We start from the raw sequence: 41,384 nt of genomic DNA on the forward strand, positions 1-41,384 counted from the left end.
GAGGTACGGCCCCTGCTCGGGACCGCCGACGGGGTCGGTCTCGTAGATCGGCGAGACCGCGACGAAGTCGAGCCCGGGCGCGTCGAACAGCGCGTCCACGGCCCCCTGGAGGGTGTCGAAGCGGTCGCCCAGGTTGCTGCCCAGGGACAGGACGACCCGGCGCCGCTCGGGCCTCATGCGCGGCCCCGGACGATCGTGACCGACACGTCGGCGAAGGGGTGCGGCACGGGGGCCGCCGGCTTGTGCACGGTCACCTCGACCTCCTCCACGAGCGGCTCGGCCAGGCAGGCGTCGGCCAGGCGCTGGGCGAGCGTCTCGATCAGGTCCACGGGCTCGCCCTCGACGACCGCGACGAGCCGCGACGCCAGCTCCCCGTAGTGGACCGTCTTGTTCAGGTCGTCGCCCGCCGCCGCGGGCCGGGTGTCCAGCCCCAGCGTGACGTCGACGACGAACTCCTGCCCGAGCTGCCGCTCGGCGGCGAGCACGCCGTGCCGGCCCCGGGCGCGCAGGCCCGTGACCCTGACCCTGTCGAGCGTCACTGCTCGTCCACCTCCTCCTCGACTTGGTCCAGTACGGGAGAGCCGTGGTGCAGCCACAGCTTCCAGCCCTCGCCCGTGCGGACGAAGGCGTTGGTCGAGACGACGTTGCCGCCGGGCGCGAAGCTCGGCTCCTCGGTCTCGCTGGCCGTCAGGATGTTCTCGGAGCAGGTCAGCACGGCGATGTCCCCCGACACGGCCACCTGCACGTCGGTCAGCACGAACTGGATGTACTTCGTGTTGGCCATGATGAGCGCCAGCGACCGCAGGACCTCGCCCCGGCCGCGCAGCAGCGGCCACCCGGGGTGCACACAGGAGATCTCCCGGCCGTCGGCGTCGTGCGCCCACAGCGCGTTCATGCGGTCGAGGTCGGCGTTCTCGAAGGCCCCGTAGAACTCCTGGTTCGCCGCCTCCACCGCGTGGATGTCCGCCGCGGACCCCACGCTCATCGAACTCCACCCAATGTCCCACCGGCCTCTCCGGGCGCGCCTCCCGCGTCGCCCAACTCGCGTGCGCCCCCGGCACGGACTTCTTCCGTGGTGTTCGCCCGCCGTGCCCCGCCCCACGCTGCGGCGACGCGGACGGCGTCGGCGTTGGCCCGTACGTCGTGGACGCGCACGCACCACGCCCCCGCCTGCGCGGCGAGCGCGGTGACGGCCACCGTCGCGTCGTCGCACCGGCTGAAGGGACGGGGAGTGCCGTCCTGATCGGCAAGGAGTCTGCCCAGGAATCGTTTGCGTGAAGCGCCGATCAGGAGGGGATGCCCAAGATCGGAGAGAACGTCGAGATATGCGAGCAATGCCCAGTTGTGTGCTGAGTGCTTCGCGAATCCCAATCCCGGGTCGAGCACGATCATCTCCGGCTCCACGCCCTCGGAGATCACCGAGTCCACGCGCCGGGCCAGCTCGTCCCGCACCTCGCGCACCGGGTCGGCGTAGACCGCCCGGGTGAGCATGTCGTGGCTGTGCCCCCGCCAGTGCATCACGACGTACGGCACGCGCGCGCGGGCCACCACGCGCGGCATGTCCGGGTCGGCGAGGCCGCCGCTCACGTCGTTGACGAGAACGGCCCCGGCCTCGACCGCGGCCTCGGCCACCTCGGCCCGCATGGTGTCCACGCTCACCGGGACGCCCTCCTGGGCCAGCGCCTTGATCACCGGCTCGACCCGGCGCAGCTCCTCCTCGTAGGAGACCCGCTGCGCCCCCGGGCGCGTGGACTCCCCGCCCACGTCCACGATGTCGGCCCCCTCGTCCACGAGCTCCAGCCCATGGCGTACGGCGGCGTCGGGGTCGAACCAGCGCCCGCCGTCGGAGAACGAGTCCGGGGTCACGTTGACCACGCCCATCACCAGGCAACGCCCCAGATCGGGGAGCCCGGGCACGGCATGCGCAGTCAAGGTCATGCCGTTCAGCCTATGCGTAGATCGCGGGCGATTCCGCCCCAGGGGTTGCCCTGGCCTCCCGCCGCCCCGGGTGCTCACCCTCCCGGCGTACGCCCCGGGAGAGACATCCACGCCCGCGCGGCGGGAGGACCCGGGCGGCCGGTGCCGGAGTATGAGAAAACGCCCCGGGCCGGGGCCCGGGGCGCTCTCTTGGTACGGCTAACGGCGGCCGAGGATGAGGCTCATGGCCTCGGCGCGGGTCTTCTCGCATTCGCGGAAGTCGCCGCGGACGGCCGACGTGATGGTCTTCGCGCCGGGCTTGCGGACACCCCGCATGGTCATGCACAGGTGCTCGGCCTCGACGACCACGATCGCGCCGCGCGGCTCCAGGACCCGCATGATCGCGTCGGCGATCTGCGAGGTCATGCGCTCCTGGACCTGCGGGCGGCGGGCGTAGACGTCCACCAGGCGGGCGAGCTTGGACAGTCCGGTGATCTGGCCCTTCTCGTTGGGCGTGTAGCCGACGTGGGCGACACCGACGAACGGCACGAGGTGGTGCTCGCAGGTGGACACCATCTCGATGTCCTTGACGAGCACCATCTCGTCGTGGTCGGCGTCGAACACGGTGTTCAGCACGTCCTCGGGCTCCTGCCCCAGGCCGGCGAACTGCTCGGCGTACGCGCGGGCGACGCGGGCCGGCGTCTCCCGGAGGCCGTCCCGGTTCGGATCCTCACCGATCGCGAGAAGGATCTCGCGCACGGCCTTCTCGATCCGGTCCGAGTCGACGTCGAGGTGCGGGTGCTGAGCCAAGATCAGCTCTCCGACTCGCGTGGGGCGCCCTCGCGGCGCTCACCGGTCCACGGCTCGGTGCCGGCCGGGAGGGCCGGGCCCGCGCCGTTGCCCGCCAGCTCCTTCGGCGTCAGCACCGGAGGACGGTCGGACGGCAGGCGCTTGCCGTAGCCGGAGTAGGAGGGCCGGTGCTCGCGCCGCTGGACGGGCGCGAAGACCTGGAGGACCTGCTCCCGGGAGAGGGTCTCCTTCTCCATGAGCTCCAGCACCAGGTTGTCCAGGACCTCGCGGTACTCCACGAGGATCTCCCAGGCCTGGTCGTGCGCGGCCTCGATCAGGCGGCGCACCTCCTCGTCGATCGTCGAGGCGATCTTCTCGGAGTAGTCGCGCTCGTGGCCCACGTCGCGGCCGAGGAAGACCTCGCCGTTGCCGGTGCCGAACTTACGGGCGCCGAGCTGCTCGCTCATGCCGTACTCGGTCACCATGCGGCGGGCGATCGAGGTGGCCTTCTCGATGTCGTTGGCGGCGCCGGTGGTCGGCTCGTGGAAGATCAGCTCCTCCGCGGTGCGGCCGCCCAGCAGCATCGCGAGCTGGTCGAGCATCTCCGAGCGCGTCGCGAGGAACTTGTCCTCCATGGGCAGCGTCATGGTGTAACCCAGGGCGCGGCCGCGGGACAGGATCGTCACCTTGTGCACGGGGTCGGAGTTCGGCAGCGCGTGCGCCACCAGCGCGTGACCGCCCTCGTGGTACGCGATGATCTTCTTTTCCTTGTCCGACATGACCCGGGTCTTGCGCTCCGGGCCCGCCATGACGCGGTCGATCGACTCCTCCAGCGTGGCCATGTCGATCAGCTTGCGGTCCATGCGCGCGGTGAGCAGCGCCGCCTCGTTGATCACGTTGGCCAGGTCCGCGCCGGTGAAACCGGGGGTGCGGCGGGCGATCGTGTCCAGGTCGACGTCGTTCTCGAACGGCTTGCCGCGGGCGTGGACGCGCAGGATGCCCTTGCGGCCCTCCAGGTCCGGGCGGTCGATGACGACCTGCCGGTCGAAGCGGCCCGGACGCAGCAGCGCCGGGTCGAGGATGTCGGGGCGGTTCGTCGCGGCGATGAGGATCACGCCGCCCTTGACGTCGAAGCCGTCCATCTCGACGAGGAGCTGGTTCAGGGTCTGCTCGCGCTCGTCGTGACCGCCGCCCAGGCCGGCGCCGCGGTGGCGGCCGACGGCGTCGATCTCGTCGATGAAGATGATCGCCGGGGCGTTGGCCTTGGCCTGCTCGAAGAGGTCGCGGACCCGGGAGGCGCCCACACCCACGAACATCTCGACGAAGTCCGAACCGGAGATCGAGTAGAACGGGACCCCCGCCTCACCCGCGACCGCCCGCGCGAGCAGGGTCTTGCCGGTGCCGGGCGGGCCGTACAGCAGGACGCCCTTGGGGATCTTGGCGCCGATGGCCTGGAACTTGGCCGGGGCCTGCAGGAACTCCTTGATCTCCTGGAGCTCCTCGATGGCCTCGTCCGCGCCCGCGACGTCGGCGAAGGTGGTCTTGGGGGTGTCCTTGGTGATGAGCTTCGCGCGGGACTTGCCGAAGTTCATGACCCGGGAGCCGCCGCCCTGCATCTGGTTCATGATGAACAGGAAGATGAGGACGACCACGACGATGGGGAGGAAGCTGAAGAGCAGGCTGAGGAAGAAGTTCTCCTTCGGCACCGTCACGGTGTAGCCGTCGGTGAGCGTCTTCGCGGTCTTCTGCTTCTCCAGCTCGTTGATGAGCTGAAGGCCCTGGCCCGAGACCCAGGAGGACTGGATCTTGGTGGTCTCCGACTTGTCCGGCAGCTTGATCTTGCTCTTGAGGGTGAGCTCGATGCGCTGGTCCTTGTCGATGACCTTGGCGGACTTGACATTGCCCTGCTGGATCTGCTGGGTCACAGTAGAGGTGTCGGCGTTGCTGTAACCGCCGCCGTCATTGACCATCGTCATGACGAGCAGCAGCAGCATGCCGATGCCCAGGATCCACAGCAGTGGCCCACGAGTAAAGCGCTTGAGATCCATCCGATGCGGAACCCCGGCGGGCCCGTCCCTTCCTGACCAGCAATTCGGAACCCCGGGAGACCCGGGGCCGCGGCGTCCTTAGCCGCACCTACGGAATACCCGGAGCCGCCGAAAGGTAGCCCCTGCGTACCCCGAAGGTACACCGATCACCAAACAGGCACGTCCTCCTGCGATAACCGGCGTCTTCCTTACCAACGTACGTCAGTTCCTTGCGTGTTCCCTGCCACGGTGCCGAATATCCCCTTCACGTCCACTTTGTCCCCGTAGCGTCAGGAGTAGACGTGGGGCGCAAGGGTTCCGATGAAGGGGAGGTTGCGGTATTTCTCCGCGTAGTCGAGACCGTAGCCGATCACGAACTCGTTGGGGATGTCGAACCCGACGTACTTGACGTCCACCGGTGTCCGGATCGCCTCCGGCTTGCGCAGCAGCGCGCACACCTCGACCGAGGCCGGCCCGCGCGACTCCAGGTTCTGGAGCAGCCAGGACAGCGTCAGGCCGGAGTCGATGATGTCCTCCACCACGAGCACGTGCCGCCCGGTGATGTCGGTGTCGAGGTCCTTCAGGACCCGCACCACGCCGGAGGACTTGGTGCCCGAGCCGTACGACGAGACGGCCATCCAGTCCATCTCCAGGGGCGTGTGCAGCGCCCTGGCCAGGTCCGCCATCACCATGACCGCGCCCCGCAGCACGCCCACGAGCAGGAGTTCACGGCCCGCGTAGTCGTCGTCGATCCGCTGTGCGAGCTCCTTGATCTTGGTCTGGAGCTCTTCTTCCGGGATGAGGACCTTCTCCAGGTCCCGGCCCATGTCGCCTGCGTCCACCGCGCGCTGTCCCTTGTGTGTGCTGCTGTCGGTCTGCCCGCCGGAAACGCTCGCACCTCGGGTAACGGAAGTGCCTAACCGTTTCCGGCGAACACGAGCCTGCCATATCGCCGGTACAGGGTGACTCCCCCGGGCAGGTTCACGCCGCGCTGACCGCGCCACTCCGTCACGAGCCTGTCGGCCTCACGCACGTGCGCCGCCCCCAGCGAACCCGCGGGTACGCCCGCAGCGAACGCGGCCAGCCGGAGCACGCGCCCCCGCACCGCGGGCGGAAGATCGGCGAGTACGGCCACCGCCAGCGCCTCCCCGCCCGCCGCCCCGGCGCCCCCCTCACGCCCCGATCCGCCCTCGGCCCGGGCGTACGGCTCGCGCCCCGATCCGCCCTCGGCCCCGGCGTACGGCTCGCGCCCCGATCCGCCGGGGTCCGCGGCCGCCGCGCGCGCCTCGGCGTGCGCCCGGGAGGCCCACGCGTCCAGGGCGTCGGCGTCGTCCCGGCAGAGCGCGGCGGTCCTGGCCAGCGCCCCGGCGATCCCGGGGCCGAGTTCGCGCTCCAGGACGGGCAGCACGCGGTGCCGCACCCGGACCCGGGAGAACGCCGGGTCGTCGTTGTGCGGGTCGTCCCAGGGCGTCAGGCCCAGCGCCGCGCACGCCGCCCGCGTCGTCGCCCGGCCGATCTCCAGCAGCGGCCGCCGGTAGACCCCGGCGACCGCGCTCATCGCCGCCAGCGACCGGGGCCCGCTCCCCCGCGCCAGCCCCAGGACCACGGTCTCCGCCTGGTCGTCGAGGGTGTGCCCGAGCAGGACGGCCGCCGCCCCGTGCCGCCGGGCGGCCTCCCCGAGCGCGGCGTACCGGGCGTCCCGCGCCGCCGCCTCCGGCCCGCCGGCCGTGCCCACCCGCACCGTCAGGACCTCGGCCGGCTCCAGCTTGAGCTCGGGCGCCAGCCGTACGACGTCGAGGGCGCGGGCGGCGGAACCGGCCTGGAGCCCGTGGTCCACCGTGAGCAGCCCCGCGCGCAGCCCGGCGCGGGGGGCGGTGAAGCCCGCGGCCGCCGCCAGGGCGAGCGAGTCCGCGCCGCCGCTGCACGCGACCAGCACGAGGTCGCCGGCCGCGAGGTCGGCCAGGGCTCGCCGTACGGCATGGCGGACGGTCGCGACGGCCGGATGGGGACCCATGACCGTGACGGTACCGGGACGCGCGCCGGGTCAGGCCGCGGCGGCCACCCGGCCGATCCAGCGCCGCGGGTCCGCGATCTCGTCCTTGGTCGGCAGCGTCTCGGGCGAGGTCCAGATCTTGTTGAAGCCGTCGATGCCCACCTCGTCCACGACCGAGCGCACGAACGCGGCGCCCTCGGCGTACTGCCGCATCTTGATGTCGAGGCCGAGCAGCCTGCGGATCGTCTTGTCCAGCCGGGTCCCGCCCTCGCGGCGGCGCTGGAACCGCTCGCGGATCGTCTCGACCGACGGCACCACCGACGGGCCGACGGCGTCCATGACGTAGTCGCCGTGCCCCTCCAGCAGCGTCATGACCGCGGTGATCCGGTCGAGGATCTCCTTCTGGTCCGGCGACTGGATCGCGTCGATCAGGTTGCCCTCGCCGCCTCGCACCGCGTCGGCGACCGCGTCGGCCGCGCCGCGCAGCCGTTCGAGCAGCGTGGACAGGTCCAGGTCGGAGGCGAGCAGGAAGTCGGTCATCTGCGTGCGGACGTATTCGCGCAGCCAGGGCACGCTGGTGAACTGCACGCGGTGGGTCTCCTCGTGCAGGCACACCCACAGCCGGAAGTCGCGCGGGTTCACGTCGAGCTCTCGCTCGGCGTTGACGATGTTCGGCGCGACCAGCGTGAGCCGCCCCGTGGGGGCCACGCCGTCCGGGTCCGGGGGCAGGAAGAGTTCGTACTGCCCGAGCACCCGCGCCGCCAGGAACGCCAGCACCGCGCCGACCTCGACGCCCGTGAGCCGCGAGCCCACCGCGGCGACGATCGCCGGGGTCTGGTCGCGCTTGGCGGACATCTTGTCCACGAGGGGTTCGAGCACGACCCGGAAGCCCTCGACGTTGGCCCGGATCCAGCCGGGCCGGTCGACGATGGTGGCCGGCTGCGGAGCCGCCCCGCCGTCGAGCCGGGCGAACTCCCGGACGTGCCCCTCGGCCTCCTGGGAGAGCGCGCGCAGCTCGGCGACGGTCTGCCGGGCCTCCTCGCGAGTCACCTGGGGCCCGGGCCGCACCAGGCGCACCCCGGTCGCCACGGCCATGTCCCAATCGATCACCTGATAGCCGGTCACGGTCCCACCGTACGTCGTGATGACGGGTGCGCGTCAGGAGGCGCGGGCCACGATCGAGGCCAGCCGGTCCAGCGCGGGGGGCGCGTAGGCGTCCGCGGGGAGGCGATCGGCCATCAGCGCGAACGCCAGCATGCCCCCGCCGGAGGTGTAGGCGACGCCCGAGAGCGTGCTCACCCCGCTCAGCGTGCCCGTCTTGGCGCGCACGACGCCGGCCCCGGAGCGGCTGCCGTCGTCGGTGTACCGGCCCGCGAGGGTCCCGGTGAAGCCGCCGATCGGCAGCCCGGTGACGGCGGCGCGCAGCGCGGGGTGGTCCGGGTTCGCCGCCAGCGCGACCAGCCCGGCCAGCGCGTTCGGGGTGATCTTGTTGCGCGGGGACAGGCCGCTGCCGTCGTGCACCTCGACGCCCTTCTCGACCCCGAGGCGGCGCAGCGCCGCGTGCACGGCCCGCGCCCCGCCGTCGAAGGACGCGGGCTGCCCGCCCTTGAGCGCGACCTGCCGGGCCAGCGCCTCGGCCATCTCGTTGTCGCTGTCGGTCAGCATCTGCTCGACCAGGGCGCTGACCGGCGGCGACTCGACGCGCGCGATCTCGGTCGGGGCCTCCTCGGCCGCCCTCCCCCGGGCCGGCCGGCCGACCTTCACGCCGCGCTCGGACAGCAGGTCCGCGAACCGCTCCGCGGTGTACGCCGAGGGGTCGTTCACCCGGGTGGACGTGCCGGGGTGCCGCCGCCCGCCGTTCATCATGAGCGCGGTGATCGGGGCGACGCTGCCCTCGGGCACGTAGTTGGGCTTCCAGCCGGGGCCGAGCCGCGGGCCGCTGTAGAGCGAGTCGTCGTAGGTCAGCTTGACCTCGCGCACCCCGGCGGCCTTGAGCGCGGCGGCGGTCTTGGCCGCGAGGTCGGGCAGCGAGGCGTACGACGGGTAGCCGCCGGGCCGGGGCTTGGACCCGGCGAGCGAGGGGTCTCCGCCGCCGACGAGGATGATCTCCTTCTTCGCCTTCGGGCCGCCCGGCTCCGAGCCGGAGCCCCAGACGACGCGGGTCGCCAGGCGGTGGTCCGTGCCGAGCGAGCCGAGCGCCGCCACCGCCGTCACGATCTTGGTGGTCGAGGCGGGGGTCGCGGGACTGTCGGCGCGGCGGGCGTACAGCACCCGGCGGGTCACCGGATCGATCACGACCGCGGCGACGCCTCCGCCCAGCGCGGGCGTGGCCATGGCCCGGTCGAGCTCGCGGGCGATGTCCACGCGGCCGGCCGCGGCCCCGCCCGGTGCTGGGACGAGCACCGGACCCGCTGTGACCAGCGGCATCTGACGCGCCCTGAGCTGCTTGGGCGCCGCCGTCACCACCTCGTCCCCGATCAGGTACGGCGTGCCGGCGACCGCGGCGGCGACCGTGAAGACCTGGAGCAGGGCGAGAGTGACCAACGTCACCCATCGCTCAAGCCGGACCACGTCGTCGACCTCTTTCCCACATACGACATCCTGGGTATACGCGCCTACGAGACATTAGTGGCCCGGCCGGCCACTCCGCCGGGGAACCTCGGCCGACGTCCGGCCATCTACGGCGCGCGGGCCGAATTGAACCGGAGGAACTGCAGTGGACTTCGACGTTGTCATTGAGATTCCCAAGGGACAACGCAACAAGTACGAGATGGACCACGAGACCGGCCGGATCAGGCTCGACCGGATGCTCTTCACGTCCACGCAGTACCCCGCCGACTACGGGTTCATCGAAGGGACCCTGGGCGAGGACGGCGACCCGCTCGACGCGCTGGTGCTGCTCCAGGAGCCGACCTTCCCCGGCTGCCTGATCCGCTGCCGCACCATCGGCATGTTCCGCATGCGCGACGAGAAGGGCGGCGACGACAAGGTCCTGTGCGTCCCCGCCACCGACCCGCGCCAGGAGCACCTCCGCGACATCCACCACGTCGGCGAGTTCGAGCGCCTCGAGATCCAGCACTTCTTCGAGGTCTACAAGGACCTGGAGCCGGGCAAGTCGGTCGAGGGCGCGACCTGGGTCGGCCGGGCCGACGCCGAGGCCGAGATCGAGCGTTCGATCAAGCGCGCGGTCGAGCAGCTCGACCACTGACCCTGATCAGGCAGGTGATCACGGCCCGCTCCGCGCGTCCCGCGCGGGGCGGGCCGCTGACGCCGAGCTCCCTGGGCGCGTCCGGACGCGCCTGAACGCGCCTGAACGCGCCTGAACGCGCCAGTCCCGCGATCCCCCGCCCGCGCACGTCATCTCTGGCACCGGATGGCACGCCGGGACCGCGGGATCCGCGCGGGGCTCGCCGGCACGTGACCTGTGCGCGTGACCTGTGGCTCCGGTACGGCTCGCGCGGGCCGCGGGTCGCGGGCCGCCTGCCGTACCGGAGCCGGGTCGGTCAGGGGCGGCCGTTCCCGCTGGGACGGGTCGCGCCGACCAGATCCCTGCGCCAGATCGGCGCGATCTTCACCACGTCGCCCGTGCGCGGCGCGTGGACCATCATCCCCCGGCCGATGTAGATCCCCACATGGCGGATCGTGCCCGGGTTCTTCGTGATACGGCCGAAGAACACCAGGTCGCCGCGGCGCATGTTCTTGATCCGCACGTGCGGCCCGGACTTCCACTGCGTCCCGGTCCAGTGGTCGAGACGCACCCCCGCCCGCTGCCAGGCGCGCATGGTCAGCCCCGAGCAGTCGTAGCTGTCGGGCCCGTCCGCCGCCCAGACGTAGGGCTTGCCGAGCTGGGTGAGCGCCCAGTTGGCCGCGATGTCGCCGTGGCGCGCCGCGGCTCCCTTGGCGCGGCTCGTCCACCTGCCGATGTTGACCGGGCGCGGAGCGCTGAGGCCCGCCGTACGGCTCGCGCGGGCGACGCGGGCGGCGTGCCCGGCCGGCAGCCGGGCCGCGAGCGCGCTCTTGCGGGAGCTCAGCTCCCCGATCGTCCTGCGCTGGGCGGCCACCGCGCGCGCCGCGGCCTGCTTGGCGCGCTCGGCCTCGCGGGTCCGCTCCAGTTGCTCGTCGTACAGGCCGCGCGCGTGGCGCCGCATCACGTCGGCGACGCGGCGGGCCGTCTCCACGCGCTCCAGGCGGGCCTCGTGGCCGGCCCCGAGATGGCGGACCACGCCGGCGCGGTCGAGGAACGACTGCGGACCGCCTCCGGCCAGCGCGGCGCTCATCGGGCTGACGGCCCTGGCGTATCCGTCGTAGGCGTGCATGGAAACGAAACGGGCCGCCTCGGCGCGTGCCTCGGCGACCCTCTTCTCCGCCTCGGCCACCCTGCGAACGGCGTCCTCATGGACCCGGCGAGTGGCGGCGAGACGGACAATATGTCCGTTATATTCCTCCACGAGAGTTTCGGCGTGTTCCGCCAGATGTTCGAGTTCGGCGTCCGCCTCGGCCAGTCTGACCTGGATGCGGCCCACCGTGTCGGTATCGTCAGCCTCTCCGCCGGGTTCGGCGGACGAGGGCGTGATCATTAGAGTTGACAGGCCGAACGCGAGGCCCACGCACAGCACAGCCTTGCCGGGCGCGCGCAGCCGACTCGAACCGGCGCCGTCCGCAGTAGTTTTCCCCCCGAGCGACGGTCGCACGATTCCCCCCTTCTGCGGTACACAGTCGCAGTCGAACCGGACTGGTTTACAGAGAGCGTTTCTCTAATCTCCCTGTGTGACCACTCGTCACACAAACCCCACTGTTCCCGCCAACCACGAAATACACACATCCGGATTAGAAACCAGTTTCCGGACGCCTCCGAGACCCGCCCCGGCGACTCCCCCGGAAACCGCATGGCACTGACGTCACGGCGGTTCAATGCCGTTCATATCCGGATATGTCGGGCGCAATTCCGGCATTCCCTCACCGAAAGCCGCAGGATAGGGCCGCGCCGATCTCCCGGAACGTACGGCCTGGGCCCGCCGGCCGGCGACGTCCACGGGCCCGGGAGGCGGACCGGAGGGCGGGTCAGGAACGGGCCTGGGCCTGGGTGGGGGTGGGGGCGCCGGTGGCGGGCGGCGTGGTGGGCGCGGTCGTGGTGCCGCCGGTGGGCTCGCCGGCCGGGGGCGTGGAGGGGTCGGGGGTGGGGTTCTGGGTGGGCGGGGGCGTCGTGGGCTGGGCAGTGGGGCGGTCGGGCGGGGAGGACGGGCGGGAGGTGGGGTGGTTGTGGTGGGACCGGGTGGGGGCCGGGGCCGGGGTGGTGCCGGGGGTCCAGGCGGGCACCGGCGGGGCGTCATCGCCCGGGGTCGCGGGGGTCACCGGGTCGCCGGAGGGCGTCAGGGGCGGGGCCGGGGGCCAGAGGGGGGTGCCGGGGCTGGGGCTGGGCAGGAGCGGCAGGTCCTCCGGGTCGTTCGTGAGGTCGTTCGCGCCGTGGGCGGGCAGGGCGCCGCGAGGCCGGCCCTCGCCGGGCGGCCCCGCCGTGCCGAAGGCGTACGTGCCGGACGGGACGGCGGTGAGCTGCCCGAACAGCAGCGCGACGAGGGCCGCGGCGCAGACGGAGGTGAGGGCCGTGCCGACGGCGACGGGCCAGCCGGGGAACCCGCCGCGGTCCGCCCGGGGGAAGCCGCCGTGCCCGGGGTGGCCGGCCCGCCGTACGACGTGACGGCGGTAGGGCAGCATCTCGGGGTCGGAGAACCACCGCAGCAGGCGCTCGCGCAGGTCGGCCGGAGCGTGGGCGACGGGCATCAGATCGAACACGCGCGACACCGAGATCTGGCGGTCGGCGTGGTCGAAGGGGCCCTTCCTGACCAGGATCTCGGCGGCCACGGCGGTGCGCAGGCGGTCGCGGGCCTGGGCGAGCGCGGCCTGGGCCTCGGCGGGGCGCAGCCCGAGCAGGACCGCCGCGTCCACCCCGGGATGGCAGGTGTTCAGCGCGAGGATCTCCTGGTCGGCGCACGACAGGCTGTGCAGGGCGTTCCAGGCGAGGACCCGCAGATCGGCGTCGGGACCGCCGGACGCCGGGTCGAGGCCCGGCTCGTCCGGCGCGGGCCCCTCGCCCTCGCGGGTGCGCAGGCATTCGCGCCTGGCCCAGGCGTACATCCACGTGGCCAGCGTTTCGGGGCGGGACAGCGCGGAAATGCGCGCCTCCGCGACGAGGAACGTGTCGCACAACGCGCGCCGGGCCGTTTCGGCGCTGTCGCACAGCACGAGGCAATAACGGTAGAGCCGGTCGGCGTAGGCGTCGTAGAGCGCGGCGATCGCGCCCCGGGCGTGCTCACGAAGGGCCTGGACCAGGCGCAGGTCGTCCATGAACCAGAAGGTAAACAGCCGATTGTGCGCGCACTATGCTTTCGGCCGAATTCGCGCCCGTGACTTTGAACTGTAGAGGCGAGGTCAATGATAATTAAAGATACTTATGACCAAGACACCCGACTTGTCCGAGTTAAGCCGAATATCAGATGATCAAAGCGGGAAAATGCGGACAGAATTGCCCGATATACCCCGGGAATCAGGTGACGGAATACCCCGCCTCGACGGCTCCGGCCGTCAGCCGGTCGAGCCCGAAGGCGTCGGCCGGGCCGAGCGCCCCGCGCCCGTCCACGCCCTCCCCGGCCGCCGTGATCGCGCCCCAGGCCAGCAGCCGGGCCGTCACGTCGTACGGGTCGCCGCCGACGAGCTCGGCCGTCGCCAGCCGTTCGCCGCCCTGGCCGTACGCCTCGGCCACCACCTGGGAGGTCACCTCCGACGGCCCCGACGGCCCGCGTGAGGACGTCCGCTCCACCCGGTCGGCCACGAGCCGCAGCGCCCTGCGCGCCCCGGGCAGCGCCGCCACGAACGGCGCGGCCTTGGCGGCGGGGCCGGCCATCCGCATCAGCGGCCCGCTCACCCAGCCCATGTACACGTTCACCTCGCGCAGCCCGGGATGGCGGCGGGGCAGCACGAAGTGCTCCGACGCGCCCACCGCGAGGGCGTGCCGCCGCGTGCCGCCGACCTCGAACGAGCGCGTGCGCCCGCGTTCGGGCATGACGCGGCCCTCGCGGAAGCCGTACATCGGCTCGAAGACCATGCCGAGCATCGAGGCGCGGGTCCCGGCGCTGGCGCTGCCCGCGGAGCTGCCGTGCAGGAAGTAGCCGACGTCCACCCGGGACGCGGCGGGCCCGGCCTTGCGCAGCGCCAGCGACGCCGCGAGGTTCCCCGGGACGTAGTCGAAGCCGAAGGCGGTCAGCAGCGCCGCCCCCGAGGCCTCGGCCTGCGGGCCGTACCGCTGGAAGACCCGCCGGATGAAGGTCGGCTCGCCCGTGGAGTCGAGGTAGACGGCGCGGGCGTTGACGGCGGCCTCGACGGCTGGGGCGCCCCAGCGGGCGAACGGGCCGACCGTGGTGATCAGCACGTCCCCCTCGGCGACCAGCCGCCGGACGGAGTCGGGGCGTTCGACGTCGGCCACGGCGGTCTCGGCCGGGCCGGGCAGGGCGGAGGCGAGGTCGTCGAGCCTGCCCTGATCACGCCCGGCGAGGATCGGCCGGGCGCCGCGTTCGACGAGGGCCTCCGCGGTGCGGCGGCCGGTGTACCCGGTCGCGCCGAAGAGGATGATGCGCGGACTCGATGTGGGGGCCACAAATCCACCGTAACGTCACTCGGAACCGGGGTTACCCGCGGCCCCGATCAAGGAGAGGCTTGCTCGTCGGCTTCGTCGTGTGCACGGGCCGCAGCCCGTTGAGCGTGAGGTTCTCCCACGTCGCGCGCGTCCCGCCCCACGTGCCCGCCACGACCTCGGTCTTCGTCACCTTCGCCGCCGGGTCGGACGGCCGCGCGGACACGTAGAACGCCCGGTCCTCCCCGGGTTTGATGGGCTTGACGTATCCGGACCCGCCGCCGACCAGCCGCCCGCTCGCGTCCCGCAGCAGCGCGGTCACCACGAGCCCGGCCTGCCGGGAGTACGGGTTCGCCACGCGCCCGACGACGCGGTAGGTGCCCTGCTTGGCGTCCTTCTCGGTGAGGACGTCCGAGACGGTGAACGGCGCGAACGCCGAGGGCACCCGCGTCGCGCGCTGCCAGGTCGCGTCCTTCTGGCGCACCACGACCCGCTGCGGCTGCCTCGGCAGCTCCGCCTGCCCGGCGAACGCCAGGCGCCCGTTCGGCGGTATCACGTCGAGCTGCTGCTCCACGCGCGTCAGCACGTTCCCGGCCGCGTCGTACGCCGTCACCAGCGCCACCGGGTGCTCCCCGTAGTGCCACCGGTTGGGGTTGGCCAGCACCCCGGCCCACTGCACGACGTACCCGCCCTCGGCCTCGGTGTCCTGGGCCACCGCCGCCGCCTGCTCGGACACCGCCAGCGGCTTCATCTCCGGGCCCTTCGGCCTCGACTGCTGCCTCGCGCACGAGACGGCGACCCCCGCCACGACCCCGGCGACGGCCAGCCCCCCTGCGATCAACTTCCGCCTCACGTGCCCGTCATAACCCCGCCGGGCCCCGGGGATGCGTGGCGGGCGGCGGACCTTGCCAACTCTTGACCTTCGCCCCCGTGAGCTGGACTTGCCGTACGGCTTCCGCCGTGTTTCCGGGAGGTACGGCGGGCAGGCCCGGGCGCGGGTGTCGGCGCGCCGGGGCGGGCCGGCCGGCATGCCGGGGCACGGGTTCCGGCCCGCCGGGCGGGCCGGGGCGGCGGCGGAAGCGCGGTCTGGGGGCGCTTACCGGGGGCGGGCGACGCGGCGTTCGTCCCAGACCGGGTGCGGGGACTCGTAGACGCGGCCGTCGGAGCCGAAGACGAGGTAGCGGTCGAAGTCGGCGGCGAACCAGCGGTCGTGGGTGACCGAGACGACCGTCCCGTCGTAGGCGTCCAGGCCCTCCTGGAGCGCCTCGGCGCTGGCGAGGTCGAGGTTGTCGGTGGGCTCGTCCAGCAGGAGGAGCGTCGCGCCGGACAGCTCCAGCAGCAGGATCTGCAGGCGCGCCTGCTGCCCGCCCGACAGGGTCTCGAAGCGCTGCTCGGCCGGCCCGGTCAGCTCGTACCGCGCGAGCGCCTTCATCGCCTCGTTCTTGAGCCTGGCGTGCTCGGTCATCACGATCTCGACGGGCGTGCGGCCGTGCAGGTCGGGCCGGGTGTGCGTCTGCGCGAACAGCCCGGGCACGACGCGCGCCCCGAGCCGCGCGACGCCCTCGTGAGCGACCGGCTCGCCCGCGAGCAGCCGGAGGAAGTGGGACTTGCCGGACCCGTTGGACCCGAGCACGGCCACGCGCTCGCCGTACCAGACCTCCAGGTCGAACGGCTTCATGAGCCCGCTGAGCTCCAGCCCCTCGCAGATGACGGCGCGTTTGCCGGTGCGGCCGCCGCGCAGCCGCATCTTGATGTTCTGGTCCTTGGGGGCGACCTCCGGCGGGCCCGCCTCCTCGAACCGCCGCAGCCGCGTCTGCGCCGCGTGGTAGGCCGGGGCCATGCCGTCGTTGTACGTCGCCTTCTGCTTGAGCATGTTCACGAGCCGCTTGAGCTTGGCGTGCTCCTCGTCCCACCGCCGCCGCAGCTCGTCCAGCCGTTCGTTGCGCTCCCGGCGGGCCTCGGCGTAAGTGGCGAACCCTCCGCCGTGGATCCAGACGTTCCCCGATTCGACGGTCACGATCCGGTCGGCGGCGTTGGCCAGCAACTGCCGGTCGTGCGACACCAGCAGCACGGTCTTCGGCGTGGCGCGGAGCTGCTCCTCAAGCCACTCCTTGCCGGGGACGTCCAGATAGTTGTCCGGCTCGTCCAGCAGCAGCGTCTCGTCGGGCCCGCGCAGCAGCGCCTCCAGCACGAGCCGCTTCTGCTCGCCGCCCGAGAGCGTGTTCACCTCGCGGTACTTGACCCCGTCGTACGGCACGCCCAGCGCGGCCACGGTGCAGGCGTCCCAGAGCACCTCGATGTCGTAGCCGCCGGCGTCGGTGTAGTCGGTGATCGCCTGGGCGTACCGGAGCTGGGTCCGCTCGTCCTCGGCCTCCATCATCGCCAGCTCGGCCCGCTCCAGCGCGGCCGCCGCCTCCCGCACCCGGTCGGGGGCCACCGAGAGCAGCAGGTCGTGGACGGTCCGCCCGTCCCGCAGGTTCCCCACGAACTGCCGCATCACCCCCACCCCGCCGGAGCTGACGACACTGCCCGCCAGCGGCTTCAGATCCCCCGCGACCAGCCGGAGCAAGGTGGTCTTCCCGGCCCCGTTGGGCCCGACGAGCGCCGCCTTGACGCCGTCCCCGACCCGGAAGGACACGTCATCCAGCAGCGGCCGCCCGTCAGGCAGCACGTAACCCAGATGAGAAACCTCGACATGTCCCACGGCCGACTCCCCTTCAGCGAGACCCCGCGCGCGAGGCTACCCACCCGCCCCCGCCCAGGTCACCCGGTTTTCCCCCGATCCGCCACTGCCCGGGATCGCCGGCGATCTCTTCCATGCCGCGAGCGGCGCACCGGGATCCAGGCCCCACCCTCGGTGTCACCGGAGCGGGGTGCGGGGTTCTCAGACGGGGGCGAGGCCGGCTTTCGTCTCCGCTTCGGTGAGCCAGTGGCGGTACCACCCGGCGAAGGTCAGGGGGTTTCCCGCGTCGTCGCGGAGGGGGCGGAAGCCGTCGCCGTCGGCCGTGTCGTCGGCCCACATCCGGCCCCTGTCCGGGCCGGTGACGACCAGGGCCTCGCGGTAGGCGCAGCCGAGGTGGCACAGGTACAGGAGGCCGGCGTAGTGGCGGGGGTCGAAGACGATCGCGTCGTGCCGCTCCCAGTACGCCTCCTCGGCCGCCTCGAAGTCCTCGGGCGAGTCGAAATCGGCCTCGTCGGGGGGCTCGGGGAGGCCGTCGGCCGGATTGAACGCCTCGGTGTGGGGGAACGGCCGGCCGAGGGAGTCGAGGTCGGTCAGGTCGGCGCCGTCGCCGATCCAGCGCCACCGGCCGTCCACCCGGCGGATGGGGAAGAGCCCGTAGGCGGGGCCCGCCCCGCCCCGGCTCACCTCCAGGAGGAAGGAGCGGTACTCCCCGGGCAGCTCCACGCCGAGGCGGGCCTCCACCTCGGCCAGTTCGCCGGGTTCCAGCGGGGGTTCGAGCTCCCAGCCGTGATCCGCGGACCCGAACACCGCGTCGTCGCCCGCCGCTTCCGCCAGCCGCGCGACGCGCCGCCGCACGTCCGACCAGTCCGTGTTCGTCACGGCGAGAAACCTACAAGCCCGGACCGCCGCGTACCCGGCGAATCCCGATCAATCCGGCCCATCGCGGCGGGTTCAGGGCCGGGCGGCGGGCGCGGGGGCGGGGCGGGCCCGGGACGCGATCACGTGGGTGGCGGCGGCGATGACGAGGGTGACCGCGGCGATCGTGACGAAGGCGGCAGGAGGGCCGCTCCGGTCGAGGGCCAGGCCGGCCAGGGGGCTGCCCGCGACGTTGCCGACGAGGAGGGCGCTGGAGTAGGCGCCCATGGCCACGCCCCTCGCGCCGTCCGGCGCCAGGGTGCTGATCGCGGTCGCGGTCGAGGACAGGGCGGGGGCGACGAAGAGGTTGACGGGGACGGCCAGCAGGCAGAGCCACGGCCAGGAGCCGGCCAGGGCCAGCGGGAGGCAGAGGACGCCCAGGCAGGCGGTGAGCACGTACGCCGCGGGAGGGCGCTTCAGCGCGCCGTAGACCAGGCCGCCCGCGACCGACGCGAGCCCGGCGGCGACGAGGAGGAGCCAGCTCCAGGTGAGGTCGCCCCAGCGCTGGAGGGCGCCGATCGCCGTCACCTCGAAGCCGACGATCACGAGCGCGTTGCCGACGGTGGCGCCGAGGGCGGCGAGCACGCCCAGGGTGAGCCAGTCGCGCGGGCGGGGCGCGCGGCCGGGCTGGCGGGCCGCGCGGAGGGGCGGGTCGAGCGCGACGTACCCCAGGCCGGAGAGCACCATCAGCCCGCCCATGACCAGGAACGCCGCCGTCGGCGAGACCTGCGCGGCGAGCAGGATCCCGACGGACGGGCCGACCATGTAGGCGATGTCCGTCGTCATGGAGTCCATGACGTACGCGGTGTGCCGGTTCTCGGCGGCGACCATGGTCGCCAGCGCCAGCCGCACCACCGTGAAGGCGGGGATCGCGGTGAGGCCGCCGAGGAACGCCGCGGGGAGCAGCGCCGGGAACGGCAGGAGGTGGGCGAGCCCCCAGAACAGCGCCTGCGCCACCAGCAGCACCGCGAAGACGGGCCGCAGGCCGTACCGGTCGAGGGCGCGGCCCTGGAACGGCGCGCCGACCCCGGCCCCCGCCGTCCACGCCGCCGCCGCCAGCCCGGCCGCGCCGTACCCCCGGTCCAGCCCGGAGACCACGTGCAGGACGATCACCGCGGAGATCCCGAGCCCCGGTGTCTTCGCCAGGAGTCCCATGACCAGGAGAGGCCGCAGGCCGGGTTCGGCCAGCACCCCCCGATAAGTGGACAACACCAGATGAATCCCCTCAAACAGGCGCGTTCCGCCGCCGTAGGGTAGCCACCCGTCCGTCCCCCTCGCCTCTCGTTTTCCCGGCGGTCCGTCCGGGCTCCGCCGTCACGGCCGGTCGGGGGTGAGGGCGTGGGTCCGGAGGTGGGCGAGAGTCAGGTCCAGGGACGCCTCGAGGTGGGCGGTGGTTCCGGTGGCGGCGAGCATCACCACGCCGCCCTGGATCGCCGTGAGGACGGCCGAGGCGGCGGCCGCGGGGTCCAGGTCCCCGCTCAAAATCCCCGCCGACCGCATGCGCTCCAGGCCGGTGCGGATGTGGGTGTGCCACTGGGAGAGGAGTTCGGCGACCACCGCGCGGGCGCCAGGGGTGGCGGGGCCCAGGTGGTTGACGAGGATGCGGAGCGGGCAGTCGGCGCCGGAGCGGTCGTACTCGCCGATGAGCTGGTCCTTCCATCGGGACCAGGCCTCCCAGGTGGTGAGGGGGCTCATCCGCGCCTGGACGCCGTTGAGGACGCGATCGGCCTCGTGGCGGGCCACCTCGGTGAGCAGTTCGTCCTTCCCCCCGGGGAAGTGGTGGAAGATCTGGCCCTTGCTGGTTCCGGTCCGCTCTCGTACGTCGTCGAGGGTCGTGTCCATGACGCCGAGGGCGAGGACGGCCTCGGCGGCGCCGGCGATGATCCGCGCCCTGGTGGCCTCACCCTTCGGCGTTCTCCCTCGCGGCATGGGATCAGGCTACGCCGTAAACCGGACTTGGCGGTCCAATCTGGACGTACGAGCCTGGCGGGGCACAGGCAAGGGAGGCACCCACATGGACCGCCAGATTCAGGAACTTCTCGACAAGACGGAGATCCGCGAGCTCGTCAACGCGTACGCGAGCGCGGCCGACCGGCACGACCAGGAGAGGATGCGCGCGCTCTACCACGAGGACGCCATCGACGAGCACGGGCCGTTCTCGCAGGGGTCGGCGATGGAGTTCGTCGACCGGCTGCCGGAGATCCAGGCGCCCATGGAGATCCTCCAGCACCACATCACGACCGTGAACCTCAAGCTGTCCGGCGACCGGGCCGAGGGCGAGGTCTACGTCCTCGCCCTCCACAAGGTCACCGGCAGCGGCGACATGCTCGTGGGCGGCCGCTACCTCGACAAGTACGCCAAGCGTGACGGCGTCTGGAAGTTCCTCCACCGGGCGCTCGTCGCCGACTGGTTCTACGCGGTCGAGCCCTCGGAGGTGAACCTCGGCCATCCCTTCGTCACCGGCGCCCACCTGGGCCGGCCCGGCGCGGACGACCCGTCGTACGGCTTCTTCACCCTCTTCCGGCGCGGCGAGCGCTGAACCTTCCGGCACGGCGAGCGCTGAACCTTCCGGCGCGGCGAGCGCTGAACGCTCCGGCACGGCGAGCGCTGAACCTTCCGGCGCGGCGAGCGCCGAAGCGCGGCGATCCACCGAACGCCCGGGGCCCAGGCCCGTCCGCCGCCGGGGCGGGGTCAGGCGGACTGGGCCCGGAGGAGGCGGGTGTACAGGCCGTGGGGGTTGGTCAGGAGGGCGGGGTGGGGACCGGACTCGGCGACGCGGCCCCGGTTCAGCACGATCACGGTGTCGAAGGCGGCCGGGGCCCGGAGACGGTGGGTGATCATGATGGTGGTCAGGCCCGCCCGGAAGGCCAGGACGGCCTCGATGACCTGGTTCTCCGTCACGGGGTCCAGCGCGGAGGTGGCCTCGTCGAGGACCAGGACGGGCGCCCCGCTGAGGAGCGCCCTGGCCAGGGCGACCCGCTGGCGTTCCCCTCCGGACAGGAGCGCGCCGCGCTCGCCCACCACCGACTCGTAGCCGTCCGGCAGGGCCTCGATCCGCTCGTGGATCCCGGTCGTACGGCAGGCCGCGGCCAGCTCGCCGAGGGTCGCGCCGGGGGCGGCGTACCGGAGGTTCTCGGCGATCGTGCCCTGGAACAGCACCGGCTCCTGCGGGGCCAGGCAGACCGGGCCGCCGACGCGCACCGTCCCCCCGCCGGGCGGGTGCAGGCCGGCGAGCAGATGCCCGAGCGTGGTCTTGCCCGACCCGCTCGGCCCCACGACCAGCGCCGCCGTGCCCGGGGCCAGGTCCAGCGCGATGTCCCGCAGCGCCGGCTCCGCGCCGCCGTACGCGAAGGACAGCCCCGCGACCGCCACCTCCCCCGGCCGGGCCGCGGGCTCGGGCCGTACGGCGGGCGCCGGGGCGAGGTCGAGGTAGGCGAAGACCCGGTCGAGCGCGGCCTCGGCCGTGCGGTACTCGGCGGCCGTCTGGAGGAGCTGCCACAGCGGCTGGTGCAGCCGGGCCTGGAGGACGACGAAGGCGATCAGCGTGCCCGGCGTGACCCCGTCCAGGAGGCCGGCCGCGGCGAAGACGGCGTACGGCGCGAGGACGAAGAAGACGTGCCCGGCGCTGAGCACGGCCTGCGTGGCGACGGCGGCGCGGACCCCCAGCGCGGCCAGCCGCCCGCTCTCGGCGGTGAAGGCGGCGGCCTCGTCCCCCTCGCGGGCGTGGACGCGGGCCAGGGTGACCCCGCCGAGGGAGAGGCGTTCGGCGGCGATGGAGGCGATCGCGGCGCGGCTCTCCTGACCGGCGGCGGACAGGTCCCTGAGGGCGCGGGTGGTGCGCGCCGAGACGTACAGGACCACCGGGGCCAGGCCCACGGTGACCACCGCGAGCTGCCAGGACAGCGTGAACATCGCGCCGAGGGCGAACACGAAGCCGAGGAGGCCGCCGAGGAACGCCGGGATCGACTCCTTGACCGACTCCTCGATCTGCGTGGTGTCGTTCGCCAGCCGCGACTGGACCTCCCCGCCCTGGGCGGTGGCGAAGAACCCGAGCGGCAGCCGCTGGAGATGGCCGAACAGCCGCACGCGCAGGGAGTGCACGATCCGGTGGGCGGTGCGCCCGGAGATCCACGCCTGGAGCAGGCCCACCCCCGCCGCCGCGAGCGCCGCCAGCGCGGCCAGCCCGGCGAACGCCGCCAGCAGGCCGGGCCGGGGACCTCCGGGGCCGAACAGGGCGCGGTCGATCACGGCCTGGGTGAGCAGCGGGATCGCGGCGGTGAGCGCGGAGAAGACCGCCGCGAGCAGCACCACGGCCAGCAGCGCCCACCGATGCGGCCGGAGCAGCCGGAGAATCCTGCGCGTCGTCACGCCCTCGCCTTCCAGGCGCCGGTTCCGGCCGGATGCGCCCGGCCGGACGGACAGCGGAGATCGGGTTGACCCCCGATCGGATCGGATGAACAGGTCAGATCGCACGTCCCCGCGATCGGGGACGAGCGACCGCGATCGGGGGACATGGGAACGGCGTGCGGCGGGCGAAGGCCCGCCGCACGCCGCCTCGGGGCTACAGATCGTCGGTGCAGCCCGCGTGCCGGATGCAGTGGCTCCACAGCGCGGCCTCGCGGCCGCTGGGCTCACGCTCTTCCAGGTTCTGCAGGTCCAGAACGTCGAACGACATGGTCTCCCTCCTCTCCTGTGTCTCGTACGGCTCCGCCGCCCGCGACCGGGACGCGCCCGGGGGACGGCGAGACGGGTTCGCCGCGGAACGGCGAGATCGTGGGGGCGGGCGCGAGGACGTCGTCGAGGGTCCACGCGCGCGGCCCGCCGCCGCGCAGGCGCAGCAGGAAGGACAGCACGCCGGCCGTGCCGCCGAGGTAGGTGTGCGGGGCCTCGCCCAGCCGGTCGGGGACGCGCAGCCGCCCGTCCCGCCGCACGGCCCGCGCGGCCAGGCACTCCGCGAGGTCGCCGGCCTGCCGCCGGTAGCGCTCCTCGCCGGTGAACGCGGCCATGTCCAGCAGGAAGTCGCCCTCCCCCGGCAGCCCGTGGCACAGCGCCCCGCTCGTCTGCCAGCGGGTGCGGTGCACCGCCCGAGCCGCGCGCCGCGCGAGGTCCAGGGAGCCGGCGTCGCCCGTGGCGTACCAGTGGCGGACCAGGAACGAGCCGATCCCGGACGACCCGCTGCACCAGTGCGGGCTGCGCGGCCGTACGGACTCCGGCTCGCCGCGGCGCGAGGGCCACCAGACCGTGTCGCCGTCGAGTTCGGCGTGGTCGCGGAAGGTGGCGGCGATCTCGTGCGCGGTGTCCAGCCAGTCCGCGCGGCCGAGGGCGGCGGCGCCGTACAGCAGCGCGGTCCCGATCCCGGCCAGGCCGTGCGCGAACCCGTAGTGGTCGAGGCCGGCGAGGGTCGAGTCGTGGGTGGGCGGGGTCGGCCAGTGCGGGTGCCCGCCGAGGTCGGACCTGGCGGCGTCCAGGGCGGCGAGCATGCGCCCGGCGCGGTCGCGGAGGGGGTCGTCGTCGGCGTGCACGGCGACGCGCAGCGTGGACATGGCGCATCCGGCGAGCCCGTGCGTGACGTCGGGGCTCGGGAAGTCCGTGGGCAGCCGGTGCGCGGCGGCGCGGGCGAACTCGCGGGTCTCGTCGTCCGGCGCGTTCTCGTACAGCGACCACAACGCGCCCGACCGGCCGGAGTACAGCCCCGGCGGCCACACGTCCTCCTCGGCCAGCCGCCGCCGCAGCCAGCGCGCGACCGGCCCGGCGAGCTCCGCCGGGAGCACCGGCAGGACCCCGGCCGCGCCGGACCCGACGGAACAGGGGTCGGTCTCGAACCCCTGCACGTCGTTGGGCCAGGGCGAGGCGGCGTCCTCCCGCGGGTCCAGGATCTCCCCCAGCCACGCGAGCCCGTCCGCGACCAGCTCGTCCACACCGGCCCGGGGCGCGGGCGGATGGCCGTTCGCCCGCGTGATCCGGTACGGCGTGGCGCGCGAGGCGGCCTCGGGGCCCGCGGGCCGGTCCGGGGTGAGCGGGGACGCGGGTCCGGGGAGAGGGGACGCGGGTCCGAGGTGAGGGGACGCGGGTCCGAGGTGAGGGGTGAGCGGGGACGCGGGCAGGCCGTCGAGGAAGGCCGCGCAGGCGGCGAGGGACCAGCGGTCCCCCGGCTCGGCGAGGAGGCCGGTGACCATCGGGCTCAGCAGCGCGAGCGTGGGGTCGGCCTCGGCGACCCGGGCCACGTGGGCGGCGGCGCGGGCGCCCCACGCGGGCCCCGCGTCCTCGTCGTCCCACAGGCCGGGAGGCGAGCCGGTGGCGAGGAAGTACGTCAGGGCTCCCAGGCCGTACAGGTCGGCGCTCTCGCCCGGCGCCTCGCGGAACTCGCCGCTGTGCCGGGCCAGTTCGGGGGCCAGGTACCCGGGCGTCCCGCCGATCATGACCGTGGTCCCGGGCCGGGCGGCGTACTCCAGGTCGATCAGGCGCACCTCGCCGCCGGGCTGGATCATCACGTTGCCGGGCGAGAGGTCCCGGAACACGTACCCGAGGCCGTGCACCTCGCGCAGCAGCCGCACCAGGGCCGCGACGACCGGCGTCACGCGCTCCGCCGGGCAGCCGAACCCGTCGGTCCCGAGCGGGCCCGCGCACTCGTCCGCCCAGCGCTGCGCGGTCAGCCCCCGGATCGACTCCTGCGCCAGGAACGCGTGCCCGCCCTGCTCGAAGAAGTCCAGGACCCCCGGCACCCCGCCGGTGGGGGCCAGCGCCAGCAGGGCGTCCCGCTCGGCCGCCAGCCGGTCGCGCGCGTCCCGCCCGGACAGGTCGGAGCACGCGTGCGGCCGCCCCTCCTTGACGATCACCTCGTCGCCGGTCTTCACGTCCTCGGCGACGTAGACCCCGCCCCGGTTCGCGTGCCTGATCGCCTCCCGCACCACGAACCGCCCGTTCAGCACGACCCCCCGCGGCTTTCCGCCGGAGCCCGCCGCACGGCGGGCCGGCCCGGACGGCCTGGAGGACCCGGAGGACCCGGAGCCGGCGAGCCCGGCGGCGGACGGGAAGGGGGAGATCGCGAAGGGCGGGGGGCTGAAGGAGGGCAGGCGCTCGTCGCGGATCAGGACGCCGTCCGGCGTGCGCAGGCGCACCTCGTAGATGCCGTCGTTGCCGAGGACGCGGTGGCCGGTGAACGCGCCGTACCGGTAGTGGACCAGGCTCCCCGGCCGGTAGGGCCGGTCGGACAGGATCGCGGGCCCCGGGAGGCCGCGCGTCGCCTCGTCGAGCAGGGCGGCCAGCCGTACGGCCTCGGCGTCGTCGCGCGGGTAGACGGTGATGAACTTGCCGGCCTGGGCGCGGGCGCTGTGCGGCGCGAGCAGTTCCCAGTAGCGGTCGAGGGTGACGGGGAACTTGAACGCGCATCCGGCGCCGAGCAGCACGCGCGCCGCCCTCGCGAGCACCACGGGCGCGGCCAGGATCGTGGCCGAGACGTGCAGCTTCCAGCCCTGGTCCGGCATGGGGTACCCGTCGGGCGCGACCTTGCACCAGAAGCCGCGCTCCTCGGCGGACCATCCGTCCCCGCCCGACCGCGCCAGCTCGGCGGTCACGATGTCCCGCAGGATGCTCGTGTCGCCTCGCACAGGTTCTCCTCCGGTCGCCCGGCGCCGTCCCTCGGCACCCGCCAACGACCGTCCGTCAGCCCACTTGCGGCCCACCAGTGGCCGGATTGCGCCCGAGCTCACCCCGCTGATCACGACGCCTTCCCGCCCGTACGGCGTCCGCGGGCGGGCCCCGGGAACGCATGCGCCGGAGCCCGCTCACCGGTCGCGCCCGCGCGCCGTACGGCCGCCCGCCCCCCGCGACGCGGCCGGCGGGCGCGAGCCGTACGGGACGGGAGGGGCAGGAGGGATCTTGGGGTTATACGCTCGGGGCATGACGGGGGATTCGTTGGCGGTGGGGCAGCGGTCGCTGGGGGATCCGGAGGTCCGGTATCCCCTGTGGCCGCCGGCGCTGGGGGGCGATCCGGCCACCAGCACCGAGGACGTGGCCTATCCGGTCGAGGTGGACTACGACTACGGGCGGGTCCCGGCGGACCTGTTCGGGCGGGACGCGCCGGGGCGGGTGGACCGGTGGGCGGCGCTGCTGCCGCCGCTCACGACGCCCGGGCTCGGGGAGGGCGGGACGCCCCTGGTCGAGGTGGAGGACGCGGTCTTCGTCAAGGACGAGTCCCGCAATCCCACCTGGAGCCACAAGGACCGCCTCAACCGCTGTACCGTGAGCGCGGCCGTGGGCGTGGGCGCGCGCGGCGTGGTCGTGGCGTCCTCGGGCAACCACGGCGCGTCGGCGGCGGCGTACTCCGCCCGCGCCGGGCTGCCGTGCGTCGTGCTGACGTCGGCCGCCGTGCCGCCGGCCGTGGCGTCGTTCCTCGCGGCGTACGGCGCGGTGGTGCTCCCGGTGCCCGTCGAGGCGCGCTGGGGCCTGACGCGGCGGATCGTCGAGGAGTACGGCTTCCACCCCGTCAGCAACCTCGGCGTCACCCACACCGGCCACCCCTTCGGCCCTGAGGGGTACAAGACGGTGGCCTACGAGATCCACGCCGACCTGGGGGTTCCGGAGGCGGTCTTCGTCCCCACCGGTTACGGCGAGCTCCTCTTCGGCGTCTGGAAGGGCTTCGCCGAGCTCCGCCGCCTGGGCGTCACGACCGAGGTGCCCCGCCTCTTCTCCTGCGAACCGGCCGCCGGCGGCCCCCTCCACCGCGCCGTGTCGCGGGGCCTGCCCGCGACGTGGATCGAGCCCGGGGACACCGACGCCTACTCCATCGGCTGCCCCGTGAACGGCTACCGCGGCGTCCACGCCCTGCGCGAGAGCCGCGGCGAACCCCTCCTGGTGACCGACGAGGAGATGCGGCGCGCGCAGACGGCCCTCGCCGGGCGGGGCCTGTGGGCCGAGCTCTCCAGCGCCGCCGCCTACGCGGGATATCGCCAGGTGCGCGACTCCGGCCGCTCCTTCGACGGCCCCGTCGTCTGCGTCTCCACCTCCAGCGGCTTCAAGGACATCGCGGTGGCGGCCCACCGCCCCCAGCCCGTGGACCCCGCCTGGCCCGAGGTCCAGGCCCACCTGGCGAAGGCCGGGATCACCCCCTGACCTGGGCAGGAGGTACCCTTCCTGGGCCCCGTCCCCTTCCCCGGAAGCCCTCCATGCCCTTCGCCGCCCCCATCGTGCCCACCACCTCGGAACTGGCCGCCGGCTCCCTGATCACCCTCATCCTGGCCGCCGCGGCCCTGTTCCTCGTCGTCTACGCCGCCACCCGCCTCGCCCTCAGACACCACGACCGCCGGCGCTGAAGACCGCGAACGACGGCCTTCCTCCGCGGGCCCGGCTCGCCCTCCGCTCCGGCGCGAACGCCCCGCCTACCGGTCGGTCCGGGGGCGGTTCAGGAGGCGGGTGAGGGTGCGGGCGTTGGCTATGGCGGCTCCCCCGGGGTCGTTGTTGAAGTAGACGTAGGCGTCGCCGGGGGCCGCGGCGACGCGGTCGGCCCAGGTCCGCAGGGCCGCGCGGCCGTACGCCGGGGCGGGGGCGGCCCGGCCCTCGTGGAGGCGGGTGTAGGTCCAGCCGGCCGTGCGCCAGAGGGGGGCCTGGAGGCGGTTGCGGCGGTCTGACCAGCAGAGGGCGGCCCCGCGCTCGGTGAGCAGGTGGCGCAGTTCCTCGGTCCACCAGGACTCGTGCCTGGGCTCGACCGCGACCCGGACCGTGCGGGGGAAGCGGGACAGGCAGTCGTCCAAGCGGTCCAGGTCGATCCGGAAGGTGGGCGGGAGCTGGAGGAGGACCGGGCCGAGGCGGTCGCCGAGTCCCTCGGCGGCCGAGAGCAGGCGCTCCACCGGCTCGGCGGGGTCCTTCAGGCGCTTGACGTGGGTCAGGAAGCGGCTGGCCTTCACCGCCATCACGAACCCCTCGGGAGTCCGGTCCCGCCAGCCCTCGAAGGTCTCGCGCGACGGGAGCCGGTAGAAGGCGTTGTTGTTCTCCACCGTGGGGAACTCCGCGGCGTAGTGCTCCAGCCAGCGCTTCTGCGGCACGTCGCGCGGATAGACCGTTCCGCGCCAGTCGGCGTACTGCCATCCCGACGTTCCCACCAGCACCGGCATGCCGGTCCGGTACCCACGCCGCCGCCGGGGAAAAGTCCCGCCCCGCCGTACGGCGCGCATGGCCGTACGGCGGGGGCGGACGGGGCGTGGCCCGGTCAGCGGGAGACCGGGACGCGGGGCTCGGGCCGCGCGGCGGGGCGGGCGGGCCGCCGCCGGAGGAGCGGGACGGTGACGGCGGAGGCCGCGACGAGGATGACGGCCCCGGTGAGGGCGGCGCCGTGCATGCCGGTCGTGAACGCCTCGCGGGCGGCGGCGAGGACGGCGCGCGCGGCGTCGGCGGGAAGGTGCGCGGCGGTCGCGACGGCCCCGCCGAGGGTCTCGCGGGCCGGCTCGGGCAGAGTGTCCGGGACCTGGGAGCGGTAGATCGCGGCGCCGACGCTGCCGAGGACCGCCATGCCCAGGGCGCCGCCGAACTCGGTGCCGGACTCCATGACGGCGGAGGCGGTCCCGGCCCGCTCGGGCGGGGCGGCGGCCATGACCTGCTCGGTGCTGATGGACATGACGGTGACGACGCCCCCGGCGTACACCGTGGCCGCGACCAGGATCATCCAGAGCGCGGAGTCCGTCCCGACGAAGACCATGGAGGCCAGGCCCACGGCCCCGACGAGGAACCCGGCGCTCATGACGCGCGGCGCGCCGGCCCGGCGGGCGAGCGCCCCCGCGACGGGGGCGACCCCGGCGATCGCGACCGAGGGCAGCACGCTCCACAGCGCCGCGACCAGGGGGCGCAGGCCCAGCACGGACTGGAGGTACTGCGTCGTGTAGATCGTCATGCCCGCCATCGCGAACATCGTCAGCACGTTCAGCGCGATCGACCCGGCGAACACCCGGTCGCGGAAGAGCGCCAGGTCGAGCATGGGATACGGCCTGCGGCCCTGCCGCCGCGCGAAGACGACGCCCACCAGGAGCCCGGCCACGATCGAGGCCGCGGGGACGACGCCGAACCCGTGCGCGGCGATCTCCTTGAGCCCGTAGACGGCGGGCAGCACGGCGGCCAGCGACAGGAACGCGCTCATCAGGTCGAAGCGGCCGCCCGCGGGCGGGCGGAACTCCGGCACCAGCATCGGGGCCAGGACCAGCAAGAGCACCATCGCCGGGACGTTGACCAGGAAGACGGAGCCCCACCAGAAGTGCTCCAGCAGGAAGCCGCTCAGCACCGGGCCGAGCGCGACGCCGCCGGCCATGGCGCCCGTCCAGATCCCGATCGCGGTGCCGCGCTGCCGGTCGTCCAGGAACAGGTTGCGGATCAGCGCGAGCGTCGAGGGCATCAGCGTCGCGCCGGCCACGCCGAGCATCGCGCGCGCCGCGATCAGCATCTCGGCGCTGGTCGAGTACGCCGCGGCGAGCGAGGCCAGGCCGAACGCGGCGGCGCCGATCAGCAGCAGCCTCCGGCGGCCGATCCGGTCGCCGACCGCGCCCATGGTGATGAGCAGGCCCGACAGGACGAATCCGTACACATCGAAGATCCACAGTTGCTGGGTCGCGGTGGGTTCCAGCTCCCGGCTGAGGAACGGGACCGCGAAGTACAGCACGGACACGTCCATCGAGACCAGCAGGCAGGCCAGCAGGAGGACCGCGAGGCCGGTCCACTCCTTGCGGCCGGCCCGGATTCCATCGGCCATGGGCATCCTTCCCCGGCGTCCTCTGCGTACGCCGTTTCCTCAATCAACGCGTACACAGTAAGCAGTGCACTAGTGATGCCGCAACTTCCTGCGAATACGCAAGTCCAGAGGGCTTGGAAGCACCTAGTGCACTAGGGCACGTAACACCCGAGCAAGCCAGGGTGACACGCCGCGTAACCCCCGGCAGCGTTACCCTGAGAACCCAGGTGCACTAGTACGGCGCGGGCGGAGGCGGCGATGGACGGCGGAGGCCGGGGCGAGGCGGAGGCGCCGTACGCGCGGATCGCGGGCGACATCCGCCGCCGCATCGAGGCGGGCGAGCTGCGCCCCGGCGACAGGGTCCCCTCGACCCGGCAGATCATCCAGCGGTACGGCGTGGCCATGGCGACCGCGACGAAGGCGCTGGCCGCGCTCCGGCAGGACGGCCTGGTGCGCCCGGTGCCCGGCGTCGGCACCGTGGTGAACCCCCAACGCGAGGAGAGCGCGCAGCCGCGGGTCCGGCCGGCCCCGGCCCCCGACCTGGACCGGCCGCGCATCGTGGGCACGGCGATCGCGACCGCGGACGCCGAGGGCATGGCCGCCGTGTCGATGCGCCGGATCGCCGCCGACCTGGGCGTGGCCACGATGTCGCTCTACCGGCACGTCCGCAACAAGGCCGAGCTGCTCGCGCTCATGATCGACGAGGTGTTCCAGCGGCACCCGCTGCCCGCCGACGCCCCGGCGGGCTGGCGCGAGCGGCTGGAGGTGAGCGTCCGCCTCCAGTGGGCGATCTACCGCCGCCATCCCTGGCTGGCGCAGGCGATGTCGTTCACGCGCCCGCTGCTCACGCCGCACGCGATGCTGCACACCGAATGGCAGCTCGCCGCGCTCGACGGCCTGGGCCTGCCGACCTCCGAGATGGTCCACGCGGCGATCGGCCTGAGCAACCACGCGCGCGGCACCGCGATCAACTTCGAGCCCGAGGCCCAGGCCCGCCAGGACACCGGCATCGACGAGCAGCAGTGGATGGACCTCCACGAGGCCGAGGTCATGGAGATCTTCGCCGACTACCCGCTGCCCACCCTCACCCGCATAGCCATGAGCGACGGCATGAACGTGGACCTGGACTCCCTCTTCGAGTTCGGCCTCCAGCGCCTCCTCGACGGCATCGCCGCCCTGGCCGCCCGCACCTCCCCCTGACGGCTCACGCCGTACGGCACGAGCCCGCCCTCCCCGGCGCGAGCCGTACGGCATACGCCGCTTCTGGTCGCGCGGAGGCGCGAGCCGTACGGCATGGGCCCGGCGGCGCGTGGGCCGTACGGCGGCGGATCGGGCGGGCGGGAGCCGTACGGTCGGGTCAGCGGCAGGTCGATGGCAGGGCAGCGGCGGGTCAGGGACGGAGGCGGCGGGTCAGGATGGCGAGCTGCTCGGCGTAGCGGCGGGTGAACTCGGGGGACTCGGGGTCCAGGCCGGTGATCTGGCGGGCGACCTTGGGGAGGAGCGTCCCGGCCGCGGCGGCGGCGAACAGCGCGAGCATCGTGAGCGCCGGATCCAGTTCGGGGGCGAGTTCGCCGGCCTCCTTGCGCCGGGCCAGGTCGTGCGCCATGGCGCGCATGAAGTCGCCCTCCTCCCACTCAGCGCCGGTCTCCCCGGAGCCGTCACGGTCCTCCGCGGGCCGGCGGCCCCCGGCCTGGTCACGGTCCTCCGCGTGCTCGTGGCTCTCCGCCTGCCCGCGACTCTCCGCCTGCCCGCCGCGGCTCTCCGCGCGCTCGCGGCCCCCGGCGTCCCCGGGCGTCTCCTCGGAGGCCAGGTTCTCCCAGGCCAGGAGGCGGGTCCAGGCGCGGTTCCCCTGGCTGGCGGTCACGAAGGCGGCGACCACCTCGTCCAGCGGCGCGTCGTCGCGTGAGATGTCGGAGCTGAGGGCCTCCCAGCGCTGGGACAACGCCCGGTAGAGCCCGGCCTTGCCGTCGAAGTAGTACGAGATGAGCTGGGCGTTCACCCCGGCGCGGCGGGCGATGGCGCTCACGCGCGCTCCGGCGTACCCCTTCTCGCCGAACTCCTCCGTCGCCGCTTCGAGGATGCGCTCACGCGTGCGCTCCGGATCGCGTTTGCGCTCGCCGGGGGATCGCCGGGGCCGCCTGGTCTCCGCCATGCCGCCGATCATATCTCTCGTTGACTCTGTCATCCATCCGAATGAATCTTTCAATCAATCAGTTGACACTTTCATCCAAACGATTGATAGTGAGTGTGCGACCCACTCCCCGGAGGTTCAGATGTCCATTCACGTTCTCGTCGTCGGCGCCGGCATCGGCGGTCTCTGCCTCGCCCAGGGCCTTCGCATGACCGGCGTGCGCGTCACCGTCTTCGAGCGGAGCCGCGAGCGCACCGACTGGCTGCAGGGCTACCGGATCCACATCAACCCGCCCGGCGCCGCCGCCCTGCGCGACTGCCTCCCGTCCCACCTGTGGGAGACGTTCGAGCGGACCGCGAGCCGCCCCAGCACCGGGTTCGGATTCGTCGACGAGAAGCTGCGCGACCTGGTCTTCCTGGAGGAGGACCTGTTCTCCGGCACCCACTACGGCATCAGCCGGATCACCCTGCGCAAGGTCCTGCTGGAGGGGCTGGACGACGTCGTGCGGTTCGGCAAGGAGTACGAGCGCTACACGATCGGCGACGACGGCCGCGTGACCGCCCACTTCACGGACGGCACCAGCGAGACCGGCGACGTCCTGATCGCGGCCGACGGGAGCAACTCCCGCGTCCGCGCGCAGTACCTCCCGCACGCCCAGCGCATGGACACCGGCGTGATCGCGATCGCCGGCAAGCTCCCGCTGACCGCCGAGACCCGCGCGCAGCTCCCGCCCCGGCTCCTGACCGGCCCGAACAACATCCTCCCCGCGCGCTCGTCCGCGATGTTCACCGCCCTGTGGGAGACCCCGGAGTCCGAGCGCGCCGAGCTGAGCGAGTACACCGACACCGGCGACTACCTGTTCTGGGCATACTCCACCAGCGCGGCCCGGCTTCCCGGCGACGTGGAGCGCATGGCCCCCGAGGCCCTGCGCGACCTGGTGCACGGCAAGACGGACGGCTGGTCGCCCGCGCTGCGCGAGGTCGTCGCCGCCTCCGACCCCGCGACGATCAACGCGATCCGCCTGCGCAGCATGGACCCCGACCTCAAGCCCTGGCGCCCCTCCCAGGTCACCCTGCTGGGCGACGCCATCCACAACATGACCCCGATGGCCGGGATCGGCGCCAACACCGCCCTCCGCGACGCCGCCGTCCTGAAGTCCCGCCTGGTCGAGGTGGACGCCGGCCGCAAGCCGCTGCTCACCGCCGTCGGGGAGTACGAGACCCGCATGCGCGGCTACGCCTTCGCCGCCGTCCGCGAGTCCCTGCGCAACGCCCGCCAGTCCGCCTCCGACGCCCGCCTCCCCCGGGCCGCCTTCACCACCGCCCTGAGGCTGGCCAACGCCGTCCCCTCCCTCAAGCGCCGCATGTTCGCCGACATGGGCCAGTGATTCCAGCCCCGGCGGCACGGTCCGCGCTCACCCGCGACCCGCCGCCCGACCGCCATCCCACTGCCATCCGGCCGCCACCCGTCCCCCATCCGATCGCCGCCCGCCCCCCATCCGCCCGCCCCCCATCCGATCGCCGCCCGGCCGCCGCGCCGGGCTCGCGGGGTGGCGGGCTCAGGCCGTACGGCGGGACGGACAGTGGCGATCTTGGTGCGGGTGGGCGAGGGTTTTGAGAGGATTGCGGCTTCCTGATGATCTTGGTGGAGGCGACGTGGTCGACGGTGAGCGCGATGCGCTGATGAGCGAGCCGCATGGCATGTACGAGGCGGCGCGGCGGCAGGACGGGCTCACGTTCGTGCCGGCGCTGGACGCGTGGCTGGTCAGCCGGTACGACGACGTCCGGGCGGCGCTGCGGGACACGGAGAACTTCTCCTCGGCGATCGCGCTCCGGCCGGGGACCACGCCGGACCCCGCGGCGTTCGCCGAGCTGGCCAAGGCGCCCGGCGGCGGGCCCATCGTGGTCAGCACCGACGGGGAGCTCCACCTGCGGCTGCGGGCCCCGCTCACGCGAGCGCTGTCCGGGTCGCGGGTCCAGGCGGTGCTTCCGTACGTCAGGGAGCGGGCGGAGGCGCTGGCCGACGCGTTCGCCGGGGACGACGGCGTGGAACTGATGGGCGCGTTCGCGCGGCCGCTCCCGGCGCAGGTCATCGCGCACATGATCGGGCTGGACCCCGAGGAGTCCGCGATCGTGATCGCGGCGGGCGCGCGGGCGGAGGAGCTGCTGTTCCGGCCGCTGCCGGTGGCCGAGCAGGTCGAGGCCGCGCGCGAGGTCGCCGGGGCGATGCGGATCTTCGACGGGCTGGTCGAGCGGCGAACCCGGGAGCCGCGGGACGACATCGCGTCGGAGCTGATCGCCGCGCTCGGGGAGCCGACGCCGGAGACCCGCGCGACGCTGGTGTCCAACCTGCAGAACCTGCTGCTCGCCGGGCACGTGACCACGACCTCGCTGATCGGCACCGCCGTGCTGAACCTGCTGCGCCACCGCGAGCAGTGGGAGCTGCTGTGCGAGCGGCCGAGCCTGATCCCGGCGGCGGTCGAGGAGGCGGCGCGGTTCGAGGCCCCGGTGCAGGGCACCTACCGGCTCACCACCAGACCGGTCACGTTCGCCGGGACCGACCTGCCGGCCGGGGCGGCCGTGCTGCTGGCGTTCGGGTCGGCCGGACGCGACGAGAACCGGTACGAACGGGCCGGCGAGTTCGACATCACGCGCGCGGCGGAGCGGAACATCTCCTTCGGGCACGGCGTGCACGCCTGCCCGGGGTCCCAGCTCGGCCGCGAGGAGGCGCGGATCGCGCTGGAGGTCCTCACCCGCCGCTTCCCCGGCCTGCGCCCGGCCTCGGACGAGCCGGTCGAGATGCTCCCCACGCTGGTCCACCGCTCCCCGCGCGAGCTGCGCCTGACCTGGTGACCTGAGGGTCAGCCGGCCTGGCGGGCGGCCCGGCGCTCGTGCTCGTCCTGGGCGGCCAGGACCTCGTCACCGTGGGCGTGGGCCCAGCGGCCGAAGGCCTCGATGGGGCCGAGGAGGGTGCGGCCCAGGCGGGTCAGGGCGTACTCGACGCGCGGCGGGGCCTCCGCGTAGGCGTGGCGGGTGACGAGGCCGTTGGACTCCAGGCGGCGCAGGGTCTCGGCGAGGACCTTGCCGCTGACGCCGCCGATCAGCTCACGCAGTTCGACGGGGCGGCGCGGGCCGGAGCGCAGGGCCCAGATCACGACCGGGTTCCAGGTGTTGGCCATGAGGTCGAAGGCGAGCCGCGTGCGGCAGTCCGCCAGGTACTCGTCGGGCTCCATCCCACCTCCGGGCCTCACCGATCGCCACCGGCAACCACCGGCCGTACGGCTGCCGCCAGACCGGCCGTGCGCACGACTGCCGGCGGCCGTACGGCGTCGCGCGAGCCGTACGGCCGCCGCGACGTGGGACGCGCGCCCAGGGGCCGCGTCCGGCGCACAACGGTAACCGATCGGTACTCATCGGAATTCCTATCGTCCTCTCCAGGGAGCCCGCGGAAAGGACGCGGGAGCCCCGGGACGCGACGAACGTGGAGGAACCCCATGAGAATCGGCATTCTCGGCAGCGGCAACATGGCGGACGCCCTCGGCACCCAGTGGGCGCGGGCCGGTCACGACGTCATGGTCAGCGGGCGTGACCCGGGCCGGGCGGCCGCCCTGGCCGACCGGATGGGCGCGCGGACCGGCACCTGGCGGGAGGCGGCGGACTTCGGCGACGTGGTGCTGCTCGCGATCAGGGACCACGCCGTCTTCGACGTGCTGCGGGAGGCGGGCCCGCTGGACGGCCGCGTGCTGATCGACGTGACCAACTCCCTCGCGCCCGGCTTCCGGCTCAAGGAGCCCGCCGGGACCTCCTTCGCGGAGCGCGTCGCGGCCGCCGTGCCCCGGGCCCGCGTGGTCAAGGCGTTCAACCTGTGCCATGAGGACGTGTGGCGGATGACCCCGCCCGCCTTCGACGGCGCGCCCCTGGCCGTACCGCTCGCCGGGGACGACGCGGACGCGCTGGCGATGGTGGAGACCCTGGTCAGGGACATGGGCTGCGAGCCGGTCTCCGCCGGGCCGCTGGATCGGGCCGGGCTGCTGGAGGCGGCCGCCGCGCTCGTGATCGGGCTCTGGCTCGGCGGGGCCGACGCGCGGGCCATCCTGCCGCCGGTGGAGTACGCCTCCGGAGCGCCCGCTCGGCGCTGAGGAGGAGGGGGCGTAAATCATCCGGCGTACGGACGGACGGGACCTGGCGACGATGTGCGGGCGGGGGCGCGCGGGCCAGGCTGAGGGGGAACGGGGAGGCGTCCGAGGGAGAGGCATGTCGCGGCGGATCGAGGCTCTGGACGTGCTCAGGGGCGTCGCCATCCTGGGCACCCTGGGCACGAACATCTGGCTCTTCACCGACCCCGGCGGACCGGCCTCGGCCGCGGCCGGGCTGACGGGCGGCGGGGCGGTGGAGGCGTTCCTGCGGTTCCTGTCCAACGGCAAGTTCCTCGCGCTGCTCACGCTGCTCTTCGGGATCGGGCTGGAGCTGCAGTACCGGTCGGCGGTACGGCGGGGCGTGCGCTGGCCGGGACGGTACCTGTGGCGGGCGGCGCTGCTGCTGGCCGAGGGCGCGCTGCACTACGTGCTGATCTTCGAGTACGACGTGCTCATGGGCTACGCCGTGACGTCGATGCTGGTGGCGTACCTGATCGGGCGCGGTGACCGCGTCGTGCGGGGGTGGATGTGGGCGATGGGCGCGCTCCACGTCGCCGCAGTCGCCCTGGTCACCGCCGCGCTCTTCGGCGGCGAGGCGGTCACCGGCGCGCCCGATGCGCCCGGCGGGCTGTACAGCGAGGGGTCGTACCTGGACCAGGTCCGGTCGCGGCTGGAACTCGCGGACGTCTACCGCGCCGAGTCGGTGCTGATCATCCCGATGGGCACGGTGATGTTCCTGCTCGGGGCGCGCCTGCTCCGCGCCGGGGCGCTGGAGGACTCGGCGCGGGGGGCGCGCCTGCGCGGGAGGCTGATGATCGTCGGTCTCGGGGCGGGCGCGCCGCTGAACCTTCTCACCTCGCTCGCCGGCCCCGGCTGGTTCATGGTCGACCGGTACCTCCTGCCGCCGCTGGTCGCGCTGGGCCTGCTCGGGCTGGTGACGACGCTGGTCCTGCGCCTGCGCGGGGAGCCCGGCCGGATGCGGCGCGGCCTGACCGCCGTGGGCCGTACCGCGCTGTCCTGCTACGTCTTCCAGAACCTCGTCGCGAGCGTCCTCTGCTACGGCTGGGGCCTCGGCCTCGCCGCGCGCCTGGACTGGCTGCGGCCGTGGTGGGTGCCGTTCGCCTGGGCCGGGATCTGCGCGGCGTTCATGGCGTCGGCGATCCGGTGGCTGCGGCGGCACGAGCGCGGCCCGCTGGAGGCCGCCTGGCAGTGGGCCTACGCGGCTCCGTGGCGGCCCGCGCGCCGGGTCGACGGGGGCGTGCCCGGCGATGTGAAATAGTCGCAGGTCATCGGCAGCATGTCGCGGTTCCGCGACGGCCTGCGGGGCGTCATACTCGAACGTATGAGCGAACACGTGACTGCTGAGAGGTGCGTCTGCGAGGAGTGCTGGGCGAACCCCGCGCCCGGGCCGGACTCCAACACCCATCGGGTCCAGGTGCTCGCCGAGCCCGTCCCGCTGGAGCTGCTGTGCACCGACGGCGTCGGCTCCGAGTGGGTCGCGGTCCACGCCGTACGGCGCCGCCGCGACTGGGACGGCGGCTGGCTCTACGACCTGGCCAGCGCCGACCCCCGCCTCGCCGACCCCGGCTGGATCCGCTACACCCCCGCCGAACTCCGCCACCCCACCACCGAACGCTCCGCCTGACCCGCGTGGGCTTCGGAAGGGCTCGTCCTCAGATGAGGTTCATGCGCCAGGCCAGGCCCCGGAGCTCGCGGCCGCCGGTGCGGGTGAGCATGTCGGCTACGAGTTCGCGGATGAGCGGGTGGTTGTGGAGCTGGGCGGCGGAGAGACGTTCGGCCCGGCACAGCTCGCGCACCGCCTCCCTGTCCCGGTCGAGCATGGCCAGGGCTCGCGCCTTCTCCATGTGCAGGGCGGCCCGGCGGTTGCCGGAGGACAACGCGCGCGGGTTGACGGCTTCGGCGCACCTGAGGGCGTGTTCGGGACGGGCGGCCTCGACGGCCAGGGAGGCGCGCCAGACGCCCACGTTCGCCGGACCGAACAATTCGAAGGCCTCGGAATCCTCGCCGATGCGGGAGGCGAGGCGAGCCGCTTCCCCGGCCTGGTCATCCGCTCCCCGGTGGTCGCCCTCGACGGCGCGGGCCAGGGCGGCGCTCAGCCGGAGCATGCCGTGCACCTGGTGGGCGAAGACGTCGTCCCCGACGTACGGCTCCAGCGCGTCCGCGGCCTGGGGAGTGCGCAGAAGGGGGCGGGGGCGGTTCGCCGAGGCGCGGGCGTGAGCGCGGGCGTAGGCGGCGGCGCCGGTCCAGACGGGATCTCCCAGCAGGTCGGCGGCCTGCTGGGCGCGTTCACCGCTGATGTAGGCGAGGTGGTTCTCGCCGAGGTGGCGCAGTGTGCAGGCGGCGTCGGAGCCGCAGGCGAGGATGAGCAGCCGCAGGGCCTGGGAGCGCGCGCGCTCGGAACCGGAGGCGGCGTGGACGTACAGCTCGCCGATGAGATCGGGGAGAACGCGGGCGACGGCCGGATGGTCGGCCCGGCGTAGAGCGGCGTCCACCCCGGTGAGGCCGTCCCGGAGTGCCTCGATCGGCCGGGCCCGGACGTCGGGCGGGTCGGACGGGCCGGCGTCCAGCAGCATCCGCTGGAGTGGCAGCAGGTTGACCTGGCGCCGGTCCGGGCGCACCTCGGGGGCGGGCCCGCCGAGCAAATGGTCGGCGGAGACCTGGAGGGCTTCCGCGAGAGCCGCTATGTCGCCACGTCTCTCCAGCCGCGCCTTGCCGTTCTCGATCTTGCTCAGCCACCCCTTCGAGCGGCCCACGAGCCCGGCGAGCACGTCCAGGCTCATGCCCTTGGCGCGGCGGGCGGCGCGCACGTTCCCGCCGATCCGGTGCGCTCCCTCGTCAGGGGTGCCCGTCGCCATGAGCCCCGCACCTCCTCGCGGTACCGGCTTCAGGTTAGCCGCGACGCGTCTCCCGCGCGGAGTCGCGGGGAAGTCCGAGGCCGGAGGGGCGGGCGTCGCGCCTGGAGCTCGTGTGGGCGGTGGGGGCGGGTTTTTCGGAGGAGGGGGCGGCTAGTTGTGGAATTGAGCATTCCGTTCTGTTAGTATCGGAAGAGAACGTTCCGTTCACGGAGGATAGGAACAGATCATGGCTCTTCTCGAGGCTCCTCCCGCCCCCGCGGTCGTCTCCCCGCAGGCCGGCTCGGGATCTCGGCGGTGGTGGGGGTTGTTCGCGATCCTCTCCGCGGACCTGCTCAACCTGCTGGACGGGACGGTCGGGAACATCGCCGGGCCCGCCATCCGCGCCGAGCTGGGCGGGTCGCTCGCGACGCTCCAGTGGATCGTCGCCGGATACACGCTCGCGATGGCGGTGGGGCTGCTCACCGGCGGGCGGCTCGGCGACATGTTCGGGCGCAAGCGGATGATGATGGTCGGCGTCGGCGGGTTCCTCGCGGCCTCGCTCGCGTGCGCGCTCGCGTTCTCGCCGGAGACGCTGATCATCGCCCGGGTCCTTCAGGGCGGGTTCGGGGCGCTGATGGTGCCGCAGTCGTTCGGGCTGCTGCGGGACCTGTTCGGGGCGCAGGTGGGCAAGGCGTTCGCCGCGCTCGGGCCGGTGATCGGGCTGGCCACGATCCTCGGGCCGGTCGTCGCCGGGCTGCTGGTCGAGGCCGACCTGTTCGGCACCGGCTGGCGCGCGATCTTCCTGATCAACCTGCCGCTGGGCGCGTTCGCGATGTACGTCGGCTGGAAGGTCCTCCCCGACACCCCGCCGGCCGCGCGCGGTTCGCGGCTCGACGTGGGCGGCGCGGTCATCGCCGCGATCGCGATGGCGATGCTGGTGATCCCGCTGGTCCAGGGCCACGAGCTGGGCTGGCCGGCCTGGACGCTCGGCCTGCTCGCCGCCTCGGTGCCGGTGTTCGCGCTGTTCGTCGCGCACCAGCTCCGCCGCACCCGCGCCGGTCGCGTCCCGCTCGTCGAGCTGAGCGTCTTCGCCAAGCGGTCGTACGCCGCGGGGGTGGCCTTCGTGGTGGCCTTCTTCGGCGCGATCACCGGGTTCTCGGTGGCGGTGGGCTTCTTCCTCCAGCTCGGCCTGGGGTACACCCCGCTCGCGGCGAGCCTGGCGATGGTCTCCTGGGCGGTGGGCGCGTTCCTGGGCTCCGGCTTCGGCGGCGCGATGATGAACCGGCTCGGCCGCCACATCCTGCACATCGGCCTGGCGCTGATGGCCGCCGGTCTCATCGGTCTCTACGCGGTCTTCTCCATCGCCGGCCGCGGCGTGGACGGCTGGGACATGGCCGCGCCGATGCTGGTCTTCGGGCTCGGCATGGGCATGATCTTCGTCCCGCTGTTCGACATCATCGTCGGCGGCCTGGCGGACCGCGAGGTGGGCTCCGCCTCGGGCATGCTGTCCTCGTTCCAGCAGCTCGGCGCCTCACTCGGGGTCGCGGTCCTCGGCACGGTGTTCTTCTCGGTCCGCGATTTCGTGGCCGCCGCCGCGCTCGTCACCCTGATCACGATCGCGCTGACCGCGGTGACCTTCGCCCTCGGCTTCCTGCTCCCCCGCAGGGCCCGGCAGAGCCACTGACCCCCGGCTCGTACGGCTCGCGCCCCGCCAGGCGCGAGCCGTACACGCATATAGTCTTGATCTAGCAGAACAGAAGAGTATGTTCCGTCTTTCCCTGGAGGGTTCCGATGGCCGAGACAGCCCCGATGAGCGGCCGGAAGGCACAGGCGGCCCGCAACGACAAGCTGATCCTTGAGGCGGCGCGGGCGGTGTTCGTCGCGGACCCGTCGGCCCCGATCGCCGCCGTCGCGGAGCGCGCGGGTGTCGGCATCAGCGCCCTCTACCGCCGTTACCCCAGCAAGGAGGACCTGCTCCGCAAGCTCGCGAGCGACGGGCTCCGGCTTTACATCTCGGTCGCCGAGGCCGCGCTGGCCGACGAGGGCGACCCGTGGGAGTCCTTCGCGAGGTTCATGCACGGCATCGTGGACGCCGACACCAACGCGATCACCCGCAACCTGGCCGGGATGTTCAAGCCGGACGAGGGGTTGTACCAGGACGCCATGCGCGCGTACGAGCTGAACGTGCGGATCATGGAGCGCACCCGGGCGGCCGAGGTGATCCGGCCCGGAGTGGAGATCGCGGACCTCGCCCTGATCGCCGAACAGCTCTCCGCCATCAAACTCGGCGACGAGGAGCGCAGCCGCGAGCTGCGCCGCCGCTACCTCACCCTCATCCTCGACTCCCTCCGCAATCCCCCGGCCACGAGCCCGCTCCCCGGCCCCGCCCCCACCGACGAGGAGCTCTCCCGCCGCTGGGGCTGACGGTGACGGCCGGGACCGCCTTCAGCGGGTGCCCGGTCCCTCGTGCCCGGCGTCGCCCGGGCGGACGGTCGTTCTCCATCGCGAGATCAGCGGGTTTCGAGAGCGGAGGGCCCGGCGTCTAGGGCGTGTTTTGTGGTTCTTGGTTGAGCCACATGATCAGGCTGGCGATGGTGATGGCGGC

Annotated in this window: 37 protein-coding genes (1 of these 37 cut by a window edge); 12 read left to right on the forward strand and 25 right to left on the reverse strand. The window is 73.5% G+C overall.

Annotated features, from left to right (window positions below; genetic code table 11):
- From folK to dacB, 10 genes are all read right to left on the reverse strand, one after another.
- Window positions 1–177, reverse strand: the 5' end (the start) of a protein-coding gene (folK, locus tag D5H75_RS35765; RefSeq protein ID WP_119931027.1) for a 2-amino-4-hydroxy-6-hydroxymethyldihydropteridine diphosphokinase. It extends 336 nt beyond the left edge of the window; the window shows 177 of its 513 coding nt (coding positions 1–177); the start codon lies at window positions 175–177; the stop codon falls past the left edge of the window.
- Window positions 174–539, reverse strand: a complete 366-nt coding sequence (folB, locus tag D5H75_RS35770; RefSeq protein WP_119931028.1) for a dihydroneopterin aldolase — start codon at window positions 537–539, stop codon at window positions 174–176. Before folB ends, folK begins: the two co-directional genes overlap by 4 nt.
- Window positions 536–985, reverse strand: a complete 450-nt coding sequence (locus D5H75_RS35775; RefSeq protein ID WP_119931029.1) for a nuclear transport factor 2 family protein — start codon at window positions 983–985, stop codon at window positions 536–538. The genes folB and D5H75_RS35775 overlap by 4 nt, the downstream gene beginning before the upstream one ends.
- Complete coding sequence (folP, locus tag D5H75_RS35780) at window positions 982–1,938, reverse strand: dihydropteroate synthase (RefSeq protein WP_479688603.1); 957 nt, start codon at window positions 1,936–1,938, stop codon at window positions 982–984. The genes D5H75_RS35775 and folP overlap by 4 nt, the downstream gene beginning before the upstream one ends.
- 198 nt (window positions 1,939–2,136) lie before the next feature.
- Window positions 2,137–2,727, reverse strand: coding sequence for a GTP cyclohydrolase I FolE (gene folE / locus D5H75_RS35785; protein WP_119931030.1), 591 nt, complete (start codon window positions 2,725–2,727; stop codon window positions 2,137–2,139).
- Between the two features lie 2 nt (window positions 2,728–2,729).
- A complete protein-coding gene (gene ftsH, locus D5H75_RS35790; RefSeq protein ID WP_119931031.1) occupies window positions 2,730–4,754 on the reverse strand; it encodes an ATP-dependent zinc metalloprotease FtsH in 2,025 nt (674 codons plus the stop codon).
- A gap of 269 nt (window positions 4,755–5,023) precedes the next feature.
- A complete protein-coding gene (gene hpt, locus D5H75_RS35795; RefSeq protein ID WP_119931032.1) occupies window positions 5,024–5,575 on the reverse strand; it encodes a hypoxanthine phosphoribosyltransferase in 552 nt (183 codons plus the stop codon).
- A 74-nt stretch (window positions 5,576–5,649) separates the two neighbouring features.
- Window positions 5,650–6,747, reverse strand: coding sequence for a tRNA lysidine(34) synthetase TilS (gene tilS / locus D5H75_RS35800; RefSeq protein ID WP_119931033.1), 1,098 nt, complete (start codon window positions 6,745–6,747; stop codon window positions 5,650–5,652).
- 30 nt (window positions 6,748–6,777) lie between these two features.
- Window positions 6,778–7,821: a zinc-dependent metalloprotease gene (locus D5H75_RS35805; RefSeq protein ID WP_206781978.1), complete on the reverse strand. Its 1,044-nt coding sequence runs from the start codon at window positions 7,819–7,821 to the stop codon at window positions 6,778–6,780.
- A gap of 63 nt (window positions 7,822–7,884) precedes the next feature.
- Window positions 7,885–9,276, reverse strand: coding sequence for a D-alanyl-D-alanine carboxypeptidase/D-alanyl-D-alanine endopeptidase (gene dacB / locus D5H75_RS35810; protein ID WP_242454711.1), 1,392 nt, complete (start codon window positions 9,274–9,276; stop codon window positions 7,885–7,887).
- Window positions 9,277–9,442: 166 nt separating this feature from the next.
- Between dacB and D5H75_RS35815 the strand changes: the two genes are divergently transcribed.
- Window positions 9,443–9,934 (forward strand): inorganic diphosphatase, encoded by a 492-nt coding sequence (locus D5H75_RS35815; protein WP_119931035.1) that lies wholly within the window; start codon window positions 9,443–9,445, stop codon window positions 9,932–9,934.
- Between the two features lie 295 nt (window positions 9,935–10,229).
- Here D5H75_RS35815 and D5H75_RS35820 read toward each other — a convergent pair whose 3' ends face one another.
- The 8 genes from D5H75_RS35820 to D5H75_RS35855 form a co-directional block, all read right to left on the reverse strand.
- Window positions 10,230–11,102 carry a C40 family peptidase gene (locus D5H75_RS35820; RefSeq protein ID WP_202638825.1) on the reverse strand — a complete coding sequence of 291 codons (873 nt, stop codon included), beginning with the start codon at window positions 11,100–11,102 and terminating at the stop codon, window positions 10,230–10,232.
- A gap of 685 nt (window positions 11,103–11,787) precedes the next feature.
- Entirely contained in the window at window positions 11,788–13,068 is a 1,281-nt protein-coding gene (locus D5H75_RS35825; protein ID WP_119931037.1) for an RNA polymerase sigma factor, read from the reverse strand.
- Window positions 13,069–13,267: 199 nt separating this feature from the next.
- Window positions 13,268–14,374 (reverse strand): saccharopine dehydrogenase family protein, encoded by a 1,107-nt coding sequence (locus D5H75_RS44400; protein WP_119931038.1) that lies wholly within the window; start codon window positions 14,372–14,374, stop codon window positions 13,268–13,270.
- Window positions 14,375–14,405: 31 nt separating this feature from the next.
- Window positions 14,406–15,203 carry a hypothetical protein gene (locus D5H75_RS35835; protein WP_147425393.1) on the reverse strand — a complete coding sequence of 266 codons (798 nt, stop codon included), beginning with the start codon at window positions 15,201–15,203 and terminating at the stop codon, window positions 14,406–14,408.
- 243 nt (window positions 15,204–15,446) lie between these two features.
- Window positions 15,447–17,054, reverse strand: coding sequence for an ABC-F family ATP-binding cassette domain-containing protein (locus tag D5H75_RS35840; RefSeq protein ID WP_119931040.1), 1,608 nt, complete (start codon window positions 17,052–17,054; stop codon window positions 15,447–15,449).
- A 180-nt stretch (window positions 17,055–17,234) separates the two neighbouring features.
- Window positions 17,235–17,912, reverse strand: coding sequence for an SMI1/KNR4 family protein (locus D5H75_RS35845; protein ID WP_119931041.1), 678 nt, complete (start codon window positions 17,910–17,912; stop codon window positions 17,235–17,237).
- Window positions 17,913–17,984: 72 nt separating this feature from the next.
- Complete coding sequence (locus D5H75_RS35850) at window positions 17,985–19,157, reverse strand: MFS transporter (protein WP_147425394.1); 1,173 nt, start codon at window positions 19,155–19,157, stop codon at window positions 17,985–17,987.
- Between the two features lie 105 nt (window positions 19,158–19,262).
- On the reverse strand, window positions 19,263–19,877 hold the full coding sequence (locus D5H75_RS35855) for a TetR/AcrR family transcriptional regulator (protein WP_119931043.1): 615 nt from the start codon (window positions 19,875–19,877) through the stop codon (window positions 19,263–19,265).
- Between the two features lie 85 nt (window positions 19,878–19,962).
- On the opposite strand from D5H75_RS35855, the gene D5H75_RS35860 reads away from it, so the two are divergent.
- Window positions 19,963–20,487 carry a nuclear transport factor 2 family protein gene (locus tag D5H75_RS35860; protein ID WP_119931044.1) on the forward strand — a complete coding sequence of 175 codons (525 nt, stop codon included), beginning with the start codon at window positions 19,963–19,965 and terminating at the stop codon, window positions 20,485–20,487.
- 152 nt (window positions 20,488–20,639) lie between these two features.
- Here the strand turns inward: D5H75_RS35860 and D5H75_RS35865 are convergent, their stop codons facing one another.
- Both D5H75_RS35865 and lanL read right to left on the reverse strand, forming a co-directional pair.
- A complete protein-coding gene (locus tag D5H75_RS35865) occupies window positions 20,640–22,316 on the reverse strand; it encodes an ABC transporter ATP-binding protein (protein WP_202638826.1) in 1,677 nt (558 codons plus the stop codon).
- Between the two features lie 263 nt (window positions 22,317–22,579).
- Window positions 22,580–25,555 (reverse strand): class IV lanthionine synthetase LanL, encoded by a 2,976-nt coding sequence (lanL, locus tag D5H75_RS35870; protein ID WP_119931046.1) that lies wholly within the window; start codon window positions 25,553–25,555, stop codon window positions 22,580–22,582.
- Between the two features lie 292 nt (window positions 25,556–25,847).
- On the opposite strand from lanL, the gene D5H75_RS35875 reads away from it, so the two are divergent.
- Both D5H75_RS35875 and D5H75_RS42280 read left to right on the forward strand, forming a co-directional pair.
- Window positions 25,848–27,059 (forward strand): threonine synthase, encoded by a 1,212-nt coding sequence (locus tag D5H75_RS35875; protein ID WP_119931047.1) that lies wholly within the window; start codon window positions 25,848–25,850, stop codon window positions 27,057–27,059.
- Between the two features lie 53 nt (window positions 27,060–27,112).
- Window positions 27,113–27,259: a hypothetical protein gene (locus D5H75_RS42280; RefSeq protein WP_202638827.1), complete on the forward strand. Its 147-nt coding sequence runs from the start codon at window positions 27,113–27,115 to the stop codon at window positions 27,257–27,259.
- Between the two features lie 66 nt (window positions 27,260–27,325).
- On the opposite strand, the gene D5H75_RS35880 is transcribed toward D5H75_RS42280, so the two are convergent.
- Window positions 27,326–28,057, reverse strand: a complete 732-nt coding sequence (locus D5H75_RS35880; protein ID WP_119931048.1) for a DUF72 domain-containing protein — start codon at window positions 28,055–28,057, stop codon at window positions 27,326–27,328.
- Window positions 28,058–28,152: 95 nt separating this feature from the next.
- On the reverse strand, window positions 28,153–29,679 hold the full coding sequence (locus tag D5H75_RS35885; protein WP_202638828.1) for an MFS transporter: 1,527 nt from the start codon (window positions 29,677–29,679) through the stop codon (window positions 28,153–28,155).
- Between the two features lie 237 nt (window positions 29,680–29,916).
- On the opposite strand from D5H75_RS35885, the gene D5H75_RS35890 reads away from it, so the two are divergent.
- A complete protein-coding gene (locus D5H75_RS35890; protein WP_119931050.1) occupies window positions 29,917–30,858 on the forward strand; it encodes a TetR/AcrR family transcriptional regulator C-terminal domain-containing protein in 942 nt (313 codons plus the stop codon).
- A 190-nt stretch (window positions 30,859–31,048) separates the two neighbouring features.
- Here D5H75_RS35890 and D5H75_RS42285 read toward each other — a convergent pair whose 3' ends face one another.
- Complete coding sequence (locus D5H75_RS42285; RefSeq protein WP_202638829.1) at window positions 31,049–31,810, reverse strand: TetR/AcrR family transcriptional regulator; 762 nt, start codon at window positions 31,808–31,810, stop codon at window positions 31,049–31,051.
- Window positions 31,811–31,931: 121 nt separating this feature from the next.
- Here D5H75_RS42285 and D5H75_RS35900 point away from each other — a divergent pair, with 121 nt between their 5' ends.
- A complete protein-coding gene (locus D5H75_RS35900) occupies window positions 31,932–33,176 on the forward strand; it encodes an FAD-dependent oxidoreductase (protein WP_202638830.1) in 1,245 nt (414 codons plus the stop codon).
- A 295-nt stretch (window positions 33,177–33,471) separates the two neighbouring features.
- Complete coding sequence (locus tag D5H75_RS35905; protein ID WP_119931073.1) at window positions 33,472–34,641, forward strand: cytochrome P450; 1,170 nt, start codon at window positions 33,472–33,474, stop codon at window positions 34,639–34,641.
- Window positions 34,642–34,649: 8 nt separating this feature from the next.
- Here the strand turns inward: D5H75_RS35905 and D5H75_RS35910 are convergent, their stop codons facing one another.
- Window positions 34,650–35,021: a winged helix-turn-helix transcriptional regulator gene (locus D5H75_RS35910; protein ID WP_119931052.1), complete on the reverse strand. Its 372-nt coding sequence runs from the start codon at window positions 35,019–35,021 to the stop codon at window positions 34,650–34,652.
- Window positions 35,022–35,282: 261 nt separating this feature from the next.
- Here D5H75_RS35910 and D5H75_RS35915 point away from each other — a divergent pair, with 261 nt between their 5' ends.
- The 3 genes from D5H75_RS35915 (at window position 35,283) to D5H75_RS35925 (ending at window position 37,569) form a co-directional block, all read left to right on the forward strand.
- Window positions 35,283–35,927, forward strand: a complete 645-nt coding sequence (locus D5H75_RS35915) for an NADPH-dependent F420 reductase (protein WP_119931053.1) — start codon at window positions 35,283–35,285, stop codon at window positions 35,925–35,927.
- Window positions 35,928–36,042: 115 nt separating this feature from the next.
- Entirely contained in the window at window positions 36,043–37,203 is a 1,161-nt protein-coding gene (locus tag D5H75_RS35920; protein ID WP_119931054.1) for a DUF418 domain-containing protein, read from the forward strand.
- A gap of 63 nt (window positions 37,204–37,266) precedes the next feature.
- Complete coding sequence (locus D5H75_RS35925; RefSeq protein WP_147425395.1) at window positions 37,267–37,569, forward strand: hypothetical protein; 303 nt, start codon at window positions 37,267–37,269, stop codon at window positions 37,567–37,569.
- Window positions 37,570–37,597: 28 nt separating this feature from the next.
- On the opposite strand, the gene D5H75_RS35930 is transcribed toward D5H75_RS35925, so the two are convergent.
- A complete protein-coding gene (locus tag D5H75_RS35930; protein ID WP_119931056.1) occupies window positions 37,598–38,800 on the reverse strand; it encodes a helix-turn-helix domain-containing protein in 1,203 nt (400 codons plus the stop codon).
- A gap of 226 nt (window positions 38,801–39,026) precedes the next feature.
- Between D5H75_RS35930 and D5H75_RS35935 the strand changes: the two genes are divergently transcribed.
- Window positions 39,027–40,463 (forward strand): MFS transporter, encoded by a 1,437-nt coding sequence (locus D5H75_RS35935; protein ID WP_119931057.1) that lies wholly within the window; start codon window positions 39,027–39,029, stop codon window positions 40,461–40,463.
- A gap of 107 nt (window positions 40,464–40,570) precedes the next feature.
- Window positions 40,571–41,203, forward strand: a complete 633-nt coding sequence (locus tag D5H75_RS35940; RefSeq protein ID WP_242454712.1) for a TetR/AcrR family transcriptional regulator — start codon at window positions 40,571–40,573, stop codon at window positions 41,201–41,203.
- Window positions 41,204–41,384: the final 181 nt, after the last annotated feature.

Origin of the sequence: Bailinhaonella thermotolerans, from assembly GCF_003594875.1 — a bacterium.
In the GTDB taxonomy this organism is placed as follows: Bacteria; Actinomycetota; Actinomycetes; order Streptosporangiales; family Streptosporangiaceae; genus Bailinhaonella; species Bailinhaonella thermotolerans.

Coding starts and splice junctions, on each gene's coding strand:
- D5H75_RS35775 (WP_119931029.1), bottom strand. CDS start 985: ATGAGCGTGGGGTCCGCGGCGGACATCCACGCGGTGGAGGCGGCGAAC.
- folP (WP_479688603.1), bottom strand. CDS start 1,938: ATGACCTTGACTGCGCATGCCGTGCCCGGGCTCCCCGATCTGGGGCGT.
- ftsH (WP_119931031.1), bottom strand. CDS start 4,754: ATGGATCTCAAGCGCTTTACTCGTGGGCCACTGCTGTGGATCCTGGGC.
- tilS (WP_119931033.1), bottom strand. CDS start 6,747: ATGGGTCCCCATCCGGCCGTCGCGACCGTCCGCCATGCCGTACGGCGA.
- D5H75_RS35805 (WP_206781978.1), bottom strand. CDS start 7,821: ATGGCCGTGGCGACCGGGGTGCGCCTGGTGCGGCCCGGGCCCCAGGTG.
- D5H75_RS35825 (WP_119931037.1), bottom strand. CDS start 13,068: ATGGACGACCTGCGCCTGGTCCAGGCCCTTCGTGAGCACGCCCGGGGC.
- D5H75_RS35855 (WP_119931043.1), bottom strand. CDS start 19,877: ATGCCGCGAGGGAGAACGCCGAAGGGTGAGGCCACCAGGGCGCGGATC.
- D5H75_RS35860 (WP_119931044.1), top strand. CDS start 19,963: ATGGACCGCCAGATTCAGGAACTTCTCGACAAGACGGAGATCCGCGAG.
- D5H75_RS35875 (WP_119931047.1), top strand. CDS start 25,848: ATGACGGGGGATTCGTTGGCGGTGGGGCAGCGGTCGCTGGGGGATCCG.
- D5H75_RS42280 (WP_202638827.1), top strand. CDS start 27,113: ATGCCCTTCGCCGCCCCCATCGTGCCCACCACCTCGGAACTGGCCGCC.
- D5H75_RS35880 (WP_119931048.1), bottom strand. CDS start 28,057: ATGCCGGTGCTGGTGGGAACGTCGGGATGGCAGTACGCCGACTGGCGC.
- D5H75_RS35885 (WP_202638828.1), bottom strand. CDS start 29,679: ATGGCCGATGGAATCCGGGCCGGCCGCAAGGAGTGGACCGGCCTCGCG.
- D5H75_RS35890 (WP_119931050.1), top strand. CDS start 29,917: ATGGACGGCGGAGGCCGGGGCGAGGCGGAGGCGCCGTACGCGCGGATC.
- D5H75_RS42285 (WP_202638829.1), bottom strand. CDS start 31,810: ATGGCGGAGACCAGGCGGCCCCGGCGATCCCCCGGCGAGCGCAAACGC.
- D5H75_RS35900 (WP_202638830.1), top strand. CDS start 31,932: ATGTCCATTCACGTTCTCGTCGTCGGCGCCGGCATCGGCGGTCTCTGC.
- D5H75_RS35905 (WP_119931073.1), top strand. CDS start 33,472: ATGAGCGAGCCGCATGGCATGTACGAGGCGGCGCGGCGGCAGGACGGG.
- D5H75_RS35910 (WP_119931052.1), bottom strand. CDS start 35,021: ATGGAGCCCGACGAGTACCTGGCGGACTGCCGCACGCGGCTCGCCTTC.
- D5H75_RS35915 (WP_119931053.1), top strand. CDS start 35,283: ATGAGAATCGGCATTCTCGGCAGCGGCAACATGGCGGACGCCCTCGGC.
- D5H75_RS35920 (WP_119931054.1), top strand. CDS start 36,043: ATGTCGCGGCGGATCGAGGCTCTGGACGTGCTCAGGGGCGTCGCCATC.
- D5H75_RS35925 (WP_147425395.1), top strand. CDS start 37,267: ATGAGCGAACACGTGACTGCTGAGAGGTGCGTCTGCGAGGAGTGCTGG.
- D5H75_RS35930 (WP_119931056.1), bottom strand. CDS start 38,800: ATGGCGACGGGCACCCCTGACGAGGGAGCGCACCGGATCGGCGGGAAC.
- D5H75_RS35935 (WP_119931057.1), top strand. CDS start 39,027: ATGGCTCTTCTCGAGGCTCCTCCCGCCCCCGCGGTCGTCTCCCCGCAG.
- D5H75_RS35940 (WP_242454712.1), top strand. CDS start 40,571: ATGGCCGAGACAGCCCCGATGAGCGGCCGGAAGGCACAGGCGGCCCGC.